48 protein-coding genes, 1 tRNA gene and 1 pseudogene (1 of these 50 running past the window's edge) are annotated in these 57,671 nt (G+C 70.0%); 20 read left to right on the top strand and 30 right to left on the bottom strand.

Features of this window, described 5'->3' with window-relative positions; translation table 11 throughout:
- The 6 genes from topA to bldG all read right to left on the bottom strand — a co-directional run.
- Positions 1 to 638, bottom strand: the start of a protein-coding gene (topA, locus tag RM609_RS27485; protein WP_311614268.1) for a type I DNA topoisomerase. The gene continues 2,215 nt to the left of window position 1, outside the view; the window shows 638 of its 2,853 coding nt (coding positions 1-638); it begins with the start codon at positions 636 to 638; its stop codon lies off the left edge, out of view.
- Between the two features lie 350 nt (positions 639 to 988).
- A complete protein-coding gene (locus RM609_RS27480; RefSeq protein ID WP_311614267.1) occupies positions 989 to 2,515 on the bottom strand; it encodes a DUF7059 domain-containing protein in 1,527 nt (508 codons plus the stop codon).
- A gap of 137 nt (positions 2,516 to 2,652) precedes the next feature.
- Entirely contained in the window at positions 2,653 to 3,231 is a 579-nt protein-coding gene (locus RM609_RS27475) for a small secreted protein (RefSeq protein WP_311614266.1), read from the bottom strand.
- A gap of 198 nt (positions 3,232 to 3,429) precedes the next feature.
- Positions 3,430 to 5,835, bottom strand: a complete 2,406-nt coding sequence (locus RM609_RS27470; protein WP_311614265.1) for a sodium-translocating pyrophosphatase — start codon at positions 5,833 to 5,835, stop codon at positions 3,430 to 3,432.
- Positions 5,836 to 6,197: 362 nt separating this feature from the next.
- Positions 6,198 to 6,689, bottom strand: a complete 492-nt coding sequence (locus RM609_RS27465) for an ATP-binding protein (RefSeq protein ID WP_311614264.1) — start codon at positions 6,687 to 6,689, stop codon at positions 6,198 to 6,200.
- Between the two features lie 191 nt (positions 6,690 to 6,880).
- Positions 6,881 to 7,222: an anti-sigma factor antagonist BldG gene (gene bldG / locus RM609_RS27460; RefSeq protein WP_030367299.1), complete on the bottom strand. Its 342-nt coding sequence runs from the start codon at positions 7,220 to 7,222 to the stop codon at positions 6,881 to 6,883.
- Positions 7,223 to 7,276: 54 nt separating this feature from the next.
- On the opposite strand from bldG, the gene RM609_RS27455 reads away from it, so the two are divergent.
- Positions 7,277 to 9,769, top strand: coding sequence for a DEAD/DEAH box helicase (locus RM609_RS27455; protein ID WP_311614263.1), 2,493 nt, complete (start codon positions 7,277 to 7,279; stop codon positions 9,767 to 9,769).
- 64 nt (positions 9,770 to 9,833) lie between these two features.
- On the opposite strand, the gene RM609_RS27450 is transcribed toward RM609_RS27455, so the two are convergent.
- The 7 genes from RM609_RS27450 to ssd all read right to left on the bottom strand — a co-directional run bounded on the left by RM609_RS27450 (position 9,834) and on the right by ssd (position 14,885).
- Entirely contained in the window at positions 9,834 to 10,145 is a 312-nt protein-coding gene (locus tag RM609_RS27450; protein WP_311614262.1) for an Rv3654c family TadE-like protein, read from the bottom strand.
- Between the two features lie 22 nt (positions 10,146 to 10,167).
- A complete protein-coding gene (locus RM609_RS27445) occupies positions 10,168 to 10,536 on the bottom strand; it encodes a TadE family type IV pilus minor pilin (RefSeq protein WP_311614261.1) in 369 nt (122 codons plus the stop codon).
- A complete protein-coding gene (locus RM609_RS27440; RefSeq protein ID WP_438828549.1) occupies positions 10,523 to 10,738 on the bottom strand; it encodes a DUF4244 domain-containing protein in 216 nt (71 codons plus the stop codon). The genes RM609_RS27445 and RM609_RS27440 overlap by 14 nt, the downstream gene beginning before the upstream one ends.
- A 118-nt stretch (positions 10,739 to 10,856) precedes the next feature.
- The gene (locus RM609_RS27435) at positions 10,857 to 11,447 is read right to left on the bottom strand and encodes a type II secretion system F family protein (protein WP_311614260.1); all 591 of its coding nucleotides are present in this window, start codon (positions 11,445 to 11,447) and stop codon (positions 10,857 to 10,859) included.
- A gap of 248 nt (positions 11,448 to 11,695) precedes the next feature.
- Complete coding sequence (locus RM609_RS27430; protein ID WP_311614259.1) at positions 11,696 to 12,640, bottom strand: type II secretion system F family protein; 945 nt, start codon at positions 12,638 to 12,640, stop codon at positions 11,696 to 11,698.
- Complete coding sequence (locus RM609_RS27425) at positions 12,637 to 13,794, bottom strand: TadA family conjugal transfer-associated ATPase (protein ID WP_311614258.1); 1,158 nt, start codon at positions 13,792 to 13,794, stop codon at positions 12,637 to 12,639. Before RM609_RS27425 ends, RM609_RS27430 begins: the two co-directional genes overlap by 4 nt.
- Positions 13,791 to 14,885, bottom strand: a complete 1,095-nt coding sequence (gene ssd, locus RM609_RS27420) for a septum site-determining protein Ssd (protein WP_311614297.1) — start codon at positions 14,883 to 14,885, stop codon at positions 13,791 to 13,793. Before ssd ends, RM609_RS27425 begins: the two co-directional genes overlap by 4 nt.
- 466 nt (positions 14,886 to 15,351) lie before the next feature.
- Here ssd and RM609_RS27415 point away from each other — a divergent pair, with 466 nt between their 5' ends.
- Positions 15,352 to 16,224, top strand: a complete 873-nt coding sequence (locus tag RM609_RS27415; protein ID WP_311614257.1) for an HAD family hydrolase — start codon at positions 15,352 to 15,354, stop codon at positions 16,222 to 16,224.
- 331 nt (positions 16,225 to 16,555) lie between these two features.
- On the opposite strand, the gene RM609_RS27410 is transcribed toward RM609_RS27415, so the two are convergent.
- Positions 16,556 to 17,377 (bottom strand): Fic family protein, encoded by an 822-nt coding sequence (locus tag RM609_RS27410; RefSeq protein ID WP_311614256.1) that lies wholly within the window; start codon positions 17,375 to 17,377, stop codon positions 16,556 to 16,558.
- A gap of 101 nt (positions 17,378 to 17,478) precedes the next feature.
- Here RM609_RS27410 and RM609_RS27405 point away from each other — a divergent pair, with 101 nt between their 5' ends.
- A complete protein-coding gene (locus tag RM609_RS27405) occupies positions 17,479 to 18,471 on the top strand; it encodes an ATP-binding protein (RefSeq protein ID WP_311614255.1) in 993 nt (330 codons plus the stop codon).
- Here RM609_RS27405 and RM609_RS27400 read toward each other — a convergent pair.
- A complete protein-coding gene (locus RM609_RS27400; protein WP_311614254.1) occupies positions 18,452 to 19,678 on the bottom strand; it encodes a polysaccharide deacetylase family protein in 1,227 nt (408 codons plus the stop codon). The two genes, RM609_RS27405 and RM609_RS27400, sit on opposite strands and share 20 nt — an antisense overlap.
- A 296-nt stretch (positions 19,679 to 19,974) precedes the next feature.
- On the opposite strand from RM609_RS27400, the gene RM609_RS27395 reads away from it, so the two are divergent.
- The 6 genes from RM609_RS27395 (at position 19,975) to RM609_RS27370 (ending at position 27,707) form a co-directional block, all read left to right on the top strand.
- On the top strand, positions 19,975 to 21,960 hold the full coding sequence (locus RM609_RS27395; RefSeq protein WP_311614253.1) for a carbonic anhydrase: 1,986 nt from the start codon (positions 19,975 to 19,977) through the stop codon (positions 21,958 to 21,960).
- 283 nt (positions 21,961 to 22,243) lie between these two features.
- The gene (acs, locus tag RM609_RS27390; RefSeq protein ID WP_311614252.1) at positions 22,244 to 24,211 is read left to right on the top strand and encodes an acetate--CoA ligase; all 1,968 of its coding nucleotides are present in this window, start codon (positions 22,244 to 22,246) and stop codon (positions 24,209 to 24,211) included.
- 221 nt (positions 24,212 to 24,432) lie between these two features.
- Positions 24,433 to 25,830, top strand: coding sequence for a Na+/H+ antiporter NhaA (gene nhaA, locus RM609_RS27385; protein ID WP_311614251.1), 1,398 nt, complete (start codon positions 24,433 to 24,435; stop codon positions 25,828 to 25,830).
- 101 nt (positions 25,831 to 25,931) lie between these two features.
- On the top strand, positions 25,932 to 26,390 hold the full coding sequence (locus RM609_RS27380; RefSeq protein WP_311614250.1) for a phage holin family protein: 459 nt from the start codon (positions 25,932 to 25,934) through the stop codon (positions 26,388 to 26,390).
- Positions 26,387 to 27,379, top strand: coding sequence for an alpha/beta fold hydrolase (locus tag RM609_RS27375; protein WP_311614249.1), 993 nt, complete (start codon positions 26,387 to 26,389; stop codon positions 27,377 to 27,379). Before RM609_RS27380 ends, RM609_RS27375 begins: the two co-directional genes overlap by 4 nt.
- A 109-nt stretch (positions 27,380 to 27,488) precedes the next feature.
- Complete coding sequence (locus tag RM609_RS27370) at positions 27,489 to 27,707, top strand: hypothetical protein (protein ID WP_311614248.1); 219 nt, start codon at positions 27,489 to 27,491, stop codon at positions 27,705 to 27,707.
- A gap of 147 nt (positions 27,708 to 27,854) precedes the next feature.
- On the opposite strand, the gene RM609_RS27365 is transcribed toward RM609_RS27370, so the two are convergent.
- From RM609_RS27365 to nth, 3 genes are all read right to left on the bottom strand, one after another.
- Positions 27,855 to 29,054, bottom strand: a complete 1,200-nt coding sequence (locus tag RM609_RS27365; protein ID WP_311614247.1) for a MarP family serine protease — start codon at positions 29,052 to 29,054, stop codon at positions 27,855 to 27,857.
- A 61-nt stretch (positions 29,055 to 29,115) separates the two neighbouring features.
- Entirely contained in the window at positions 29,116 to 29,832 is a 717-nt protein-coding gene (locus tag RM609_RS27360; protein WP_311614296.1) for an NUDIX hydrolase, read from the bottom strand.
- 83 nt (positions 29,833 to 29,915) lie between these two features.
- Positions 29,916 to 30,716 carry an endonuclease III gene (nth, locus tag RM609_RS27355; RefSeq protein ID WP_311614246.1) on the bottom strand — a complete coding sequence of 267 codons (801 nt, stop codon included), beginning with the start codon at positions 30,714 to 30,716 and terminating at the stop codon, positions 29,916 to 29,918.
- Positions 30,717 to 31,023: 307 nt separating this feature from the next.
- Here nth and RM609_RS27350 point away from each other — a divergent pair, with 307 nt between their 5' ends.
- Complete coding sequence (locus RM609_RS27350; protein WP_004939715.1) at positions 31,024 to 31,698, top strand: Crp/Fnr family transcriptional regulator; 675 nt, start codon at positions 31,024 to 31,026, stop codon at positions 31,696 to 31,698.
- 133 nt (positions 31,699 to 31,831) lie between these two features.
- Here the strand turns inward: RM609_RS27350 and RM609_RS27345 are convergent, their stop codons facing one another.
- From RM609_RS27345 to sp36, 4 genes are all read right to left on the bottom strand, one after another.
- Complete coding sequence (locus tag RM609_RS27345; RefSeq protein ID WP_311614245.1) at positions 31,832 to 32,662, bottom strand: MBL fold metallo-hydrolase; 831 nt, start codon at positions 32,660 to 32,662, stop codon at positions 31,832 to 31,834.
- Positions 32,659 to 33,564: an NUDIX hydrolase gene (locus tag RM609_RS27340; protein WP_311614244.1), complete on the bottom strand. Its 906-nt coding sequence runs from the start codon at positions 33,562 to 33,564 to the stop codon at positions 32,659 to 32,661. The genes RM609_RS27345 and RM609_RS27340 overlap by 4 nt, the downstream gene beginning before the upstream one ends.
- 163 nt (positions 33,565 to 33,727) lie before the next feature.
- Entirely contained in the window at positions 33,728 to 34,192 is a 465-nt protein-coding gene (locus tag RM609_RS27335; RefSeq protein WP_311614243.1) for a RidA family protein, read from the bottom strand.
- Entirely contained in the window at positions 34,189 to 34,350 is a 162-nt protein-coding gene (sp36, locus tag RM609_RS27330) for a Sp36 family protein (protein WP_232031662.1), read from the bottom strand. The genes RM609_RS27335 and sp36 overlap by 4 nt, the downstream gene beginning before the upstream one ends.
- Positions 34,351 to 34,422: 72 nt before the next feature.
- On the opposite strand from sp36, the gene bagA reads away from it, so the two are divergent.
- Positions 34,423 to 35,445, top strand: coding sequence for an ATPase BagA (gene bagA / locus RM609_RS27325; protein WP_311614242.1), 1,023 nt, complete (start codon positions 34,423 to 34,425; stop codon positions 35,443 to 35,445).
- 29 nt (positions 35,446 to 35,474) lie between these two features.
- Positions 35,475 to 37,013 (top strand): ATPase BagB, encoded by a 1,539-nt coding sequence (gene bagB, locus RM609_RS27320; RefSeq protein WP_311614295.1) that lies wholly within the window; start codon positions 35,475 to 35,477, stop codon positions 37,011 to 37,013.
- A 199-nt stretch (positions 37,014 to 37,212) separates the two neighbouring features.
- Here the strand turns inward: bagB and RM609_RS27315 are convergent, their stop codons facing one another.
- Positions 37,213 to 37,548: a WhiB family transcriptional regulator gene (locus RM609_RS27315; protein WP_189455966.1), complete on the bottom strand. Its 336-nt coding sequence runs from the start codon at positions 37,546 to 37,548 to the stop codon at positions 37,213 to 37,215.
- A gap of 385 nt (positions 37,549 to 37,933) precedes the next feature.
- Here RM609_RS27315 and RM609_RS27310 point away from each other — a divergent pair, with 385 nt between their 5' ends.
- Complete coding sequence (locus tag RM609_RS27310) at positions 37,934 to 40,246, top strand: transglycosylase domain-containing protein (protein WP_311614241.1); 2,313 nt, start codon at positions 37,934 to 37,936, stop codon at positions 40,244 to 40,246.
- Positions 40,247 to 40,341: 95 nt separating this feature from the next.
- Here RM609_RS27310 and RM609_RS27305 read toward each other — a convergent pair whose 3' ends face one another.
- Positions 40,342 to 40,806, bottom strand: coding sequence for a GatB/YqeY domain-containing protein (locus RM609_RS27305; protein ID WP_311614240.1), 465 nt, complete (start codon positions 40,804 to 40,806; stop codon positions 40,342 to 40,344).
- Between the two features lie 249 nt (positions 40,807 to 41,055).
- Here RM609_RS27305 and RM609_RS27300 point away from each other — a divergent pair, with 249 nt between their 5' ends.
- The 3 genes from RM609_RS27300 (at position 41,056) to RM609_RS27290 (ending at position 42,892) form a co-directional block, all read left to right on the top strand.
- Positions 41,056 to 41,982 carry a metallophosphoesterase gene (locus tag RM609_RS27300; RefSeq protein WP_311614239.1) on the top strand — a complete coding sequence of 309 codons (927 nt, stop codon included), beginning with the start codon at positions 41,056 to 41,058 and terminating at the stop codon, positions 41,980 to 41,982.
- 37 nt (positions 41,983 to 42,019) lie between these two features.
- Positions 42,020 to 42,772 carry a Pr6Pr family membrane protein gene (locus RM609_RS27295; protein WP_311614238.1) on the top strand — a complete coding sequence of 251 codons (753 nt, stop codon included), beginning with the start codon at positions 42,020 to 42,022 and terminating at the stop codon, positions 42,770 to 42,772.
- Between the two features lie 46 nt (positions 42,773 to 42,818).
- Positions 42,819 to 42,892 (top strand) — tRNA-Pro (locus RM609_RS27290).
- Between the two features lie 143 nt (positions 42,893 to 43,035).
- On the opposite strand, the pseudogene RM609_RS27285 reads toward RM609_RS27290, so the two are convergent.
- From RM609_RS27285 to RM609_RS27275, 3 genes and pseudogenes are all read right to left on the bottom strand, one after another.
- Positions 43,036 to 43,257, bottom strand: a pseudogene (locus RM609_RS27285) (LacI family transcriptional regulator); the annotation flags it as partial.
- Positions 43,258 to 43,661: 404 nt separating this feature from the next.
- Positions 43,662 to 45,203, bottom strand: coding sequence for an FG-GAP-like repeat-containing protein (locus tag RM609_RS27280; RefSeq protein ID WP_311614236.1), 1,542 nt, complete (start codon positions 45,201 to 45,203; stop codon positions 43,662 to 43,664).
- Positions 45,204 to 45,293: 90 nt separating this feature from the next.
- On the bottom strand, positions 45,294 to 45,911 hold the full coding sequence (locus RM609_RS27275; protein ID WP_311614235.1) for a hypothetical protein: 618 nt from the start codon (positions 45,909 to 45,911) through the stop codon (positions 45,294 to 45,296).
- A 287-nt stretch (positions 45,912 to 46,198) separates the two neighbouring features.
- Here RM609_RS27275 and RM609_RS27270 point away from each other — a divergent pair, with 287 nt between their 5' ends.
- Both RM609_RS27270 and RM609_RS27265 read left to right on the top strand, forming a co-directional pair.
- On the top strand, positions 46,199 to 50,098 hold the full coding sequence (locus RM609_RS27270) for a polymorphic toxin-type HINT domain-containing protein (protein ID WP_311614234.1): 3,900 nt from the start codon (positions 46,199 to 46,201) through the stop codon (positions 50,096 to 50,098).
- Between the two features lie 37 nt (positions 50,099 to 50,135).
- Positions 50,136 to 50,591 carry an SMI1/KNR4 family protein gene (locus RM609_RS27265; protein ID WP_311614233.1) on the top strand — a complete coding sequence of 152 codons (456 nt, stop codon included), beginning with the start codon at positions 50,136 to 50,138 and terminating at the stop codon, positions 50,589 to 50,591.
- Positions 50,592 to 51,159: 568 nt separating this feature from the next.
- Here the strand turns inward: RM609_RS27265 and RM609_RS27260 are convergent.
- Together RM609_RS27260 and RM609_RS27255 are read right to left on the bottom strand one after the other, a co-directional pair.
- A complete protein-coding gene (locus tag RM609_RS27260; protein ID WP_311614232.1) occupies positions 51,160 to 51,867 on the bottom strand; it encodes a response regulator in 708 nt (235 codons plus the stop codon).
- Positions 51,864 to 53,141 carry a histidine kinase gene (locus tag RM609_RS27255; protein ID WP_311614231.1) on the bottom strand — a complete coding sequence of 426 codons (1,278 nt, stop codon included), beginning with the start codon at positions 53,139 to 53,141 and terminating at the stop codon, positions 51,864 to 51,866. The genes RM609_RS27260 and RM609_RS27255 overlap by 4 nt, the downstream gene beginning before the upstream one ends.
- A 151-nt stretch (positions 53,142 to 53,292) precedes the next feature.
- Here RM609_RS27255 and RM609_RS27250 point away from each other — a divergent pair, with 151 nt between their 5' ends.
- Positions 53,293 to 54,801, top strand: a complete 1,509-nt coding sequence (locus tag RM609_RS27250) for an alpha/beta hydrolase (protein WP_311614230.1) — start codon at positions 53,293 to 53,295, stop codon at positions 54,799 to 54,801.
- Positions 54,802 to 54,946: 145 nt separating this feature from the next.
- Entirely contained in the window at positions 54,947 to 56,824 is a 1,878-nt protein-coding gene (locus RM609_RS27245; protein ID WP_438828547.1) for a S9 family peptidase, read from the top strand.
- Here the strand turns inward: RM609_RS27245 and RM609_RS27240 are convergent.
- The gene (locus tag RM609_RS27240) at positions 56,742 to 57,590 is read right to left on the bottom strand and encodes an SURF1 family protein (protein WP_311614229.1); all 849 of its coding nucleotides are present in this window, start codon (positions 57,588 to 57,590) and stop codon (positions 56,742 to 56,744) included. The genes RM609_RS27245 and RM609_RS27240 overlap by 83 nt on opposite strands.
- Positions 57,591 to 57,671 lie beyond the last annotated feature (81 nt).

Here is a 57,671-nt window from a genome sequence, read left to right as displayed (position 1 = left end):
CAGTACTCGGCGGACCGGAAGGCGATGCGCTCCCGCTCCCGCTCGACGACCAGTCGCGTGGCCACGGACTGCACCCGGCCGGCGGACAGCCGCGGCATGACCTTCTTCCAGAGGACCGGCGAGACCTCGTAGCCGTAGAGGCGGTCGAGGATGCGGCGGGTCTCCTGGGCGTCGACGAGCTTCTTGTTCAGCTCGCGCGGATTGGCGACGGCGGCCTGGATGGCGTCCTTGGTGATCTCGTGGAAGACCATCCGGCGGACCGGGACCTTGGGCTTGAGGACTTCCTGGAGGTGCCAGGCGATGGCCTCGCCCTCGCGGTCCTCATCGGTGGCGAGGAAGAGCTCGTCGGACTCGGCCAGCAGGCCCTTGAGCTTCTTGACCTGATCCTTCTTGTCGGCGTTGACGACGTAGATCGGCTGGAAGTCCTTGTCCACGTTGACGCCGAGCCGGGCCCAGGGCTCACCCTTGTACTTCGCCGGGACCTCGGCGGCCCCGTTCGGGAGGTCACGGATGTGCCCGACGCTCGCCTCGACGACGTATCCGGGGCCGAGGTAGCCCTTGATCGTCTTCGCCTTGGCAGGCGACTCGACGATGACGAGTCGGCGGCCGCCCTGTGCGGTCTCGCTGGTCGGGGACAACTTCGCTCTTCTTCCGGTCGACACTCAGTGGGTGTTTCGGTCTGGGCGTTGCGTGACGCTGCGGAGTGTGACGGTACATCCCGCCCCCGTGTCAAACGGAAAAAGCCCGCAACGCCACTCGAACGGTAACCCGACAAGCGTCCTGTCTGCCGCCCGGACCGTCACACCACTGTCAGGAAGGCCCCATCGGCCCCACGGCCGCCGCCCGCCGCACCGGCCCTGCCGGGCGGACGGGACGGGCGGCGGAAACATGACGCGAACACGACCCCTCCGTCCGCCGTTCCCATGAGTCGGGCGACGGCTTCCCGGGGCCCGGTCCGGTGCGGGGCAAGGGGCCGGCGGCGGGGCCGTCAGTCGCCGGCCGGCGAGAGAAAGCCCTGCTCGACGAGGGTGCGGATGGCCTCCGGGGTACGGTCGCGGAGCAGCACCGCGTCCTCCCCGACGAGCTGCGCGATGGCGTCGAGGATCCGGCCCGCCGGGAGCGTCCCGTCGCAGACGCCCGCGAAGCCCGCCCCGACCGTGTCCACCTTGGTGGCCCGGCGCATCCCCCGGTTCTGCCGCAGCACGACGTGCTCGGGGTCCTCCGCGCCCGGCAGCCCGACCTGTTCCTGGACGACCTCGTCGGCCAGCGTGAAACGGGCCGCGAGCAGCGCCGCGTCGTCATGCGTCCGGAGGAAGTCCTGTCGCTCGAAATGAGCCGTTACGGACGGGCCGAGCGGCTGCTCGACCGGGTGGGGCCACTCCTCCGCGATCACCGACGGGCGGTCGCTGCCTGTTTTGCGCAACGTGATCCAGCCAAATCCGACGCCCTTGGTCTTCCGCGCCTCGAACTCCGCCAGCCAGGCGTCGTAGCGGGCCGCGTACTCCTCGGGCGCGGTGCGGTGGTCACCGGCGTCGCGCAGCCACAGCTCGGCGTACTGCGCGACGTCCTGGACCTCGCGCTGGACGATCCACGCGTCGCAGCCGCGCGGCACCCAGGAGGACACCCGCTCGCGCCAGTCCTCGCCCTCGACGTGCTGCCAGTTGGCCAGCAGCTGGCAGTGGCCCCCGTCGTTGAGCCGGTCGGCCGAACGCTGGACGAGCGTGCGGCACAGGTCGTCGCCGCCCATGCCGCCGTCACGGTAGGTCAGCCGGGCGCCGGGCGAGATCACGAAGGGCGGGTTGGAGACGATCAGGTCGAAGGTCTCCCCCGCGACCGGCTCGAACAGCGAGCCCTGACGCAGATCGGCCTCCGGCGCGCCGGACAGCGCGAGGGTGAGCCGCGCGATGCGGAGCGCGCGCGGGTTGAGGTCCGTGGCCGTGATCTTGGTCGCGTGCTGGGCGGCGTGCAGCGCCTGGATGCCGGAGCCGGTGCCGAGGTCGAGGGCGCTGCCCACGGGCGTGCGGACCGTGATCCCGGCGAGCGTGGTGGAGGCCCCGCCGACACCGAGGACCAGCTCCGAGCGGTCCACCCCGGCCGGGCCACCGCCCCCGGCGATCCCGCCGGCGCCGCCCACGGCGCAGCCGAGGTCGGAGACGATCCACCAGTCCTGGCCGTCGGGCCCGCCGTACGGGCGGACGTCGACGGTGGCCCGTACCTCGTCGCCGTCCCGGACGAGCCAGCCGTCGGCGAGGCAGTCGGCCACGGGCAGCGCGGCGGCGGCACGGTCGTACGCGACGGGGCACTGGAGCAGGAAGAGCCGGATCAGCGTCTCCAGCGGGCCGTCCCCGCGGGTGGCGCGCAGGGCGGGAACGGTCTCGCTGCGGGCGAGGGCTGCGTAGGCGGGGGCGCCGAGCAGGTCGAGGAGGCCGTCGGCGGTGAAGGCGGCGGCCAGCAGGGATTCGCGCAGGCGTGCGGTGCGCGTGGGATCGGCGTCGGGAAGGCGGGGCGTACTCACGGGACCATTGTCGGGGGCGGCACCGGGGAACGACGAAGGCCCGGCGCGCCGAACGGGGGCGCACCGGGGCCGCGGCGCCTTCCCGGCCGCCGGCTGTGCCTTCTCGTGTCTGTTTTCTTGTGTCTGCTTTTGGTTTGCTACGGCTTCTTGGTCTGCGACGGGGAGCCCGCCGGCTTCTGGCAGGCCGGCGTCCTCGACATCGCCTTGCCGACGTCGCCGGACTGGAGCTTCTTGAGCGCGTCGTCGCTCCGGCTGCTGAGCTTGGCGATGTCTCCCGCGATGGCCTTGAGGCCGTCGCCGAACTTGGACCTGTCGCCGGTGTCCAGCGCGTCCACCCGCTTCTTCAGCTCGGCGTACGCCCCGGAGAGGTCGTTGAGCGCCTTGACCGCGTTCTTCTCGCTGCTCTCGCCGTCCTTGACGGGCGGTGCGCCCGCGTTCTGGACGGAGGCGGCGAGCGCCTTGTACGCGTCGACGTTGGCCTGGAAGGCGGCGGAGTCGGTCTGCTGGATCTTCTTGGAGTCCTGCTCGTTCTGGACGGTCGCGATGGAGGCGTTGGCGTCGGTGATCTTCTTCACCTGAGGCTGCATCTGGTCGCAGACCTGTTTGGCCCAGTCATCCAGCTTCTTCTTGTTGCCGCTGTCGTCGCCGCCGCAGCCTGTCAGCGTCAGGACGAGTGCCGCCCCGCCGGACAGTGCGGCCACAAGCTTCTTGTTCACCGGATTGGTCCCTTCGATGGCTCTCGGCCCGGGAACTTACACGTCCGCTCGCGAAGGGCCGGGAGCCAAGCACACCGTATGCACCCTTTTGAAGCCGTTTGCACCAAGCTTGGCGTGGCGTTCGCCGCACCTGGGCGGGGGTGCGGACGGTGTGCTCCGCTCATTTCCGTACGGGGTACCGCTCCGACTGAGACGCCGTCAGAGCCGGGGGGACGGAGCCACCACCGCCGGGTCCGCCGGCGATGCCGCCCGCTCCGCGCCGTCGTCCCCGTCCACGGCGACGCCGCGCCGCTTGGAGACGTAGACCGCGCCGACGATGACGACAACGGCCAGCGCCGCCACGGCGATTCTCAGCCCCTTGTTGGCGTCGGCACCGTAACTGAACTTCACCACCGCCGGCGCGATGAGCAGCGCCACCAGATTCATCACCTTCAGCAGCGGGTTGATCGCGGGACCGGCGGTGTCCTTGAACGGGTCGCCGACCGTGTCGCCGATGACCGTCGCCGCGTGCGCCTCGCTGCCCTTGCCGCCGTGGTGCCCGTCCTCGACGAGCTTCTTGGCGTTGTCCCAGGCGCCACCGGAGTTGGCGAGGAAGACGGCCATCAGGGTCCCGGTGCCGATCGCCCCGGCCAGGTACGAGCCGAGCGCCCCGACACCCAGCGCGAAGCCGACGGCGATGGGCGCCAGAACCGCGAGCAGACCGGGGGTGGCCAGCTCGCGCAGCGCGTCCTTGGTGCAGATGTCCACCACGCGCCCGTACTCCGGCTTCTCGCTGTAGTCCATGATCCCGGGGTGCTCGCGGAACTGCCGCCGCACCTCGTAGACCACCGCGCCCGCCGACCGCGACACCGCGTTGATCGCCAGCCCCGAGAAGAGGAAGACGACCGCCGCGCCGAGGATCAGCCCGACCAGGTTGTTGGGCTGTGAGATGTCCAGGCTCAGCCCCAGCTCCCCCGCCTTGGCGTGCACGTCCGCCACGGCCGTCGCGATCGCGTCGCGGTACGAGCCGAACAGCGCGGACGCGGCGAGGACGGCCGTCGCGATCGCGATGCCCTTGGTGATCGCCTTGGTGGTGTTGCCCACCGCGTCGAGGTCGGTGAGCACCCGCGCGCCCGCGCCCTCGACGTCACCGGACATCTCGGCGATGCCCTGCGCGTTGTCGGAGACCGGCCCGAAGGTGTCCATCGCCACGATGACGCCGACGGTCGTGAGCAGCCCGGTGCCGGCGAGGGCCACCGCGAACAGGGCCAGCATGATCGAGGTGCCGCCGAGCAGGAACGCCCCGTACACCCCGAGCGCGATCAGCACGGCCGAGTAGACCGCGGACTCCAGGCCGACGGAGATCCCCGCGAGGACGACGGTCGCCGGGCCGGTCAGGGACGTCTTGCCGATGTCCCGCACGGGGCGCCGGGAGGTCTCGGTGAAGTAGCCCGTGAGCTGCTGGATCAGGGCCGCGAGGACGATGCCGATGGCCACGGCCACCAGGGCGAGGACGCGCGGGTCGCCGCCGTGCCCCTGGATGGCGGCGTCGCCGACGCCCTTCAAATCCGCGTAGCTGGAGGGCAGATAGGCGAACACGGCCACCGCCACCAGCACCAGCGAGATGACGGCCGAGATGAAGAAGCCCCGGTTGATCGCGCTCATCCCGCTCCGGTCGCTGCGGCGCGGCGCCACCGCGAAGATGCCGATCATCGCCGTGACCACGCCGATGGCGGGCACGAGCAACGGGAAGGCCAGGCCTGAGTCGCCGAAGGCCGCCTTGCCGAGGATCAGCGCGGCGACGAGCGTCACGGCGTACGACTCGAAGAGGTCGGCCGCCATGCCCGCGCAGTCGCCGACGTTGTCGCCGACGTTGTCGGCGATGGTGGCCGCGTTGCGGGGGTCGTCCTCGGGGATGCCCTGCTCGACCTTGCCGACCAGGTCGGCGCCCACGTCGGCGGCCTTGGTGAAGATGCCGCCGCCGACCCTCATGAACATGGCCAGCAGCGCCGCCCCGAAACCGAAGCCCTCCAGCACCTTGGGCGCGTCGGCCGCGTAGACCAGCACCACACAGGACGCGCCCAGCAGGCCGAGGCCGACCGTGCACATGCCCACGACGCCACCCGTACGGAAGGCGATCTTCATGGCCCGGTGGGCGACGACCGTCAGGTCCTTCTCCGGCTCGCCCTTCGCGGGCGTCGCCTCCCGCGCGGCGGCCGCCACCCGCACATTGCTGCGCACCGCGAGCCACATGCCGATATAGCCGGTGGCCGCCGAGAACACGGCACCGACCAGGAAGAAGAGGGAACGTCCCATGCGCTGCGACCAGTTGTCGGCCGGCAGCAGCATCAGCAGAAAGAACACGATCACGGCGAAGACGCCGAGGGTGCGCAACTGCCGGGCGAGATAGGCGTTCGCGCCCTCCTGCACCGCCGCGGCGATTCTCTTCATGCTGTCGGTTCCCTCACCGGCCGCCAGCACCTGACGCACCAGCACCACGGCTACCACGAGCGCCGCGGCCGCCACCACCGCGATCACCGTGACGAGGGTTCGATTGCCGTCGGTCAGCTCGACGGCCAGTCGTTGAGTGAAGTCCACCTGTTCAGGGGTGAAAGGCCCCGCCATTCGTCCTCCTTAGACGTTTGGCACATGGGCGCGCGACCATTCGTCCAGCCGCCACGCTCAGGCGTCCTGAGCTCAAGATGGACGGATTGTAGGGAGCATGGCGAGATCAAAACAGAGCGCGGCAAACGGAATGAGACTTCTCGCGAACCGAGCCCATGCGGAGCCCATCGGGTGGAATGGTGAAGATCAAGAATTGTTCCCCGGAGGATCTCCGAAGAATCGATCATTCATCGACCGGCCGGTGAAGAACCGGCATAGCGCAAGGGCGCGAAAAGGAACAAGGGCGGCGTCCCCGCCCCAGTCGACGACGCACGGTTACGACCGGCGTCAGGCCCGCGCTACAGCGCGAAGCGGCTGCCGGACTACGGCGCCACGGACGACGATGTCGTCGGCCAGCTCATCCGGATCAGGCCGCCCGTCTCGCTCGCCGTCACCTCGACGTCGTCGACCAGGCCGCTGATCACGGCGAGCCCCATGTCGTCCTCGCTGTCGACGCCGCTGTCGTCCGGCGTGGCGGGGGCGGCGGAAGCGGAGGACGCCGGGGAGCCGGCGGGGGCGGCGGAACCGGACGCGGCAGCGGCCGTCGCGGCCATGACACCGGGGTGGGGGGCGTCGTCGGCGACCTCGATGGAGAACTTCTTCTCGTCCTCCGTGAGCACCACCTTCACCGGGCCGGCGATCTCATGGCTCCGGTGGAGGCTCACGGCGCGTGAGCACGCCTCGCCGACGGCGAGGCGGACCTCGTCCAGCACGGCCTCGTCCACCCCTGCCCGGCGCGCCACCGCGGCCGCCACGAGCCTGGCCGTGCGGACATGCTCGGGAAGGGCGCTGAAGAGCAGTTCGACGGTGGCCATGCCATCCCCCTCGGTGGTACGTGCCCTCGTCCCCACTGCCGGAACACAGGGCGAACTCGCGGAGGGGCCGGGCCCGTGAGCCCGTCACCCCCGGCGCGGCTATGTGGCTGTGCGGCTGTACGCGTGCGGCACCACGGCCGTACGACGGGCGGGCGGCCGCCATCCGGCGCCGACCGACCGCCACCCGGCCGTCAGTCGGTCGCCTGCACCGCGTCCTCGACCGAGGTGTGGATCGGGAACACCTTGGTCAGGCCGGTGATACGGAAAATCTTCAGGATGCGCTCCTGGTTGCAGACCAGCCGCAGCGAACCCTCATGGGCACGCACGCGCTTCAGCCCGCCGACCAGGACGCCGAGCCCGGTGGAGTCGAGGAAGTCGACGCCCTCCATGTCCACGACGAGGTGATAGCTGCCGTCGTTGACAAGCTCGACCAGCTGCTCACGCAGCTTGGGCGCGGTGTACACATCAATCTCGCCACCGACCCGGACAACCGTACGGTCGCCTACGGTCTCGGTCGACAGGGACAGGTCCACGGATCCTCCAGCACCTTGCATCGAGCGGTCGCCCCCCATGGATCGGCAGCCGCGATGGCATTCAATCACTTACCGGCAGGCGCGCACGACGCCTTGGCGCCATTGTCCGTCAAGCCGGTGACACACTCGGTGTCGATGGCCAACGATCAACTCCCGCCGGAGGCGGGCGTGCACCCCGCTCCCCGGACAGTCCTCGACCGACTCGTCGCCGGGCAGGGCCGGGCTGCACGCATCACTCATACGGAGCACTTGCCCCCTCGTCCCGGACGTCATGCCCCCTGGCCCGAGAAGATCCGGCCGGAAGTGATCGACGCCATTCGGGCCGCCGGAATCGAACGGCCCTGGGCCCACCAGGCGCGCGTCGCCGAGCACGCGCTGCGCGGCGAGTCGGCCGTGGTGGCCACCGGCACCGCCTCCGGCAAGTCCCTCGCCTATCTGGCCCCCGTCCTCAGCGCCCTGCTGGACGGCTCCGAGGCCCCCAACGGGCGTGGCGCGACCGCCCTCTACCTCGCCCCCACCAAGGCCCTCGCCGCCGACCAGCGCCGCGCCGTACGCGCCCTCGCCGGCCCCCTCGGCAAGGGCGTCCGGCCCGCCGTCTACGACGGGGACACCCCCTTCGAGGAACGCGAATGGGTGCGTCAGTACGCCAATTACGCGCTGACCAACCCGGACATGCTCCACCGCTCGATCCTGCCCGCCCACCCCCGATGGGCCTCCTTCCTGCGCGCCCTGCGCTATGTCGTCATCGACGAGTGCCACGCCTACCGGGGCGTCTTCGGCTCCCACGTGGCCCAGGTGCTCCGCCGGCTGCGCCGCCTGTGCGCCCGCTACGGCTCCGATCCCGTCTTCCTCCTCGCCTCCGCCACGGCCTCCGACCCCGGCCCCGCCGCCGGCCGGCTCACCGGCCTGCCGGTCGCGGAGGTCACCGAGGACGCCTCCCCGCGCGGCGAACTGGTCTTCGCCCTCTGGGAGCCCCCGCTCACCGAGCTCCACGGCGAGCGCGGCGCCCCCGTCCGCCGCACCGCCACCGCCGAGACCGCCGACCTCCTCACCGACCTCGCCGTCCAGGGCGTGCGCACCGTCGCCTTCGTCCGCTCCCGGCGCGGCGCCGAGCTGGTGGCCCTCATCGCCCAGGAGCGACTGGCCGCCGTGGACCGTTCCCTCCCCTCCCGCGTCGCCGCCTACCGCGGCGGCTACCTCCCCGAGGAACGCCGCGCCATCGAGCGCTCCCTCCACACCGGCGAGCTGCTGGGCCTCGCCGCCACCTCCGCCCTGGAACTGGGCGTCGACGTCGCCGGCCTCGACGCCGTCCTCCTCTCCGGCTACCCCGGCACCCGCGCCTCCCTGTGGCAGCAGGCCGGCCGCGCGGGCCGCACCGGCCGGGGCGCGCTCGCCGTCCTGATCGCCCGCGACGACCCGCTGGACACCTACCTCGTCCACCACCCCGAGGCCCTCTTCCAGCAGCCCGTGGAGTCCACCGTCCTCGACCCGGACAACCCCTACGTCCTCGCGCCCCACCTGTGCGCGGCCGCCGAGGAGCTGCCCCTGACCGAGTCCGACCTGTCGCTCTTCGGACCCGAGGCCATGGCCGTGATCTCCCAGCTGGAGGCCCGCAAGCTCCTCCGCCACCGGGGCACCGCCTGGCACTGGACCCGCCGCGAGCGCGCCGCCGACCTCACCGACATCCGGGGCGGGGGCGGCCGCCCCGTCCAGGTCGTCGAGGAGGGCACAGGACGGCTGCTGGGCACCGTGGACCGGTCCGCCGCCCACACCACCGTCCACGAGGGCGCCGTCCACCTCCACCAAGGCCGCAGCTACCTCGTGCGCCACCTCGACCTGGACGACTCCGTCGCCCTGGTGGAACAGGCCGACCCGCCCTACTCCACGACGGCCCGCGACACCACGGCCATCTCCATCCTGGAGACCACCACCGAGGTCCCCTGGGGGGACGCACGGCTGTGCTTCGGCTCCGTCGAGGTCACCAACCAGGTCGTCTCCTTCCTCCGTCGCAGACTCATCACCGGCGAGGTCATGGGCGAGACCAAGCTGGACCTGCCACCCCGCACCCTGCGCACCCGCGCCGTGTGGTGGACCGTCACCGAGGACCAGCTCGACGACGCCCGGATCTCCCCCGAGGCCCTCGGCGGCGCCCTCCACGCCGCCGAACACGCTTCCATCGGCATGCTCCCCCTCTTCGCCACATGCGACCGCTGGGACATCGGGGGCGTCTCCGTCCCCCTCCACCCCGACACCCTCCTGCCGACCGTCTTCGTCTACGACGGCCACCCCGGCGGCGCCGGCTTCGCCGAGCGCGCCTTCCACACCGCCGCCCGCTGGCTCGGCGCCACCCGCGAGGCCATCGCGGCCTGCGAGTGCGCCGCCGGATGCCCTTCCTGCATCCAGTCCCCCAAATGCGGGAACGGCAACGACCCACTGGACAAGAAGGCCGCCATCCGCCTCCTCACCCGCCTCCTCTACGACGCCCCGGAGGACTCGGAGGCCCCGGCCGTCCCGGAGGGCTCGGAGGCCCCGACGGAGACGGGCTGAGCCCGGGACGAGACGGGAGGCGGTGCGGGCCGGACGGCGCCGTCGGGCTACACGCGGAGAGGCGTCACGGGGCGTACGCCGCCTCCGGCGGCCCGGCGCGGGCCCGTACCCTCAGCGCGTACGGTCCGGCCCGGGCCTCCGCAGCCACTTCCGCGAACTCGCCCTTCACCCCGCAGCGCACCACTCTCACACCCTGCGCCGAGGCGACCTTCCGGGCGAGACCACAGGCCGCCGCCTCCCCCTGGAGGGCGTGGTCGGCGGCGGCGAGCGCCGCCAGGTCCGCCGCCCCGCCCGCCCGATGACGAGCCATCACCACCTGCCCCATGGCCAACAGCGCCGCGAAGACCACACAGGACGCCATCGCGACAGCCGCCACCCACACCGAGGCCAGGCCTCCGTCATCCCACCGTCTCCTCCGCAAGGGCCACCGCCTCCCCGCTCAGCCGTACCGCCAGCGGCCCCGGCCCGGCGGCCCGGGCCTCGACCCGCACCCGGACGAGATCGCCCTCCCGTGTCAGCCCGATCCGGGCCCCGCGCGGAGCGGCGGACCGGGCCGCGGCGACGGCCGCCGGAGGCGGGTCCTGCCGGGCCGCCGCCCGCGCCCCCGCCCGGGCCGCGTCCACGCACTGGATCTGCGCGGACGCGGCCATCAGCCCCCAGAGCAGGGCCACAGCGAACAACACCAGCACCGGTAGCGCCACTGCGGCCTCGGCCGTCACATAGCCACCGTCGGACCGCGCTCCGGACACCCCGTCAGAAGGTCGCATGGAGCGCCTTCACGATCAGTTGCTGAAGGGCCGAGCTGACGGCCCCACTGGTGACCACCTTGTACAGAACAGCCGCCAGCGCACACGCCGCGAGCGTGCCCACCGCGTACTCCGCCGTCGTCATCCCGGCCTCGCCGGCGCCCCTCATCCAGGCCCGGCGCGCCGTCCACCACGACGTGACCTTCATCGCCGCCACTGCCATGACCGATCCCCCATCTCTTGATCGCTTGAGATGTGCGCGGTGCGCCCTCATCCGTCGCACCGTCACTTTCCTTTTCCTTCACGTGCTTTTTGCTCACCGCCCATGCGCCGGGCCGCGTTCAGCTTCCGCGCATGAGCCCCTCCGCCAGCCCGACCACCACCGGCACCACCCCAACCGTCAGGAACGCGGGCAGGAAGCAGAGCCCCAGCGGTGCCGTCGCCTGGACCCCCGCGCGACGGGCCCTCATCGCCGCCGCTCTCCCCTGGGCCGCACGCAGCCGCGCCGCCAGCCGCGCCATGGGCTCCACCGCCGGGACTCCGGTGGCCTGGGCCCGTTCCAGACAGCCCGCCAGCGGGGCGGCCCCGGGCAGGCTCCCCAGCCGCCCCCAGGCAGTGCCCGGATCACCGCCGAGCCGCACCTCCGCCGCCGCTTGGGCCAGCCGGGACCCGACCGGGCCACCCAGCGAGCCCCCGACCGCCTCGGCGGCCTCCCTGGGCCCGGCACCGGCGGCCAGACAAGCGGCCAGAAGATCGGCCGCCAGGGGCAACTGCCGCCCCACTTCCTCGGCCCGCACCTCTCCCTCGGCCTCCTCGGCCTTCCGACGCCATCGCCAGACACCACAGGCCGCGGCGGCACCCGCCACGCAACCGGCGACACCCCCGACCAGCCAGACGAGCACGAGCCCGGCGATCCCCATTACCACGGCCACCGCCACAGCCACCCGCCCGTTCGGACCACTCACCGCGTGCCGTGACCGGCTGCGCGACCGGCCCCCGCCTTCCGCCGTCTCGCCTACGGCCGCCCCGCCTGCCGCCGGGCCATGGCTCCCGAGCAGAGTCACCAACCGGCCGCGTACCGTACGTCTTCCGCGCGCACCCCTCCCCAGCGTCGTCACGCACACCGTCGCGATCGCGGCCAGCACCACCGCCCACAGGCTGTGGACAACAACACCCCCGTTCACTTCTCCCGTTCCCTCCCACTCGTCTTCCCCGGCCCTTCAGCGACCCGGACGATGCGCCGGGTCCACGCGATCCCCGCGCACTCCAGCAGTCCGCCGAGCACCAGACATCCGAGGCCGGTCGGCGTGTGCAGCAGCACCCGCAGCGGCTCGGCACCCAGCGCGGCACCCATCAGCAACGCGAGGACGGGAAGCAGCGCCAACATCACGGCCGTGGACCGGGTGCCCGCCAACTGGGCGCGCAGTTCCTCCCGCTGATCCCGCTCGGCACCCAGAGCCGCCGCGACACGCTCCAGGCCCGCGGCCAGACCGGCCCCGCCGTCGACCGCGACCCGCCAGCAGGCCGCCACCCCCTGGAGCCCCTCGGCCCCCGACCGCCACCCCGCCTTGCGCAGCGCGTCCGGTACGTCCCCGCCGAACCTCGCCGCCGCCGGCACCGCGGGCCACCCCGGACCCAGCCCCGCCTCCCTCAGCCCGGCCACCGCCGCACCGGGCTGACGCCCCGCCCTGAGCTCACCCGCGACGGTGCCGCACATGTCGATCACGGCGGATTCCCGGCGCTCCCGCTCACGCTGCCGCTCCCGCGCCGCCAGCCACCGCCGTACGAGCGGCACGGCCAGCGCTCCCACGATCAGTGGCAACACCGACTTCCCCAGCACCGCCACCGCGCAGCCGACGGGCAGGCAGAGCAACTCACGCCTCTCCCGCGCCACCCGCCGCAAGCGCCCGGCCCACTCACCCATCCGGCCCGGCACGGCGAGACCCGGCCCGCTTCCGGCTCTCCCGCCTCCAGCCGTCCCACCACCGGCCAACAGCAGCCGGGCCCGCCGCACGCCCGGCCCAGGCCGAGCCCGCAACGCGGCGAGGGCGCAGAGCGACAGGACGAGGAGCAGCAGCGCGGCATATCCGGAGGAAGCCTGTGCCCCGGACGGCCACCCGGTCATGGCACACCCCCGGCACGCCCGCACAGCTCGGCCAGCCGGTCCCAGCCCCGCGCCCGCTCGAAGCCGTCCTCGCCCCACACGGCCGCCGGTACGGTCGTCACCAGACCGGCGGAATCCCGGTCGAGCACATGGACTTCCGCGACCCTTCTGCGGCCGCCGTGGTCACGGACCATATGGATCACGACCGACAGGGCGGCCGCGAGCTGGCTGTGCAGCGCCGCCCGGTCGAGGCCCGCCGTAGAGCCCAGCGCCTCCAGCCGGGCCGGGACATCCGCGGCGGCATTGGCGTGCACCGTGCCACAGCCTCCTTCGTGCCCCGTATTGAGGGCGGCCAGGAGGTCGGTGACCTCGGGACCGCGCACCTCGCCGACGACCAGCCGGTCCGGGCGCATCCGGAGCGCCTGGCGCACCAGATCCCGCAGGGTGACAAGGCCGGTGCCCTCCTGGTTCGCGGGGCGGGTCTCCAGCCGGACCACATGCGGATGGTCCGGGCGGAGTTCGGCGGAGTCCTCGGCGAGGACGATCCGCTCGTCGGGCGCGACCAGCCCCAGCAGGGTGGACAGCAGAGTGGTCTTGCCCGAGCCCGTGCCGCCGCTGATGACGAAGGAGAGCCGGGCATCGAGGACGGCGCGCAGCAGTCGCTCCCCGTCAGGGGGTAGCGCCCCCGCGGCCACGAGCTCCGCCAGGGCGAAGGCGCGCGGCCGGACGACCCGCAACGAGAGGCAGGTGGATCCGACGGCCACGGGAGGCAGGACGGCGTGCAGGCGTGTGCCGTCCGGAAGTCGGGCGTCCACCCAGGGCCGGGCGTCGTCGAGTCGGCGTCCGGCGATGGCGGCGAGGCGCTGGGCGAGGCCGCGCACCGCCGCCGCGTCGGGGAAGGTCACATCGGTGCGCTCCAGGCCCGCGCCCCGGTCGATCCAGACCCGGTCGGGAGCGGTGACCAGGACGTCGGTGACGTCGGGCGCCGCCAACAGGGGCTCCAGAGGGCCCGTGCCGACCAGCTCGGAGCGCAACCGGGCCGCCACGCCGAGGACTTCGGCGTCGCCCAGCAGCCGTCCCTCCCGGCGCAGCGCCTCGGCGACCCGGGCGGGTGTCGGCTCGGCCCCGCTCTCCGCCAGCCGCAGCCGTACGGCGTCCAGCAGCGCGAGGCTCATGCCGGCACCCCCTCGTTCTCGGGAAGTGCCCTGTCCCAGAACTCCGCGCTGAAGCGGGCCAGCGGCCCCCGCTCGGCACCGCCCGGTGGCCGGCCGGCGTCGAGCGCGTCCGACAGACCGGGTTCCAGGGGTAGTTCACCCGCAAGGGGGAGCCCCAGGAGGCGGGCGATCTCGTCCGCCTCCAGGCCAGAGCCGAACGGGCCGCGCACGACGGCCCGCAGATCCCTCAGCAGCATGCCCAGCGTCGAGGCCACCCGGTGGGCGGCGGCGACGGCCCGCAGTTCGGCGGGGACCACCAACAAGCCCAGATCGAGCTGTTCCAGGGCTTCGACGGCCGGTTCGTCCAGCCTGCGCGGCAGGTCCACGACCACGACTCCGCCGCGCCGCCGGGCGGCGGCCAGGACGGCGCGCATCGCCTCGGGCGGGACGGCCGGGCAGTTGCCCCGGTCCCAGCTCAGGACGCGCAGGGAGTGGAGTTCGGGCAGGGCCTCCTCCAGTGCCTGGCCGGCCACCCGCCCCCGCGAGTCGGCGAAGGCGGGCCAGCGCAGTCCCTCGGACCTCTCCCCGCCCAGCAGTACGTCGAGCCCGCCGCCCAAGGGATCGCCGTCGATCAGCATGGTGCGCCGCCCGGCGCGCGCCGCGCCCACGGCCAGGGCGCAAGCCAGGGTGCTGGCCCCCGCGCCGCCGCGGCCGCCGACGACGCCCACTGTGAGAGCCGGGCGGCCCACCCCCTCGACGGCGTCGGCGATCCGGTCGACGAGCCAGCCCTCCCCGTCGGGCAGCAGGACCACATGGCGGGCGCCGATCCCGACGGCTCTGCGCCAGACGCCGGGGTCGCCGGGATCCCTGCCGACGAGCACCACGCCCTCGACGCGGGCGGCGGCCCCCAGCCCGGTGGCGCTGTCGTCGCCCACCAGGATCAGGGGCGCACCGTCCCAGCCGGCTCCCCGGGCGAACGGGCCATGGACGACCTCGGGCACCGCACCCGCCGCGGCGCACAGCCTCAGCAGATCATCGAGCAGCGCCTCGTCCTCCGTGACGATCAGCGGGCCCCGCTGCTTGCCGTCGCCGGAAGCGGGCCGATCGGACATGCTGGATCCGGTCACGGTCTCTCCCCTCTCACTCCACGCTCTCGTCTCCGCGAACATCGCGGATCTCGCGGGGAATCACCGTGCAGCGAACCGGGAAATCGTGTGGATCTTGGTCAAAAACTGTGGACAACTCAACGGTTGTGAATATCCCGCTCACCTATACCGGTGACTTCCTGAGAGCAGCATGGCGATTACGCTGCGTAACGAGTATGAAGGGGGGAGACCACGCGCCCAACAGGGGCGGACGAGGACGGAGGAGGCCCGATGACGACGACCGAAACGCGTCCGGACATGCGACGACCCCCGCCGGGGGGGAGAGCGGGGGTCGTCCCCACGGCCGACTCGGGGGGGGAGGAGTCGGGCCGGGTTAGACACGGTCGCGAACGATCCGTGACTTCCATGGTGTACCCGAGAGCCTTCTCAGGCAAACCCACACGCCTCAGCTTACGCCGAATGGAGGGCCCCTATGCTCGGCGACGTGGAAAACCACTCCTTGCCTAGGACCGCCGCGTTCTTTGATCTGGACAAGACGGTCATTGCGAAGTCGAGCACGCTCACCTTCAGCAAGTCCTTCTACCAAGGCGGCTTGATCAACCGGCGTGCCGTGTTGCGTACCGCCTATGCGCAGTTCGTCTTCCTGGCCGGCGGAGCCGACCACGACCAGATGGAGCGGATGCGTCAGTATCTCTCCGCCCTCTGCAGGGGCTGGAATGTCCAGCAGGTCCGCGAGATCGTGGCCGAGACCCTGCACGAGCTCATCGACCCGATCATTTACGACGAGGCCGCCTCGCTCATCGAGGAACACCACGCCGCGGGACGGGATGTGGTGATCGTGAGCACGTCGGGCGCCGAGGTCGTCGAGCCGATCGGGGCGTTGCTGGGCGCCGACCGGGTCGTGGCCACCCGGATGGTCGTCGAAAACGGCACCTTCACGGGGGAAATCGAGTACTACGCCTACGGCCCCACCAAAGCCGAGGCCGTGCGCGAGCTGGCCGCCTCGGAGGGATACGACCTCAGCCGCTGCTACGCATACAGCGATTCGATCACCGACATTCCGATGCTGGAGGCGGTCGGCCACCCTCATGCCGTCAATCCCGATCGGGCATTGCGCCGCGAAGCGGTGTCACGCGACTGGCCGATCCTCTCCTTCAACCGGCCCGTGCGCCTGAAGCAGCGTATTTCCGCGCTGTCCATGCCATCCCGTCCGGCGCTGCTCATGGCCGCCGCGATCGGCGCGGCGGCGGCCACGGCGGGGCTGATGTGGTTCGCCAATCGCCGCCGCACGACCCTGCCCGGCTTGTCCGCTTTTAATGTCAAAAGCAAAAGAACTGCGGCTTAGGCTTCCGCTTCCACGGCGACAGGAGTAGAAAGGACTTAACGGCCCGCGAGACCAGGGACATCCGGGAGGACGCCCCTCACGCACCAAGGCCCCACGGACCGAGCATGAAAGCCGGGCACCCACGCGACGCCGACCCGTCGATTACGGGCCAGTCGCACCAGGTGGCGGGCGAAGTACCCGGCCTGATGGGCGAATTTCGTGCACGCATGGTAACCCGGCGGACGTGCCAGCGGCGGTACCGGAGCAGTACAGGTACCGCCGCAACCCATGTCCGCCACAAGGGTGATGAGGCTGATCGAGGGCCGGTGGCGGCCGGCCCGGTGACCGCCGGTCAGGCGGCGCCGCGCTGAAGCGCCTCGCACACTGCCGTACTCTCCCGCACCCCCAGCTCGACGGCCCGGCCGCAGTGCGCGATCCAGGCCGCCAGGCCCGCCGGGGTCCCCGAGACATAGCCCTCGAGCGCCGCCGCATAGGCCTCCCGGCCCTGCTCCGCGTGTCCCACCTCGGCCGGGCAGATGGCCTTGGGGTCCAGACCGCTACCCACCAGCACGATGCGCTCGGCCGCCCGCGCGACCAGGCCGTTGTACGACCCGAACGGCCTTAGGGCGAGCAGCTCGCCATGGACCACGGCCGCCGTCACCAGCGCCGGGGCCGCACTGCCCGCGATCAGCAGCCCCGCCAGCCCTTCCAGTCGTCCCGCGACCTCGTCCGCGCCCGGCAGCGGCAGCTCGACCAGCGGCTCCACCACCGGCTCACCGGCCAGCCGCGGCCGTCCGACCGAGGCGTCGGGCCGGTCGCCACCGGCGGCCACCAGATGCAGCCGGGCCAGAACCCGCAGCGGGGACTGGCGCCACACGCTCAGTAGTTGACCCGCCTCGGCGGTCAGCCGCAGCGCCGCGCCCACCGCGCGCGGCTCCCCCTCACCGCTGAAATCGGAGCGGCGGCGCACCTCTTCGAGGGCCCAGTCCGCGCCGGACAGCGCGGCCGAACCCCGCGCAGCACGCAGTGCCGCCTCGGAGGTGACCTCATTGCTCCGGCGGCGCATCACCCGGTGCCCATACACCCGGTCCACCGCCTTGCGTACGGAGTCCACGGAGTCGGCAACGCCCGGGAGCGAGCCCAGGGTGGCAAGCGGATCGGCTGTCGTACTCATGGGTAAGACACTACGCACTTCGGGTCTACACCCCTCGAAAGAGTGGTCCTCTTCACTCACGACTCTCACTCAGCGCACCCCTGCACCTACTCTTGGTGAACATGAAGATCGCTTTCGTGGGGAAGGGCGGCAGCGGCAAGACCACGCTGTCCTCCCTGTTCATCCGCCACCTCGCCGCCGGCCGCGCCCCTGTCATCGCCGTGGACGCGGACATCAACCAGCACCTGGGTGCGGCGCTCGGGCTCGACGAGGTGGACACCGCCGCGCTGCCCGCGATGGGCGCACGGCTTCCCTTGATCAAGGACTATCTGCGCGGCGACAACCCACGCATCGCCTCGGCGGAGACCATGATCAAGACGACTCCGCCGGGCAACGGCTCACGGCTGCTGCGCGTCACCGAGGACAATCCGGTCTACGAGGCGTGCGCCCGTACGGTGGCGCTGGACGACGACGCGTCCGTCCGGCTGATGGTCACCGGCCCCTTCACCGATTCCGATCTCGGTGTCGCCTGCTACCACTCGAAGGTCGGCGCGGTCGAGCTGTGCCTGAACCACCTCGTGGACGGGCCGGGCGAGTACGTGGTCGTCGACATGACGGCGGGCAGCGACTCCTTCGCCTCCGGGATGTTCACCCGTTTCGACATGACTTTCCTCGTCGCCGAGCCCACCCGTAAGGGTGTGTCCGTCTACCGCCAGTACAAGGAGTACGCGCGGGACTTCGGCGTAGCGCTGAAGGTCGTGGGCAACAAGGTGCAGGGGCAGGACGACCTCGACTTCCTGCGTGCCGAGGTGGGCGACGACCTGCTCACGACGGTCGGCCACTCCGACTGGGTACGGGCGATGGAGAAGGGCCGCCCGCCCCGTTTCGAGCTGCTGGAGGAGGTCAACCGGCAGGCCCTGCGCGTTCTGGGCGAGACCGCGGACGCCTCCTACGAGCGGCGCGACTGGCGGCGCTACACCCGCCAGATGGTCCACTTCCACCTCAAGAACGCGGAGAGCTGGGGCAACGCCAAGACGGGTGCCGATCTTGCGGCGCAGGTCGATCCCGCGTTCGTGCTGGACGAAGAGCTGCTGGCTACCGCGCAGCCCGTCTGACGGCGGCGCCGGAGAACCGCGCCCAGCCGTTCTTCGGCGCCTTGCCGATCTCCAGCTCGCGCAGGTCCGTGAGCAGCCGGGGATTCTGGGCGTCCAGCCAGTCCGCCAGCTGTTTGAAGGAGACACAGCGCACGCCGTCCTTCACACAGACCTTCTTGATGACGCTCTCGACGGCACGCATGTACGTGCCGCCGTTCCAGGACTCGAAGTGGTCGCCGACGAAGAACGGGGCGCGGTTTCCCCGGTACGCCCGCTGGAAGCCCGCCATCAGGCCGTCGCGCATCTGCCTGCCCCACGCCTCCCGCCGGGCGGGCTCGCCCTCGGTGGTACCGGACTGGTTGGCGAGGAAGTTGTAGTCCATCGACAGCGTCTCGAAGTCATGCCCCGGGACGGGGATGTCCTGCAAGGGGAAGTCCCAGACGCCACGGATCTTCCGGGGCCAGACCTGCCGCCCGCCGATGGAACTCGCGTCGTAGCGGAAACCCATGGCCTTGGCCGCCGGGATGAGATTGCGCTGGCCTTCCAGGCAGGGCGCCCGCCCGCCGACCAACTCCTTGCCGTAGTCGAACGGAAGGGGTGGTTCCGACCTGAGCCCGGCGTTGGTCCGCCAGTGCCTGACGAACGACTCCGCCTGCCGGATCTCGCTCATCCACTCCTTGCTGGTCCAGGTGCCGACGCCACCATGGGCGCCGCAGAAATGGCCGTTGAAGTGGGTGCCGATCTCATTGCCCTCGAACCAGGCTGCGCGCATCTGCGCCACGGTGTCCCGGACGCCCTCGACGTCGTTGAAGCCGATGTCGGAGGCGCCGGCGGAGTGCCGGGGCGGGGCGTAGAGCTTCCGCTTGGCGGCGGGGAGCATATAGACGCCGCTGAGGAAGTAGGTCATGGTCGCGTGGTACTTCCTGCCGACGGCACGGAAGTGGGAGAACAGTTTCTGCTCGTCCTCGCCCGCGCCGTCCCATGAGAAGACGACGAACTGCGGCGGTCGTTCACCGGGTTCGAGACGGCGCGGGACGGGCTGCCCGGGCTGAGGGCCGGTCTCGGCAGTGGAGCCGTCGCCGATCAGCCGGACCGGCCGCCCGGCCGGGTACGGGCGGGTCGGCGCCCGACGGCCGCCGGCGGGCGCGGAGGCGTCGGGCGTCGCGGCCCCCGAGGCCAGCGCCAGGGCCGTCAGGCCGCCGAGCGCGATTCTCCATGCAGCAGCCATGAGCCACCTCGCCGTTCGACTCGCCTGTCCGGCGGGGCGGGCAGACGTTCAAGCGACGCCACCATCGCATGGGGTCAAAACTGAACAAAGGAGGCAGGCATTTAAAAATACTTATTCGCTCGATCGGGGGAAGGGTCCGGGCGCTCCCTCGCCAGCCCTTTACTCTGCATTACGATCCGTTTACCGAGAGTTGATGGACGCCTGTCCGTCGCAGCCGCTCCCGCCGCTGCCCGCCGTGACCACGGCCGCGCATCCAGCGCGACCGCGCCGCCCCGACGAAGAAGACGGGACCGACGATGCCCGCTCAGCAGACCCAGACGCCCCCTCCCTTCCCGGCACTCCGCCAGGACGGCCCCCCTGAGCCCAGTGGGCGAAGCCGGTCCGCCTGGTCCCGGGGTCTCCCCGCCTCCGCCGCCGTCACCTTGGCCGCCGTTCCCCTCTCCCTGGGGATCGCCCTGGCGGCGAGCCTCCCCCTCCAGGCCGGCCTGATCGCGGCGGTCGTCGCCGGTATCGCCGGAGCGGTGTTCGGCGCCGCCCCGGCCCGGGCCGGGGGCACGGCCGCCTGTCTGGTGCTGGTGACCGCGGAGCTGGTCCAGCGCCAGGGCTGGCAGGTCACCTGCGGGGTCATCGCCCTCGTCGGGCTGGTGCAACTGGCCCTTGGTGCCCCACGGGTGGCCCGTCTGGCGTCGGCGTTCAGTCCCGCCGTCGCACGCGGGATGCTCACGGGCGTGGGAGCGACGATCGTCCTCGGCCAGGCGCCCGTCGTACTGGGCGGCGGTCCTCAGCCCTCCTCGCTAGCAGGCATCCGGGCCTTGCTCTCGGAGTTGACGCGTCCACAGCCAGCCGCGCTCCTGGCCGCTGCCGTCACCGTGGTGGTGCTGACAGTCTGGCCCCGGCTGCCCGGCAGGGCGGGGCGGCTGCTGCGGCTCGTCCCGGCCCCGTTCGCCGCGCTCGCCCTGGCCATGGGCGCGAGCCTCTCCCTGAACACGCCCCGGGTCTCCTTCGCCCCCTGGGAGTCGCGAGTACTGCCCGGCCTGCCGGACGGCCCGGTGCTCGGGATCTTCGCGGCGGTACTGACGCTCACGCTCGCCGCGAGCGCGCAGTCGCTGCGGTCCTTGCTGCCGACCCCCGTCCAGGAGTGGCTGCGCCCCCGCGGCGCGGTGTCCCCCGGCGCCGCACGGCCCGGGTCCCACGCGGGCGCGGCGGTGTGTGCCGTCTGCGTGCTGCTGTGCGCGGGGCTGCCGACGGCGGTGCCGGAGCTGGTCCCGCTGTCCGCCGTGGCCGCTCTCGCCGTCGCGGCCGGGCTGAGGTCGGCGGACCTGGCACAGGTCAAGCAGATGTCGCGACACAGGGAGTTCCCCATGTACGTGGCCACGCTCGGGTCGGTGCTGCTGCTGGGAGTGGTTCAGGGCGTCGTGGTGGGGATGGTGATCGCCGCGTTGCTCCCACTGCCCGGGATCGCCCGCTCCCTCCGGGGCCGCGGCAAGCCCACCACGGACCCCGCCGGTTCTTCTGCCCACCGCCCCTGGACCCCTTGGCGTCATCACGACCGCGCCCACCGCGCGGAAGAGGAGGCCGGGCCCGGCGAGACCGGGCAACTCCTCGGCGGGGTGAGCGCCTTCCAGCGCGACACGGCCCCACTGGTCCGCGACGAGCTGGCCAGGCTCGCCCGGGAAGGACAACGCCCCAGCCAGCTCTTCCTCACCTGCGCCGACTCCCGGCTGGTGACCAGCATGATCACCTCAAGCGGCCCCGGCGACCTGTTCACCGTGCGCAATGTCGGCAATCTGCTGCCCCCGCCCGGGGACGACGGGAGCTGCGACTCGGTCGGCGCCGCCGTGGAGTACGCCGTGGAGGTGCTCAAGGTCGGCAACATCACCGTCTGCGGGCACTCGGGATGCGGTGCCATGCAGGCCCTGCTGGATCTGGCCGCCTCCCCCGCCGGCCATGGCCTCGTCTCCGCCCAGACCCCGCTCACCCGCTGGCTGCGGCACGGCCGGCCCAGCCTCGCCCGAATGCAGCGGATCGGCCGACTGGGGCGTGGCGAGGTGGCGCTGGCCGACCGTCCCGTCGCGGACGACGTCGAGCGGCTGGCCCTCGTCAACATCTTGCAGCAGCTCGACCATCTGATGGCCCACCCCTGTGTCGCCCGTCGGGTGGCCGAAGGATCACTGCGGCTCCAGGGGATGTACTTCCACGTGGGAGAGGCCCAGGCCTATGTCCTGGACCGGCGTTCGCGCACCTTCACCGCCGTACGGCCGGCCGTCCTGGACGCCGTATGACCCATCCCGGATGACCCACCCCGTCCGGCACACCGGTCCGCCCGCCCCGGCGCTCGTACCCACCCGCCCCGACACTCGCGCCCGCCCGGCCCGACGCCTCCGCCCGGCACTCCGGCGCGACGCCCCCAGCGCGTCCCATCGGCCGCACCACCCCCTCTGACCTCGGCACATCAGGTTTCCATAAGGTCTAAACCACTTTTTGTCCACACCCCTTGTCAGGGTGCGTCCCGGCCTGATGAGCTATGGCCGGGACGTAACGAGCCCCCTGGGAAAGGGAGATGTCGTGAGCAACGAAAGCCTGGCCAACCTTCTGAAGGAGGAGCGCCGTTTCGCACCGCCCGCCGGTCTGGCCGCCGAGGCCAATGTGACCGCCGAGGCGTACGAGCGGGCGAAGGCTGACCGGCTGGGCTTCTGGGCCGAGCAGGCCCGCCGCCTGAGCTGGGCGACCGAGCCGACCGAGACCCTCGACTGGTCGAACGCGCCGTTCGCCAAGTGGTTCGCCGACGGCAAGCTCAACGTGGCGTACAACTGCGTCGACCGCCATGTGGAGAACGGGCTGGGCGACCGTGTCGCGCTGCACTTCGAGGGAGAGCCCGGCGACAGCCGTTCGATCACCTACGCCGAGTTGCAGCGCGAGGTCTCCCGCGCCGCCAACGCCCTGCTGGAGCTGGGCGTCCAGGCAGGTGACCGCGTCGCCATCTATCTGCCGATGATCCCCGAAGCGGTCGTCTCGATGCTGGCCTGCGCCCGCATCGGCGCCCCGCACTCCCTGGTCTTCGGCGGCTTCTCCGCGGACGCCCTCGCCACCCGGATCAACGACGCCGACGCCCGCGTCGTCATCACCGCCGACGGCGGCTACCGGCGCGGCAAGCCCTCCGCGCTCAAGCCCGCGGTGGACGAGGCCCTCACCCGTCCCGGCACCGAGAACGTCCGCAGCGTGCTCGTGGTCCGCCGCACCGGCCAGGAGGGCATCGGGTGGACCGAGGGCCGCGACGTGTGGTGGCACGACCTGGTCGAGCGTCAGTCCGACCAGCACACCCCCGAGGCCTTCGACGCGGAGCACCCGCTCTTCATCCTCTACACCTCGGGCACCACGGGTAAGCCCAAGGGCATCCTCCATACCACCGGTGGCTATCTCACCCAGGCCTCGTACACCCACCACGCCGTCTTCGACCTCAAGCCCGAGACCGATGTCTTCTGGTGCACCGCCGACGTCGGCTGGGTCACCGGCCACTCGTACATCGTCTACGGCCCGCTGAGCAACGGCGCGACGGAGGTGCTCTACGAGGGCACCCCCGACAGCCCCCACCAGGGCCGCTGGTGGGAGATCGTCCAGAAGTACGGCGTCACGATCCTCTACACCGCCCCCACCGCCATCCGCGCCGCCATGAAGTGGGGCGACGACATCCCCGCCAAGTTCGACCTGTCGAGCCTGCGGATCCTGGGGTCGGTCGGCGAGCCCATCAACCCCGAGGCCTGGGTCTGGTACCGCAAGCACATCGGCGCCGACACCACCCCGGTCGTCGACACCTGGTGGCAGACCGAGACCGGCACCATGATGATCAGCCCGCTGCCGGGCGTGACCGAGACCAAGCCGGGCTCGGCCCAGGTCCCGCTCCCCGGCATCTCCGCCACCGTCGTCGACGACGACGGCCACGAGGTGCCCAACGGCGCCGGCGGCTATCTCGTCCTCACCGAGCCGTGGCCGTCCATGCTCCGCACCATCTGGGGCGACGACCAGCGCTACCTCGACACCTACTGGTCCCGCTTCGAGGGGCGCTACTTCGCGGGCGACGGCGCCAAGAAGGACGATGACGGCGACATCTGGCTGCTCGGCCGGGTCGACGACGTCATGCTCGTCTCGGGCCACAACATCTCCACCACCGAGGTGGAGTCCGCCCTTGTCTCGCACCCGAAGGTCGCCGAGGCCGCCGTCGTCGGCGCCGCCGACCCGCAGACCACCCAGGCGATCTGCGCCTTCGTCATCCTGCGCAGCGGTGTGGACGCCGAGGCCGAGGGCCTCACCGAGGAGCTGCGTGCCCATGTGGCCAAGCAGCTCGGCCCGATCGCCAAGCCCAAGCGGGTCCTGCCGGTGGCCGAGCTGCCCAAGACCCGCTCCGGCAAGATCATGCGCCGTCTGCTGCGCGACGTGGCCGAAAACCGCACTCTCGGCGATGTGACCACCCTGACCGACTCCTCGGTCATGGACCTCATCCAGGCCAAGCTCCCCGCCGCCCCCAGCGAGGACTGAACCCAGAACACATCCGCATAACCACAGGTCAAAGCACCTACGAGTGAAGGGCGCCCGGCAACACGTCGGGCGCCCTTCACTCTTTCCGGCTAAGGTAAGTACCTGTCGCGTAAATATTGCGACAAGAATCTAGGGCGCGCCGGGAAGTCTGGTCGGCAATACAACACACGTGTACCCGTGTGTTTTCAGACCGTCAGACCGACCCCAGGAGGTCCACCATCGTGGCCGCGTCCAAGAACCAGCGTTCCGTCTTCCTCGGCAGGCTCTCCCTGCCCGAACGGAACTATCTCGCGGACGCGCTGCGCACCGAGACCGTGGGCGGCGTCCTGCTGCTCGTCGCCGCCGTCGCCGCGCTGATCTGGGCGAACACCCCGCTGCGCGAGAGCTATGAGACCGTCCGTTCCTTCCACCTCGGCCCCGGCAGCCTCGGGCTGAACCTGTCCCTCCAGCACTGGGCGGCCGACGGACTGCTCGCGATCTTCTTCTTCGTCGCCGGCATCGAGCTCAAACGCGAGCTCGTGGCGGGCGAGCTGCGCAACCCCAGGGCGGCGATCCTCCCCGTCGTCGCCGCGCTCTGCGGCATGGCCATGCCCGCGATCGTCTACGCCCTGACCGCCTCGGCCGGCGGTGGCTCCCTGGGCGGCTGGGCCGTGCCCACCGCCACCGACATCGCCTTCGCCCTGGCCGTGCTCGCCGTCATCGGCACCTCCCTGCCGTCCGCCCTGCGCGCCTTCCTGCTGACCCTGGCCGTCGTCGACGACCTCTTCGCGATCCTCATCATCGCGGTCTTCTTCACGTCGAAGCTGAACTTCGCCGCGCTGGGCTTCGCCGTGGTGGGCCTGGTCGTCTTCTGGGTGCTGCTGCGCAAGGGCGTACGCGGCTGGTACGTCTACGTACCGCTGGCGGTCGTCAACTGGGCGCTGATGTACAACAGCGGCATCCACGCGACCATCGCGGGCGTCGCCATGGGCCTGATGCTGCGCTGCACCCGCCGCGACGGCGAGGAGCACTCCCCCGGCGAGCACATCGAGCACCTGGTGCGCCCGCTGTCGGCGGGGCTGGCCGTGCCGCTGTTCGCGCTGTTCTCGGCGGGCGTCGCGGTCTCCGGCGGGGCGCTGTCCGATGTCTTCTCCCGGCCCGAGACGCTGGGTGTGGTCCTCGGCCTGGTCGTCGGCAAGGCTGTCGGCGTCTTCGGCGGCACCTGGGCGGCGGCGCGTTTCACCAGGGCGGAGCTCAACCCGGACCTCAAGTGGCCCGACGTGCTGGCCGTGGCCTCGCTGGCCGGGATCGGCTTCACGGTGTCCCTGCTGATCGGCGAGCTCGCCTTCAGCGGCGACGCCGTCCTCACGAGCGAGGTCAAGGCGGCCGTGCTCGTCGGTTCGCTGATGGCCGCCGTTCTCTCCTGCACTCTCCTCAAACTGCGCGACAACAAGTACAAGAAGCTCTGCGAGGAGGAGGACCGCGACGAGGACGAGGACGGCATCCCGGACATCTATGAGCAGGACAATCCCCAGTACCACCTGCGCATGGCCGCGAAGTACGAGGCCAAGGCGGCCGCGCACCGCAAGCTGGCGGAAGTCGCGGCAGGGCGCACCACCAGCGACGACGGTCCGGCATGATCTGAGAGTCTTTACATCCGCGGTGCGCTCCCTGTAATGCCCGGACCAGCCGGACCGGAGCCCCGCGGAGGACGAAGCCGACGACGATGAGGGAGCAGGCGATGAGCGCAGCCGACGACGGCGCGAACCGCAGCCTCGGCCAGCTGGTGGCACAGGCCACCACCGAGCTGTCCGCGCTGGTGCACGACGAGATCGCACTGGCCAAGGCCGAGCTGCGGCAGGACGCCCGGCGGCTCGGCATCGGTGGCGGCGCCATCGCCGCGGCCGGTGTCCTGGCGCTCTTCTCGCTGCCGGTCCTCAGCTTCGCGGCGGCCTACGGCATCCACAACCTCGGGCTCGGGCTCGCCTGGTCGTTCCTGATCACCGGTGGCGCGTATCTGCTGCTCGCGGCGGTGCTCGGGCTGCTGGCCGTCGCCAAGTTCAAGAAGATCAAGAAGCCGGAGAAGAGCATCGCCTCGGCGAAGGAGACCGCGGCCGTGCTGGGCACCGTCAAGCCGCACCCGCGTCCTGTGGCCGACATGAGCCAGGCGGACGCATCTGTGACACGCTCGACCGTATGACGGTGCCCGATACCTCCGCAGCGCCCGCGTCCCCCGAACCCGGCCGGCCCACACCCGCGACCCCGGTAGTGGCGTCCTCGCCCACCGCGGTCGTCCGGCCGGAAGGTCCGTGGACCCACCGGGACGTCGCGGCGAACGGGGCGCGGTTCCATATCGCCGAGATGGGCGAGGGGCCGCTGGTACTGCTGTTGCACGGCTTTCCACAGTTCTGGTGGACATGGCGGCATCAGCTGCCGGCCCTCGCGGAGGCCGGGTTCCGTGCGGTGGCGATGGACCTGCGCGGCGTCGGTGGCAGCGACCGTACGCCCCGGGGCTACGACCCGGCGAACCTCGCCCTCGACATCACGGGCGTGGTCCGCTCCCTCGGCGAGCCGGACGCCGCTCTCGTCGGCCATGACCTGGGCGGGTATCTGGCCTGGACCGCGGCCGTGATGCGGCCCAAGCTGGTGCGCCGGCTCGTGGTGTCCTCGATGCCGCACCCGCGACGCTGGCGGTCGGCGATGCTCGCCGACCCCCGGCAGAGCGCCGCGAGCTCCCACATCTGGGGCTTCCAGCAGCCCTGGCTGCCCGAGCGGCGGCTGCTCGCGGATGACGCGGCGCTGGTGGGGCGGCTGATCCGGGAGTGGTCGGGGCCCCGGCTGCCGGACGACGAGACCGTCGAGACCTACCGCCGGGCGATGTCGATCCCCTCCACGGCGCACTGCTCGATCGAGCCGTACCGCTGGATGGTGCGGTCCATGGCCCGCCCCGACGGCACGCAGTTCAACCGCCGGATGAAGCGGCCCGTCCGGGTGCCGACGCTGCATCTGCACGGGTCCCTCGATCCGGTGATGCGCACGCGCAGCGCGGCGGGCTCCGGCGAGTATGTGGAGGCCCCCTACCGCTGGCGGCTCTTCGACGGGCTCGGCCACTTCCCGCACGAGGAGGACCCGGCGGCGTTCTCGGCGGAGCTCATCGGCTGGCTGAAGGACCCCGAGCCGGATCGCTAGGGCGGCGGGCGGAACACCCGTCCACCGAACGGCCAATTGCCTCGCGCATAGGCCAATTGCCGGACCCATGGGCGATTACCGACCTTTGGGCCCGGGCAGAGCTTCCGGTATGGGCTGGACGCACGACTACCGTGACGTGACGGACGTGACCGATGTGACGCAGGAGCGCGGCGCCGACGGCGATGCCGCGCTTGTGGTCACGGAGGCACCCGAGCTGGGCAGGCGCGGGCCACAGGCCGGGCCCGACCCGCGGATGGGCATTCCCCGCATCATCCGCCGGCGCGCCCGCTGGATGTCGGCGAGGCTGCGGCACCCCCGCGGCCGCTGACCGCCGGGCGCTCCGTCGCTCGACTGCTTCTGTCGCAGAGCGCCTCTCACTCGTACACGCGTTACGTGTACGACGCACCGAGCGCCCCGAGAAGCCCCTGGAACACCCCTGGAAGGCGCTGTGGCGGCCCGGGCGGGCCGGAGAGCGTCAGAGGGCGCAGCCCTGGGTGTTGACCCTGCCTGCCGCCGTACGGCCGGTCACGACGTCCTGGTGGACCTCGTCCGCCGTCAGCGCGTAGCCGGTGTCGGCGTCGTCGAGGGACTTGGCGAAGACCACGCCGTAGACCTCGCCGTCCGGGGTGAGCAGCGGGCCGCCGGAGTTGCCCTGCCGGACGGTGGCATAGAGGGAGTAGACATCGCGGCGGACGCTGCCGCGGTGGTAGATGTCGGGACCGTTGGCCTGGACCCGGCTGCGGACGCGGGCGGCGCGCACGTCGTACGCGCCGTTCTCCGGGAAGCCCGCGACGATGGCGCTCTTGCCCGTCTCCGCGTCGCCCTGGGCGAAGGACAGCTCGGGGGCCTCCAGTGACGGCACGTCGAGGACGGCGATGTCACGCTTCCAGTCGTAGAGGACCACGCGCGCGTCGTGGAGGCGGCCCTTGCCGCCGACCTGCACGGTGGGCTCGTCGACCCCGCCCACCACATGGGCGTTGGTCATGACCCGGTGCGGCGCGAAGACGAAGCCGGTGCCCTCCAGGACCTTGCCGCAGCTGGGCGCGTTGCCCACGACCTTGACGATGCTGCGCTGGGCCTCGGTGGCGACGGGGCCGCCCGCGAGCCTGGGGTCGGGGGCGGGCACGGAGGTGATGGGCTCGGCGGAGAACGGCGCGAAGACCTGCGGGAAGCCGTTCTGCGCGAGGACCGTGCTGAAGTCCGCGAACCAGGTGTTGGTCTGCGGGGGCACCACCCGGGCGACACCGAGCAGCACCTTGGAGCCGCGGACCTCCCGGCCCAGCGTGGGCAGGGTCGTACCGGCGAGGGCGGAGCCGATCAGCCAGGCGACCAGCAGCATGGCGGCGACGTTGACGACGGCGCCGCCGGTGGCGTCCAGCGCGCGGGCCGGGGACCAGGTGATGTGGCGGCGCAGCTTGTTGCCGAGGTGGGTGGTGGCGGCCTGGCCCACGGAGGCGCAGAGGATGACGAGGGCGACGGCCGCGACGGCCGCGATCGTGCCCGGCTCGGCATCGTCGGTGGCGCTGTCCCAGATCACGGGCAGCGCGTAGACGGCGGCCAGACCCCCGCCGAGGAAGCCGATCACCGAGAGCACGCCGACGACGAACCCCTGGCGGTAGCCGATGACCGCGAACCACACGGCGGCCACCAGCAGCACGATGTCCAGCACGTTCACCGAAAGATGCCTCGCATTGATGTGTCGTCGTGGCCGGCGGAGGGCCACCGTCTCATGCCCGTCAGGAGTGCCAATCCAGCGGGACCTCCCGATCGCGGTCCCAGGGCCGCTCCCACCCCGCGTAGTGGAGGATCCGGTCGATCACTCCGGCCGTGAAGCCCCACACCAGGGCGGGGCCCACCCGGAAGGCCGGGCCGCGGTGGCCACTGGGGTGGACGGCCATGGCGCGGTGCGCGGGGTCGGTGAGGTGGGACACCGGGACGGTGAAGACGCGGGCGGTCTCCAGCGATGAGACCGGCGCGACGGGGCTGGGCTCGCGCCACCAGCCCAGGACGGGCGTGACGACGAAACCGCTCACCGGGATGTAGAGCCGGGGCAGCACACCGAAGACCTGCACCCCGGACGGGTCGAGCCCGGTCTCCTCCTCGGCCTCGCGCAGCGCGGCCCGCACCGGACCGTCACCGTCCGGATCGCCGTCCTCGGGGTCGAGGGCGCCACCCGGGAACGACGGCTGCCCGGCGTGCGAGCGCAGTCCGCCGGCCCGCTCCAGGAGCAGCAGCTCGGGGCCCTGCGCGCCCTCGCCGAAGAGGATGAGCACGGCGGACTGCCGCCCGCCCTTCTCCGGCGGGAGGAACCGGCTGAGCTGCCGCGGCTCCACGGTGCGCGCGGCGCGCTCCACCGGCTCCAGCCACTCGGGCAGCCCCCGCGCGGTGACGGCGACCGCTCCGGTCCCCGCGGTCCCGGTCTCCCCGGTCCCCGCGCCGTACGTGCTCGTCATCCGTCTCCCCCGGTCCTCCTCGGCCGCGCCCCGCTCCTGCGGGGCGCGGTCCCGTGCCATGCGGTTCTGCGGCGTACGCTCGGTCACTCGGCTCCCAGGGGGCTCGCGGGCAGGCCCGGATAGTCCGCCGGGGGCTTGAGGCGCTGGCCCGGCTTCCCGCCCATCTCGTACTTGAGCAGCTTCTTCGCCTTCTCCGGGTCCGTCTCGCCCTCTCCGTACGACGGGCAGAGCGGGGCGATCGGGCAGGCCCCACAGGCGGGCTTGCGGGAGTGGCAGACACGGCGGCCGTGGAAGATCACGCGATGCGACAGCATCGTCCACTCGCTCTTGGGGAAGAGGGAACAGACTTCCGCCTCGACCTTCTCGGGCTCCTCCGCGTCGGTCCACTTCCAGCGGCGGACGAGCCGGCCGAAGTGGGTATCGACAGTGACGCCGGGCACTCCGAACGCGTTGCCCAAAACGACGTTGGCGGTCTTGCGGCCGACGCCGGGCAGCGTGACCAGATCCTCCAGCCGGCCGGGCACCTCGCCGCCGAAGCGGTCGCGGAGGGCGATGGAGAGGCCTATCAGGGACTTGGCCTTGGCCCGGAAGAAGCCGGTCGGCCGGATCAGCTGCTCCAGCGTCTCGGGGTCGGCGGCCGCCATGTCCTCAGGTGTCGGATAGGCGGCGAAGAGCGCGGGAGTGGTCTGGTTGACCCTCAGGTCGGTGGTCTGGGCGGATAGGACCGTGGCGACCAGGAGCTGGAACGGATTCTCGAAGTCCAGCTCGGGATGGGCGTACGGATAGACCTCGGCGAGCTCACGGTTGATCCGGCGGGCACGGCGCACCAGCGCGGTACGCGACTCGGCCTTCGCGGCCGCCCGTTCGGCCGGTGGTCTCGTCACCGGCGTTTTGTCCGTTTTTTCTGATTTCGTCTTCTTCGCGGCAGGGCGTTCGCCCACAGCGGAATCACGGGCCGCGCTCACCCTTCCGGCCCCCTTGCCCTGTGCTCTCACCGGCGTATTGGACACCCGGCCAGACTAAAGCCCAGCACTGACATCCGCCCCGACCGCAGGAAAACCACAGCCCAATCGGACCCCTGCCGTAGGGCTCCGGGCGACGATGCGCCACACTTGTGTTTGATCACACAGTTTTACCGACGGGCATCATGGGGACCACGGTCCTCTGTGCATGTCGACAAGGAGAGAACTCGTGGACGACGTTCTGCGGCGCGCCCCGCTCTTCGCGGCGCTCGATGACGAGCAGGCCGCTGAGCTGCGCGCCTCCATGGGCGAGGTCACCCTCGCGAGGGGCGACGCCCTGTTCCACGAAGGGGACCCCGGCGACCGCCTCTACGTGGTGACCGAGGGCAAGGTGAAGCTCCACCGCACCTCGCCCGACGGCCGCGAGAACATGCTGGCGGTCCTCGGCCCCGGCGAGCTGATCGGTGAGCTGTCCCTCTTCGACCCGGGCCCGCGCACCGCCACCGCGACCGCGCTCACCGAGGTCAAGCTGCTCGGCCTCGGCCACGGCGACCTCCAGCCCTGGCTCAACGCCCGGCCCGAGGTGGCCACCGCCCTGCTGCGCGCCGTCGCCCGCCGACTGCGCCGCACCAACGACTCGATGTCGGACCTCGTCTTCTCCGACGTGCCCGGCCGTGTCGCCAAGGCCCTGCTCGACCTGTCGCGCCGCTTCGGCGTCCAGTCCGAAGAGGGCATCCACGTCGTGCACGACCTCACCCAGGAGGAGCTCGCCCAGCTGGTCGGCGCCTCCCGTGAGACCGTCAACAAGGCCCTCGCGGACTTCGCCGGCCGCGGCTGGCTCCGTCTGGAGGCCCGCGCCGTGATCCTGCTGGACGTGGAGCGCCTCGCCAAGCGCTCGCGCTGACGCGGTCATAAGACGGCGGTCATAAGACCGTGGTCATAAGACGAACGGGCGGGGTTTCCCCGGGGTGACGAACCCCGGGGAAACCCCGCCCTGCCGTTTCCGGGCGCGTGCGGACGGGTCCCGTACGGGCGCCTCAGATCAGCCCGTGCTCGTCCAGGTAGTCCAGCTGCGCCCGCACCGAGAGCTCGGCCGCCGGCCACAGCGCGCGGTCGACGTCCGCGTAGACGGCCGCGACGACCTCCTCCGCCGTGCGGTGGCCGTTCTCGACGGCCGTCTCCACCTGGGCCAGCCGCTTGGCCCGGTGCGCGAGGTAGTACTCGACGACGCCCTGGGCGTCGTCCAGGACCGGGCCGTGCCCCGGCAGCGCCGTCCGCACGCCCTCGTCGACCGCGAGCGAGCGCAGCCGCCGCAGCGAGTCGAGATAGTCGCCGAGTCGGCCGTCCGGGTGCGCCACGATCGTCGTGCCCCGGCCCAGCACCGTGTCACCCGTGAGGACGGCGTCGTCCGCCGGCAGGTGGAAGCAGAGGGAGTCGGCCGTGTGGCCGGGCGTGGAGAGCACGTGCAGCTCCAGCCCGCCCGTCGTGATGACGTCGCCCACGCCGAGCCCCTCGCCGCCCAGCCGCAGCGCCGGGTCCAGGGCCCGCACCTTGGTGCCCGTCAGCTCCGCGAACCGGGCCGCGCCGTCGGAGTGGTCGGCGTGGCCGTGCGTCAGCAGCGTCAGGGCGACGCGCAGTCCCGCCGCCGAGGCCGTGTCGACGACCCTCCGCAGATGGGTCTCGTCCGCGGGCCCCGGGTCGACCACGACGGCCAGGTCCGAACCGGGCTCGGCCAGGATCCATGTGTTGGTGCCGTCCAGCGTCATCGCGGACGGGTTGGGCGCGAGCACACAGGTCGCCCGGGCGGTCGCGGGGCCGCCGATGGCGCCGGGGCGCGGCCGTCCGGGCAGATCGGTCGTGTGCGTCATGCGTCGGCTCCCGAGGGTCCAGGGACGATGTGCTCGGTGTCATGTTTGGCGACGACGTGTTTGGTGAACTCGTCGTGGCCCGGCCAGCTCAGCACGATCTCTTCCCCGACGAGCCGCGCCCGCGCCAGTACGGGCGTGAGATCCCGGTCACCCGAGGCCGCCAGCACCTCGTCGACGGTGCCGTAGGGGCCCAGCGCGCGCAGCGTGGAGATGGTCGGCGGCATCATCATCAACTCGCCCCGGTCGTAGCCGGCCGCCGCCTCGGCGGGGGCGGTCCAGACGACGCGGTCGGCCTCCGTGGAGGCGTTGCGGGTGCGCTGCCCCTCGGGGAGCGCGGCGACGAAGAACCACGTGTCGTAGCGGCGCGGCTCGAACTCCGGGGTGATCCACCGCGCCCACGCCCCCAGCAGATCGCTGCGCAGGACCAGGCCGCGTCGTTCGAGGAGCTCGGCGAACGACAGCTCACGGCTGACCAGCGCGGCCCGGTCGGCCTCCCAGTCCTCCCCGGTGGTGTCCGCGACGACCGTGTCCGGGGCGGGACCGGCCAGCAGCACGCCCGCCTCCTCGAAGGTCTCGCGGACGGCGGCGCAGACGATGGCCTGTGCTCCGGCGGCGTCGGTCCCCAGCCGCCTGGCCCACTCCTCGGGGGCGGGACCGGCCCAGGGCACGTCGCGCTCGTCACGCGGGTCGACGGAGCCCCCCGGATACGCGTACGCGCCTCCGGCGAAAGCCATGGAGGCGCGTCGGCGCAGCATGTGAACGGCGATCCCGCCCTCCCGGGCGCGCAGCAACAGGACGGTGGCGGCACGGCGCGGTGCCACGGGCCGGAGCTCGCCCCGGGTGAGCGCTCTGATCCGGTCCGGCCACTCCGGCGGGTACCACTGGCCGTTCGAAGTCGACATGGCCGGATGCTATGCGCTCACGCCCGGATGTTCGAGAGGGGCCGGGACGGGCTCGACCGCCCGCACCCGCACTCGTGCCCACACACGTACCCGTCCGGCGTCCGGGATGGCTCCCGGACGATCAGTCCCGGACAATCGGTCCCAGGCGATCAGCCCCGGACGATCAGTCCCGGACCTCGACGAGGAACTCGACCTCGACGGGGGCGTCCAGCGGCAGCACCGCCACGCCCACGGCCGAGCGGGCGTGCACGCCCTTCTCGCCCAGGATCTCGCCCAGCAGCTCGCTGGCGCCGTTCAGGACGCCCGGCTGGCCGGTGAAGTCCGGCGCGGAGGCCACAAAGCCGACCACCTTGACCACGCGGACGACCTTGTCCAGGTCGCCGATGACCGACTTCACGGCGGCCAGGCCGTTGAGCGCGCAGCGCGCCGCCAGCTCCTTGGCCTGCTCGGGGCTGACCTCGGCACCGACCTTGCCGGTCACGGGGATGGCCCCGTCGACCATCGGCAGCTGGCCGGCGGTGTGGACGTAAGAGCCGCTGCGCACGGCCGGCTGGTACGTTGCCAGCGGCGGCACGACGTCGGGCAGGGTCAGCCCGAGCTCGGCGATCCGGGCCTCGACCGTGCTCACGCCTTCTCCCGCTTGAGGTAGGCCACGAGCTGCTCGGGGTTGTTCGGCCCCGGCACGACCTGGACCAGCTCCCAGCCGTCCTCGCCCCAGGTGTCCAGAATCTGCTTGGTCGCGTGCACGAGCAGCGGCACGGTGGCGTATTCCCACTTCTTGGTCATGGGCCCGACTGTAATGCCTGATACCGACGGCCTCGTGCGTAGCCCACGCGGCGACTGGCTAGGCTCCGCATCATGAGCAGGCTCCATGTCGTCAGCGGCAAGGGCGGTACCGGTAAGACCACGGTGGCCGCGGCCCTCGCACTCGCCCTCGCGGCCGAGGGGAAGCGGGCGCTGCTGGTAGAGGTCGAAGGAAGACAGGGCATCGCGCAGCTCTTCGAGGCGGAGGCGCTGCCCTACGAGGAACGGAAGATCGCCGTCGCGCCGGGCGGGGGCGAGGTGTACGCGCTCGCCATCGACGCCGAACGGGCGCTACTGGACTACCTCCAGATGTTCTACAAGCTCGGCAGCGCCGGCCGGGCACTGAAGAAGATCGGCGCGATCGACTTCGCGACGACCATCGCGCCGGGCCTGCGGGACGTCCTGCTCACCGGCAAGGCGTGCGAGGCGGTGCGCCGGAAGGACCGCACGGGCCGCTTCGTCTACGACTACGTGGTCATGGACGCGCCGCCCACCGGACGGGTCACGCGCTTCCTCAACGTCAACGACGAGGTCGCCGGGCTGGCCCGGATCGGGCCGATCCACAATCAGGCGCAAGCCGTGATGCGTGTCCTCAAGTCGCCGGAGACGGCGGTGCACTTCGTGACGCTGCTGGAGGAGATGCCGGTCCAGGAGACCGCGGACGGCATCGCGGAGCTGCGGGCCGCGGGGCTGCCGGTCGGCGGCGTGGTGATCAACATGGTGCGGCCCGAGATCCTCGACGAGGCGGCCGTGGAGGCCGCCGCCAACGGCAGGCGCCCGGAGGTCGCGCGCGCCCTCGCGTACGCCTTGGAGCGCACGGGCTCCGGTGGCGCACGGCGCGCGGGGCTCGCCGAACCGCTCGTCGACCCGCTGTTGCGGCAGGCGCGCGAGCACACCGAGCGGCTGGCCCTCGAGCACCGGGGGCGTGCGGACGTGGCGCGGCTGGGCCTGCCCACGTACGAACTCGAGCTGCTCGGCGACGGGGTGGACCTGGCGGGGCTGTACCGCATGGCGCGCGAGCTGAGGAAGCAGTTCGCGCGGGGAGAGGCGAGCGAGCGACAGGGAGTGAGCGGGTGAGCGTGGAACCGGCGGCGGAGCCGCTCGGCATGGACCCGATTCTGGACGACCCGCGCACCCGCATCGTGGTGTGCTGTGGCTCCGGCGGTGTCGGCAAGACCACGACCGCGGCGGCCCTGGGCCTGCGCGCGGCCGAGCGCGGCCGGAAGGTCGTCGTCCTCACCATCGACCCGGCCCGCCGGCTGGCGCAGTCGATGGGGATCGACGAGCTCGACAACATCCCCCGCCGGGTGGCCGGGATCGACGGCTCCGCCGGCGGTGAACTGCACGCCATGATGCTCGACATGAAGCGGACCTTCGACGAGATAGTCGAGGCGCACGCCGACGAGGACCGGGCGCGGGCGATCCTGGAGAACCCCTTCTACAAGTCCCTGTCGGCCGGTTTCGCGGGCACGCAGGAGTACATGGCCATGGAGAAGCTCGGCCAGCTCCGTGCCCGGGACGAGTGGGACCTCATCGTCGTCGACACCCCGCCGAGCCGTTCGGCGCTGGACTTCCTGGACGCGCCGGGCCGGCTGGGCTCGTTCCTGGACGGCAAGTTCATCAAGGTGCTGATGGCGCCGGCGAAGATCGGCGGCCGGGCCGGGATGAAGTTCCTGGGCGTGGGCATGTCGGTGATGAGCGGGCCCCTGAACAAACTGATGGGTGCCCAACTCCTGCGGGACGTACAGACCTTCGTCGCCGCGATGGACACCATGTTCGGCGGATTCCGTACCCGCGCCGATGCCACCTACCGGCTGCTGCAAGCTCCGGGTACGGCCTTCCTGGTCGTCGCCGCGCCCGAGCGGGACGCGCTGCGGGAAGCCGCCTACTTCGTCGAGCGGCTGGCGGCGGAGCGGATGCCGCTGGCCGGGCTGGTGCTGAACCGGGTGCACGGCAGCGGTGCGGCGGGGCTCTCGGCGGAGCGCGCCCTCGCCGCGGCAGAGGCGCTCGCGAACGGAACGACGGACGCCGCGAGCGACCTGGCGGGAGGGCCCTCGGGAGGGGCTCCGGAATACGCAGAAAATCTTGACGGCGACGGCATTGTGGATCGTGGCAGCGGGCAGGCTGGCTCACGTACCGCCGGCGACCCTGGCACCCTCACTCCCACGGACACGTCCTCTCCCGAGAGCGGCTTCCCCCAGCCCGCCGCGTCCGCAGGAGCGACCGCCTCGGTGGCCTCAGCGCCGGTGACCTCCGCGTCGGTGCCGCGACCCGCTGGGGAAGCCGACGCGGCCACGGCTTCGCCCACGAATTCGTCCACGGATTCGGATTCCGTTACGGGTTCCGCTTCCGCCATGTCCTCGACGTCGTCCGTGGCGTCCCCGGCGCGGATCGCCGCCGGGCTGCTGCGGCTGCACGCCGAGCGCATGCAGGTGCTCGCGCGCGAGCGACGTACGCGCGACCGCTTCACCGCGCTGCACCCGGAGGTCCCGGTGGCGGAAGTCGCCGCGCTGCCCGGCGATGTGCACGACCTGGCAGGGCTACGGGCGATCGGCAACCGCCTCGCGAACCAGACGGGCGATCAGACAGATGGCGCCGTGGAGGGTGCCGGGAGCGCCGGAGAGGGCGCGTCCGTATCGCGCTGAGACGCTGAGGCAGTGCGGTGCCGCAAGTGTGGTCGCACCCACCGGGCGTCGTACCGCCACCGTCGTACGCCACCACCGCTCCGCGGCGTACCCGCTCCGCGCGTGGTGGGCGTGGCGTGGGGGCACCCGCCGGACGTCCCGGCCGACCCGTGGGCTGCCGACCCGTCGGCCTACCGGCCTACGGCGGTGCGTCCGCCCGCTAGCCGACGGCCGCGTACTCGTCGTACTCCGGCTCGCCCAGCGGCAGGATGCCGGCGCCCCGCTCGTACTCCGTGCGAGCGGTCTCCAGGAGCCTGCGCCACGACGTGACCGTGGGACGGCGCCGCAGCAGGGCCCGCCGCTCGCGCTCCGTCATGCCTCCCCAGACGCCGAACTCGACGCGGTTGTCCAGCGCGTCGGCCAGGCACTCGGTGCGCACCGGGCAGCCGGTGCATACCGCCTTCGCCCTGTTCTGCGCTGCGCCCTGAACGAATAGTTCATCCGGATCGGTCGTGCGGCAGGCGGCCTGCGCACTCCAGTCGGTTACCCAGCCCATGCTGGCGCCGTCCTCTCCCGAATCGAGGCTCCCCCACGGCGGCAGCGGCATATTCACCGTTGCCAGTTGAGGACGTTACGGAAGGCGGACAGGGGGCAACACCCCCTTCGGGCCCAATCTTGAATGGCCCGAACGGACTATGCGTATGCGGCAGATCACCCAACGGAGTGAGCCGACGACATCACGGACCATTCCCTCCATAGAGGGGTGATCCACCCACCCCTCTATGGACAATGAGGGACATGGGCGGCAATACAGGCACCTCTCATCACTCACAAGAGTGAGAGCGCAGGTGATGCGGGGGAGCATCGCCGTGACTGGCGTGAAACAGCGTAGGCGAACACACCTGCGCCTGTCCGCCGAATGAGAACGTAGGCTTCCCCCTATGGCTATGCAGCGCTCGGACGAGGGCCCCTCCAGGGCCCGACAGGCCGCGAAGTTCCTCAGTGTCAGCGTGCTTTCGGGTGTCGTGCTGGCAGGTCTGGCCCTACCGGGCATCGGCGCTTTCGGCCTGGTGGCCAAGGGCACGGTCGAGGGGTTCGACGAGATCCCCGCCAACCTCAAGACACCGCCGCTCAGCCAGCGCACCACCATCCTCGACGCCGAGGGCGGCGAGATAGCGAAGGTCTACTCCCGCGACCGCACTGTGGTGCCGCTGAACGACATCTCGCCCTACATGCGCCAGGCGCTCGTCGACATCGAGGACGCGCGCTACTACCAGCACGGCGCGATCGACCTCAAGGGCGTGCTCCGAGCGGCCAACAAGAACGCCCAGTCCGGCGGTGTCTCCGAGGGTGCCTCGACCCTCACCCAGCAGTACGTCAAGAACGTCTTCATCGAGGAGGCGGGCGACGACCCCGACAAGGTCGCCGTGGCCACCCAGCAGACGATCGGCCGCAAGGTCAAGGAGCTGAAGTTCGCCATCCAGGTCGAGAAGGAACTCGGCAAGGACCGCATCCTCAACAACTATCTGAACATCACTTTCTTCGGGCAGCAGGCCTACGGGGTCGAGGCCGCCTCCCAGCGCTACTTCAGCAAGCACGCCAAGGACCTCACCCTGGGCGAGTCCGCGATGCTGGCCGGCCTCGTCCAGTCGCCCAGCCGCTACGACCCGGTCAACGCCCCCAAGGAGGCGACCAAGCGGCGGAACACCGTGCTCCAGCGCATGGTCGAGCTGAAGCACATCACCCCGGCGCAGGCGGCCGCCGAGCAGGCCAAGCCGCTCGAACTGAAGGTCAGCCGGCCCAAGAGCGGCTGCATCACCGCCGTCAACGGCGCGGGCTTCTTCTGCGACTACGTCCGCGAGACCTTCCTCAACGACCCGGTCTTCGGCAAGACGAAGGAGGCGCGGGCCAAGCGCTGGAACGAGGGCGGCCTGGTCATCCGCACCACCCTCGACCCGCAGGCGCAGAAGTCCGTGCAGAAGTCGATCACCGATCACGTCTACCAGAGCGACTCGGTGGCCACCGCCGTGTCGATCGTCCAGCCCGGCACGGGCAAGATCCTCGGCATGGGCCAGTCGCGCCCGTACGGCTTCGGCGACCACCAGACGCAGATCAACCTCTCCGCCGACAAGGCCATGGGCGGCTCGAACTACGGCTTCCAGGTCGGCTCGACGTTCAAGCCGATCCTCGCGGCGGCCGCGCTCGAGCAGGGCGTGTCGCCGTACAAGACGTACTCCTCGCCGTTCCGGATGCCGTATCCGGACGAGGTGGAGACGTGCGGCAAGCCGTGGAAGAACAGCGGCGGCGACATGGTCCAGAACGAGAACCGCAGCGAGGCCGGCCCGTACGGGATGAAGGAGGCGACCGCGAAGTCGGTCAACACCTACTTCATCCAGATGATCGAGGACACCGGCGTCTGCCCGGTGATCAAGATGGCGGACAAGCTGGGCATCAAGCCCGCCGGCGGCGGCAAGTTCGATCAGGTGCCGTCGATCGCGCTCGGCACCGAGGGTCTCTCCCCTCTCACCATGGCCTCCGCCTACGCGACCTTCGCCAACCACGGCACGTACTGCACTCCCGTCATCGTCGAGTCGGCCACCGGCCCCGACGGCAAGAACCTGCGGGTTCCCAAGACGAAGTGCTCGCGGGCGATGTCCGAGCAGACCGCCGACACCGTCAACACCCTGCTCCAGGGAGTGGTCGAGGACGGCACCGGTAAGGAGGCCGGTCTCAGCGGCCGGGACAGCGCGGGCAAGACGGGTACGACGGACGGGCGCCAGGCGGCCTGGTTCGTCGGCTACACCCCGAACATGGCCGGCGCCGTGTGGGTCGGCGGACCCGGCGCCAAGGGCGTCGACATGGAGAACATCACCATCGGCGGCGTCTACCACGACAAGGTCTACGGCGCCGACACCCCCGGCCCCATCTGGCGCGACGCCATGACCGGCGCACTCGAGGGCAAGGACGCGCCGACCTTCGGCACCGTCCCGATGCCGGGCGCCGACAAGGGCTCCGGCGACGGTTCCGGCAGTGGCTCCGGCGGTGACGACAAGCGCGGCCACGGCCGCGGCGGCCGCAAGCCGGGCACGGGCGGCAAGCCCGGCGGCGGGAAGCCGGGTACGGGCGCCAAGCCCGACACCCAGCCGGGCGGTCAGCCCGGGGACACCACCGGCGACGGCAAGCCGGACACGCCGACGGCACCCACCGGGGTGATCCAGGGCGTGATCGGCGGCCCGGGGAACGAGCAGCGGTAGACAGACAGAGACAAGGGGGCGCCCCGACCGTGACGGTCGGGGCGCCCCCTTGTACGTAGCCCGCTTGTATGTAGCCCGCTTGTATGTAGCCCGGATCAGCCGGCGAGCAGGCTCTTCACCGCGGCGGCAACGCGGCCGCCCTCGGCGCGGTCCCCCACCTTCGGCTTCACGATCTTCATCACGGCGCCCATGGCCTTCGGCCCCTCGGCGCCGGCCGCCTTCGCCTGGGCCACGGCGTCCGCGACGATCGCGGTGAGCTCCTCGTCCGACAGCTGCTGCGGCAGGTAGCCGGCGAGCACCTCGCCCTCGGCGCGCTCACGCTCGGCGGAGTCGGCCCGGCCGCCCTTGTCGAAGGCCTCGGCGGCCTCGCGGCGCTTCTTCGCCTCGCGCACGATGACCTTCAGCACCTCGTCGTCGGAGAGCTCACGGGCCTCCTTGCCCGCGGTCTCCTCGTAGGCGACGGCGGACAGGGTGAGACGGAGGGTGGACGCGATCAGCTCGTCGCGCGCCTTGATGGCGGCCGTGAGGTCGTCGTGGAGCTTGGACTTCAGCGTGGTCATGCCGCAATCTTCGCATCCCACCCGCTCACGCGCCCCGTATTAACCGCCGGACGGCCTCCGGCCCGGACGACACGCCACCACCGGACCGACCGCCCGCGCGACGTCAACTCCCATTGGATCCCCATTGCACGCCCTTTGGGATCCCTTATGCACTCCCCCATGAACTGCCCTGTGAACTGCCCTGTGAACTCCCTTGCCCGCCCGGGACCGTGGCAGGCGCACCCCCGGCCGTCTGCGACGATGGACGACATGCGTGCGCGATACGGAGTACCCCTGGGAATCACGGCGATCGGCGCGGCGGGCCTCGCCTACGCCGCCGGCTTCGAAGTCCGTTCCTTCCGGCTGCGACGGGTCACCGTCCCCGTCCTGCCGCAGGGCATGCGGCCGCTGCGGGTGCTCCAGGTGTCCGACATCCACATGGTCGGCGGCCAGCGCAAGAAGCAGCGCTGGCTCCAGTCGCTCGCCGGGCTGCGCCCCGACTTCGTGATCAACACCGGGGACAACCTCTCCGACCCGCAGGGCGTGCCCGAGACCCTCGACGCGCTCGGCCCGCTGATGAACTTCCCCGGCGCGTACGTCTTCGGCTCCAACGACTACTACGGCCCGAAGCTGCGCAACCCCGCCCGCTACCTCATGGAGCGGACCACCGGGCGGCACGGCCTCAACGGCAACGCCCCGGTCGTCGGCGCGATCCACAACCCCTGGGAGGAGCTGCGCGACGCCTTCGACGCGGCGGGCTGGCTCAACCTCACCAACACCCGGGGCTCCCTCAAGATCGACGGGATGGAGATCGCCCTCACCGGCCTCGACGACCCGCACATCAAGCGCGACCGCTACGACCGGGTGGCCGGCGGCCCGGAGGAGGGCGCCGACTTCTCCATGGGCGTCGTCCACGCCCCCTACCTGCGCGTCCTGGACGCCTTCACGGCCGACCGCTACCCGCTGATCCTCGCCGGGCACACCCACGGCGGCCAGCTGTGCATCCCCTTCTACGGCGCGCTGGTCACCAACTGCGACATCGACCCCGAGCGGGTGAAGGGCCTGTCCACCCACCGCGCGGGCGGCCACCAGTCGTACCTCCACGTCTCCGCCGGCTGCGGCACCAACCGCTACACCCCGGTCCGCTTCGCCTGCCCGCCCGAGGCCACGCTGCTCACCCTCGTAGCCCGCGACTGACCAGGGGACATTCCGGGCCCACACGTACGGTGGGGGGATGACCGACCCGACATCCCCCACCACCGCGCGGACCGGCCTGCCCGATACGGAGGCCGTCCCGGCGGCCCCGACGGGCCGCCGCCCCGTCGCGGCGGCCTTCCGCGCGCTCATCGCCCTGGCGGCCCTCACCGGCATCGCCCTGGACACGATCGAGTCCGGCGACCTGCTCCGGCTCTTCAGCTACTTCACGATCCAGTCCAACATCCTGCTGGCGATCGCCTGCGCCTGGTCCGCCCACCGCGCCTGGACCGGGCGCCCGGCCCTCTCCCCGCGGATCACGGGCGGCGCGCTGCTCTACATCTCCATCACGGGTCTCGTCTTCCACTTCGTGCTGTCGAACGACTCCAGCGGCTTCGCCATGACCAGCGAGCGCACGCCCCTGGAATCGATCGCCAACCACCTCCTCCACACCGCGACCCCCCTCGCGGCCGCCCTCGACTGGCTCGTCCTCACCGCCCCCGGCGCCTTCCTCCTCCGCCACGCCGGCCAGTGGCTGCTCTACCCCCTCCTCTACCTCCCCTTCGCCCTGATCCGCGGCGCCCTCCTCGACCCGGGCACCGAAGGCCGCTATCCGTACCCCTTCCTGGACGTCGATCTCCACGGCTACGCGGGCATCGCCCAGAACGCGATCGTCTTCGGCCTGGCCTTCTACGCCCTGGCCCTCACCCTCGTCCTCCTCGACCGCGTACGCCCCCACGTGCGGGTCCTCGGGAACCGGATTTCACCTACGGGCTCCAGTCGGCTAAAGTAGTCCTCGTTGCTCCGGAGCCCGCGAAAAACGGGAAACGGTCGCACATCGGGGTGTAGCGCAGCTTGGCAGCGCGCTTCGTTCGGGACGAAGAGGTCGTGGGTTCAAATCCCGCCACCCCGACAGGTGAATAACCAGCTCAGGCCCGGTCTTCTCATAGAGAAGACCGGGCCTGAGTCGTTTGCTGGAGCGCCGCGAGGACTGCGAGGAGCAGACGAGGAGCAAACGAGGAGTGGATCTTGGAAAGCGGAATCTCCGGGATCCCGCTACCGGCGACCTCGCAGCAGCACATCGAGCGCGCGTACAGGTGATGTAGGACACATCGCCCGCCGCATCTCCAGCGCTGCTTCCCAGATCTTGGTGAGCCCCTCCATCAGGTCCCGTCGCATCGCCGGATCGATGTGGTCGTACCGAGCCTGGACCGATCCGTCCAGGTGGCCGAGGCGCTCGTCCATCAACTTCGGAGGCGTCCGAAGAAGCCTCATGATCTTGGATGTAGCGCTGAATCAGGTCCTGGGTATCCACCGCGAACCTCGCCCCGGCCTGCGTGCGCGTGACAAGCCGACGAGGCCGATCACGCAAACTCGGGTTCAACCAACGAGCCGCGAGCGACGCGGCACCAGGCGCCCCGGGGGCATAGCGGACGCACCACCGGCCAAGGCCAACTAAGTGCTCAACGGCACCAGCTTCCATCCTCAACACTGTCGTGCGGGTCCGGTGCCAGGGCAAGCCTCGCGGAACTGGGCCGTTCAAATTCGCCCGCTTGATCTCGTCGCGGCCGAGGGCGGCCACCGTGGCGGCCAGATCTCCACCAGCTATGTCTCTGGGGCCCGAAACCCTAACGACGCGACTGTGGCCCCCGTCCGCGAGGACGAGGGCCACGAGGTGACTATCAGGGATTGGTGGGCCACACCGGGCGACCGACCGCAAGGTTCCCGTTGCCATCACCCTGGTACCAACGAAGGTCTCCGCGGCCCCAGCGGGCGAAGATGTCGCCCTTGCCGTCGCCGTTGAAGTCGCCGCCCAGGATGTATTGCATGGCTCCCCACTCCTTCGCCGGCCACATGCTGCGGGCGGAGTCGAAGGAGCCCTTGTCGTTGGCGACGTAGAGCTGCAGCGTGCCGTCGGTGGCTACGGCGACGAGGTCGTCGCGGTTGTCGCCGTTGAAGTCGCCGGAGGTGAGCAGGCGCTTGGTCCAGGTCCTGTCACCCCACTTTTCGGTCCGCTGACTGGTCGGGGCACCATCGGTGCTGGTGGGGTAGGCGAAGAGCGCGCCGTCATCCCGCACGGCCATCAGACCGTCGCGCGTCCAGCCCTTGTCCTTGTAACGCACCACGTGGGACATGGTGCTCCAGGAAGCGTCGTTCCAGACCTTGCGGCCTTCCGCGAGCTTGCCATCGGCGGTTCCGGCGTACAGCCGCAGGCCTCCGTCGTAGGCGATCGCCATGAGGTCCGCCTTGCCGTCGCCGTTGAAGTCACCTCCGATGATCTTCCGCATACCGTCCCAGGACTTGTCGTGCCACAGTTCCCGGCCGTACTCGAGGATGCCGTCCGGGCCGCTGTAGAAGGCGACCAGAGACCCGTCTTTGAGCACTGCGGCGATGTCGGTGCGACCGTCACCGTTGAAGTCGGCTGCGGTAACGACGTTCGTGGGGCTGTCAGCGCGGGTGGTCAGACGGAGGCGCTGAATCCAGCTGTTGATGTCATCGAGACGGGATTCCTTGGCAGCGCGGCTGGTCTGTGTGTCGTCGGCGCCCAGGCAGCCACCATGGCCGGACATGCTGTTGAGGCCGACCAGCTCGTAGCGCCCGCCGATTGAGCGGAAGGCAGGGCCACCAGTGTCGCCCTGGCAGACGGCGGCATCGTCAGACTTTGCCGTGATGCCGATCGAGGTGTCCTTCACCGAGCTGACGGTGAACTTCCCATAATGCAGGTTGTCGGGGACCCATTCGTCCTTGGTGCGTCCGAATCCGGCGACCAAAAGGTCCTCACCCGGCAGCGGGCTCTTGGTGCTGACATCTGCGGGGCTGATCCCAGTGACCGGCTTTGCCAGGCGTGCCATGACCAGGTCTCGATCGGCGCGGGGGACGAGCTCCACGACATCCGCCACCACGCCACTGTCGCGTGTGAGATCCGCGCGGCCGATCGTGGCCGTCGTCTTCAGTGTGGGTGCGCCGGCGGGGATCTGGATGCTCTGAGCAGGGTTGTCAGCGAAGCAGCTACCCGAGGTGAGCAGCCACTGCTGATCCACCAGGGCGGCAGAGCAGCTGCGCTGTCCTCCTCCGATGTCGAGCTTCGCTACAAACGGGAGCGAGCCGTCCTTGACCTTCTCACCTACGACGGCGTGCGCGGAGGCGCCAGCCAGCAGGCTGGCAGCGACAGAGGAGGCGACAAGCCCCGAAACCCACGCGGAGCGCGGGCGTATGGCAGTCATGTGCTGGTGAATCCTTCTGGGCTGAATACGCGGAAGTCCGCTGGGAACCGTGGCTTGAGAGCCACAAGCCGGATATACGGCGCGGAAGTGTTAGCCGGCGACGCGGAGTTCAACCAGCACGGTAGGGCTGCCAGGAACCTTGGTGCCCTCACCGACCGATGCGTCGTCGTACTTGGGGACGCTGACTTCCTGGGTCTTGCCGTCAGCGGTGAGGCTGGCGTGGATGGCAAAGTCACCCGTAGACAGGTGGTGCACCTTCGGGATCTCCAGAGCCAGATATCCAGCCTTTCCCGTGCCAGTGACCTTAAAGCAGAACCGCCCCCTGTCCGGATTCGGCTCGTCAGTTCGCGTAGACAGAACTTCGATATCCCGGGAAGCAGAGCAATCGGCCAAGATGATGTGACCGTCACCCTTACGAAGGATGATTCCGCGCTCCTTGAGGATCTTCGCCGCATTAGGGTAGGCAAAAGTTTCCGCAGTGAAAGACAGAGAGTCATCGCTCGCCGGATCTGGGGAAGCCGAAGCGACATTGAGCGTAGAAATGCCGACCGCGGCCGTGACGGACGCAACGATTCCTGCGAACAGAACTCTGCGCGCGCGAGGTATCACGTAGATCCTTCCCAGGGCTTCATCAAAGCAGAAGCCGGATGTAATCGCAAGGTAAATACGACCCCAAGACGATATCAGCCTGCCGACGCCGAGCCGCACTTGACCTGACGTCAGACCGAAGCGGGGGTGTACACCACCAGGCACCCCTGTGCTGCAGAGCCGACGTTGCATCACAAGCTCAGCGGTGCCGAGCGGCTGGATTGCTGCACAGATGGACGGCTTACACGAAGGCGAACAGAAGCTTTCTGGTTCGCAGCTATGCTCGCGGAGATGATCTACGCCTATCGCTAGAAGGAAGAAACAAGTTGGCGAGACACAACCTCCATTTGGGAGGGGCTATAGTGAGACCGCAGCGGGCACGTCAGCTTTGCGTTCTCCTGCTGTCATTGGCCCTTCTTCTGGGTCTGTTCGGTGGATCCGTAACAGCTGCGGAGCAACGCAACGATGGCCTATCTGGGCTGAGCGGCCGAGCTCTGGTGGTGGAGCTGTGGACCCGAGGTGGGGCTCAAGTCAAAGCAGCGGCCGAGGTAGCCCTTGCCGGCAACGATGACGACGTACGCCGGTTCCTCGACCGCGATAGAGAACTGGCCGAACTCAACGATGACAGGCTCACTGCCTCGCGCGTCTTCGACGCTGGTGGACCCGGCGTCCGCGATGCGGCCCGTAAGGCCCTGGCCGGCACGGCGGAAGATCTGCGCAGCTTTCTGAAGGAAGGCTGGCAGGAGCCGCAGGAACAAGATGAGCGTCTTCAAGTCTCACGGATCATGGATGGTGCTGGGCCTACCGTGCGGGAGGCCGGCCGGACAGCTCTGCAAGGCTCAGCGGAGGACATCCGCAAATTCTTGGATGAGACTCAAGGAACGGCTCGTGAAGCCGACGACCGGCTCAGAACATCCCAGATTGCAGATGCTGGAGGCGCAGCAACCAAAGAGGCTGCCCGGGTAGCTCTCAAGGGATCCATCGATGATGTGCGCGAGTTCCTGAACGTCGGTCAATACGTGGCGCGTTCACGCGATCAGGAACGAGCCACCGTATCGCAGTTGGCTCAACAAGCCATCGAGGACGGGAAGGTTGCCAAACGACAGACTGAGGCTGCCAAGGAAGCTTCGGACCGCGCCGTAAAGGCGGCCGAGCTAGCAAAGGAATCGGCAAAGAAGGCGGCAGCCGAAACCAAGGCCGCAGGCAAAGATGCTTCACGTGCAGCAGGTGCCGCAGGACGCGCAGCCAATGCTGCAGCCGGCGCCGCCAACGCAGCCCAGGAGGCCATCGGCGCGGCCCAGGCAGCAAATTATGCGGCCCGCATGGCTGCCAACGCCGCTGCGAACGCAGCGGCCGCAGCCGCCGCAGCGGCCGAGGCAGCAGCACGAGCCCGTGATGCCGCTGCGAATGCCGCCGTGGATGCCAATGGTGCAGCCGCTGCGCGGCGGGAAGCCGAAAATGCCTACGCCGCTGCTCGCGCCGTGGACGGGCTTCGCGAGGCTGTAGAGCAGGTCGTTATTGCGGCGCGGGCCTCGGAAGATGCAGCCAGCGCCGCCGCCAGCGCGAGCGCTAATGCCAGTGCCGCTGCTGACTCAGCGGACGAAGCCGGAGGATTTGCGGGCGAGTCGAGCGCCGAAGCGGCTGAGGCGCGACAGTGGGCGGGAACGGCCCGAAGCCAGGCGGCGGCTGCCGCTCGAGCAGCTAGGCAAGCGCAGGCCCTGTCAAACGAAGCAGCCAACGCAGCAGCTGAGGCGCTACAAGCAGCTAACCAAGCTGCACAACACGCCAGAAATGCGGCAAAAGCTGCCGAAGAAGCTGCTGAACACGCGGGTGAAGCAACGGCTGCAGCGAAACAATCCACCGATCACGCCAAGGCAGCCAAAGAGGCAGCCGATCAGGCGGTCAAGGCAGTTGAGACAGCACGTAAGGTCCATGAACTGGCGCAGAAGGTGGAGGCTGAGGAGCTAAAAACCAGGACTCAAGCCAGGATTGAGCGGGCCAGGGTCCTTCGGCAGGAAGATGACCGCCGAACGGCCGAGACCAAGCGCGCCATTGCCGACAACAAAGCCCTAGACGAGGAAGCTGGGCGCCTTGCGGTCGAAGCAGCAAAGCCGGAGACCGATACCAAGGCGTTGGCTGTCAAAGGTCGTAAGCTGGCAGTCCAGATCCTTAGGGTCCGGGGACCTTGGAGTCAGGCCGCCGCTAAATCCGCACTGGCAGGCTCGGATGACGTAGTTCGCGATTATCTTCGAACAGGCCGTCAAGAGGCTGTAAGTGAGGATGAACGCGCCGAGGTTCAACACATCGCGCTGGAAGGCAAACTGGAAGCAGTCCGAAAGGCTGCAGAAGGGGCGCTCAAGGGCGACGCCAAGCAAGTCAGCGCATTTCTGAGCAGCGGACAGCACGACGCTGCGCTCAGCGACTATCGCCTGCGCATAAGCCAGATCTCTGATGGCGCAGGGAAAGAAGTCAGGGCTGCAGCCCGTGTCGCCCTCAGAGATGACTCGGTCGACAATCTCCGCAAGTTCCTGGTCGAGGCTCAATACGTCGCCCGCGAAGCTGACGAACGTGTCTTGGCCTCCCGCCTTATGGACGGCGGCGGTCCTGAGACAAAGGCAGCTGCCAAGGTTGCCCTCGAGAGCCCACCCGAACTGCTGCATGCTTTCATCGAGACTGGGCAGTACGCCACAGCACGTCTGGACCATCTCACTGCTATCCATGTGGCAAGCGTCAAGCAACTCATCTCCGAAGCTGCTGTAGCTGCCGCCACAGCACAGAAGAATGCAGCCGAAGCCGCCGTCGTCGCCGTCACGGCCAACAAGGCTGCAGAGCAGGCCGCTGACTACGCCAAACAAGCACAGGAATCAGCGAACCAGGCTGCCGACTATGCCAACCAGGCGCGAGGCTATGCGCAACAGGCAGCAGCATCAGCTGCAGACGCCGCCCGCTCAGCGCAGGTCGCACGCGAGGCTTCAGCAGCCGCTATGGCAGATGCTGACGCAGCTGAGGCCTATGCGGCTGATGCTGAAGCATCAGCCGCATGGGCTCAAGACAACGCAGACGACGCTTATGCCTCAGCCGCCGATGCCTACACGTCTGCTGTTCAAGCTGGCCAGGACGCTGATGCCGCCAAAATAGCCTCGGCCAAAACGAAGGCCCATGAGCTTGCAATACGGATACAGGATCGCGAAACGGAGCTCCTGAATCAAATAAATAAGGAGGAAGCCGACGCCAGACGAAAAGCCCTAGAAACAGAGGGAATCGCCCACTGGGCGATCGAGCGTGGATGCCCCCTATATGATCCGCGCTGTTACGACGGCATAGTTGGCTTCACTCTGGACTGGTTTTCACTGAAGGACGCGGCCGAGTGCGGCGACAAAGTTACCTTCGATACCTGCAAAGAAATAATCGCCAATCTCCTCCCGACGAGAAAGGCGAGGGCCGTCGAAAAGGGCGGCAAATCCGTGCGCGACATTATACGGAAGTGGTTTAAGCGCGGCTGTAAACAATGCTTCCTTGCTGGCACCAAAGTCCTGATGGCCGACCGAACCGTCAAGAACATTGAGGACGTAGCAGCCGGCGATCGGGTCCTCTCTACCGACCCGAGCACAGAAAAAACCGAGCCGCGCACAGTGACTCGGAGAATCGTCACTGAAGACGACAAAAATTTCAATGAACTAACAATTTCCACTCCAGAGGGCCCGAGGAAACTCACAGCAACCTCCGAACACCCTTTCTGGAGTCCAGAAAAACACCATTGGCGCGCGGCAGGTGAGCTCACACCCGGAAGCAGTCTGCTCACCAGTTCCCAAGGAAACGTAAGAGTCCAAGGCAACCGCCCTTACAGTCAGCATGCCCGGACTTACAATCTGACGGTCGAAGGCTTCCACACTTATTACGTACTCGCCGGGCCAACTGCAGTTCTGGTACACAATTCCAACTGCGACGGGTACGATCCAGACTTTCCAACGATTAAGCTCAGCAATTATCGCGGGCGATTTAATGCCGCCCTATCGAAGAACGGATACAAGCGCCTTCCCGACGACTGGGATGCGCATCACGCCATCCCTCAGGAGTACCGAAACCATCCGGGGTTCGCAAACTTCGACTTCGACGCCCCTTCCAACATGCGCGGCGTGCCTGGTAGTAGAATGAAGTCTCGTCCAGCTAACGTCCATCAGGAAATAACGAATCAGTGGAAGTGGTTCCACGACATGAACCCGAAGCCTACTCGGGCTCAGATTGAGGACTTCGCTAGGCAAATAGATAGGGGATATGGTGCCTACTTCTGGCAAGAGCCTAAGTAACTGGATTGGTATGACGTCTCGACTTACGGTCGAGTTCATGAGAAGATTCGAGGCTACTTACGGCTACGAACCGGGAGAGAACCGTCTGGTCGAAGCCACAGGGAAGCCCAAGCATGACATGCTTCGCGCACTTGCTACAGCAGGCGCTCCGGCCGATCTGGTCGAGTTCTACGGTCAAGTAGAATGCGTATCTCTGCCCGATGTCGGCAATGGGATCTTTGTAGATCCTATCGAGGAAGTAATAGAAGGGGCAGCCGGGAGTCAGCCGACGCAGGTGACTGGATCCATCAATGGTTCCATCCTTGTTTTCGGATCGGATGGGGGCGGGGGGCTGTTTGTCTTGATGCCATCCGATAGCAAGGTCTACCGCATCAGTGGTGGCTCTCTGATTGCGTCAACCTATGACGTCAATGACTCCGGACTGGAAGTCGTTGCGGATACCTTTGACGGCTTCCTCGATTACATCTTTGATCAACTGTCTCAGCTTGTCTAAAACGAACGTCTAGTTCGCTGGAAAAATATCCCCCCGTGGGCTGGGGTCCAGGTTGCGAGTTATCGCCCTGGACCCCAGAAAATGTTGTTGTTTCGAACTTTATAAAACTAACTCGCGGCTCTTGTCTGCGGTTGCGAAATACGGTGCTGCGCGAGCAATAGGGTCATCACTAGCAACCCTTCATGGGGATGCGAACGGCCTTCGGCATCGACACGGCATTCAGTGGCAAGAACCACGTCGCGCCCTCGCACGCACATGGGGAGGCTCCTGCTCAGGAAGAAATGGGAGAGGAGTGACCGAGGAGTGGATCTTGCAAAGTGTCCCGCCCGTCACCAAGCCAGACCGACGCCTACCAACGCCCTGGCCTGCACCTCATCCCCACCCCCAACGTCAGCAGCTCCCCCGCACCTCGTTCGGGACGAAGAGGTCGTGGGTTCAAATCCCGCCACCCCGACAGGTGAATAACCAGCTCAGGCCCGGTCTTCTCACAGAGAAGACCGGGCCTGAGTCGTTTGCTGGAGCGCACTCGGCAACGCGTCGAGGGCCCACCCGGCGGGTGGCCTCGGCGTCAGCCGGGGAAGCCCGGTACGACCAGGCCGGACTCGTAGGCGATCACCACGGCGTGGGTCCGGTTCTGTGCGCCGAGTTTGGTCAGTACGTTGCCGACGTGGGTCTTCACGGTCTCCAGGCTCACCGTGAGCGAGTCCGCTATCTCCGGGTTGGACAGGCCGGTGGCCATCAGCCGCAGCACCTCTTCCTCCCGGCCCGTCAGCGCCGCCTTCGGCAGCGCTTCGGCGGAGGCCAGGGGGCGGGCGGCGACCATGCGGCGGAGGGCTGTCGGGAAGAGGATCGCCTCTCCCGCAGCCACAACTCGCACCGCCTCCGCGATCTGCCGGACCGGAAGGCGCTTGAGCAGGAAGCCACTGGCCCCGGCGCTGAGTGCGGCGGTGACGTAGTCGTCGGTCTCGAAGGTGGTGATCACCACGACCTTGGGGGGTTCGGCCGGGTCGGCCAGCAGTTGCCGGGTGGCTTCGATGCCGTTGCGGTGTGGCATCCGCACATCCATCAGGACCACGTCCGGTCGCAGCCGCCGCGCCTGCTCGACCGCCTCGATGCCGTCGGCGGCCTCACCCACCACCGTGATCCCCGGCTGCACGGCGAGCAGCGTGCGCAGGCCGCTGCGGGTCACCTCGTCGTCGTCCGCGATCAGGAGTGTGACGGGAGTGCTCGCGTCAGGGCTGGTCGTGACGGTGGCGCTCGTGTCGGAGCCGATCATGCCGACAACCGTACTGGCAGCCGGACCGCCAGCCGCCAGTGCTCCGGACCGGCCGGGCCGACCTCGATCTCACCATGCAGCAGCCGCACGCGCTCGGTCAGCCCTGGCAGGCCGTGCCCGGACGTCGGGAAGGTGCGCGAGCCCGTCCTCGCCCCCGTCCGGTTGACCACGCTGAGCTCCAGTCCGTCCGGCGCGGCCGCCACCCGGACCTTGATCGGGCCGCCCGTCCCGTGCCGCAGCGCGTTCGTCAGGCCCTCCTGGAGGATCCGGTACGCCGCTCGGGAGAGCGTCCCCTGCACCTGCGCCAACTCGCCCGACAGCTCCGGCTCCACCTCCCCGCCCGCGTGCCGCAATCGGTCGAGCAGTCCGGGCAGGTCGGCCAGGGTGCGGGTCGGCGCCGTGCCCGCCGTTTCCTCGCGCAGCGCGCCCAGGACGTAGTCCAGGTCCTCCAGCGCGGCCCGGGTCGACTCCTCGATGCTGCGCATGGCGGCCCGCGCCGCCGCCGGGTCGGCGGAGAGCACCTCGCCCGCCACCGCCGCCTGGATCGTTGCCGCTGTCAGCGTGTGGCCGATCGAGTCGTGCAACTCGTGGGCGAGTCGGTTGCGTTCGGCCAGCACCGTCTCCCGCTCGGCCGCCAGCGTGAGGCGCTCGGCCGAGGACGGGCCCAACAGTCTCGGCGCCAGCCATCGCAGGGTGCCCGTCAGCACCGCGCATCCGGCCATCCCCAGGAGCACGAAGCCGAGCGCGACCATCCGGCTCGCCCAGCCGCCGTCCGCCCGAGCCGTCCAGCCGAACAGGGAGATTCCCGCTTCGGCCCGGAGTCCGTCCACCGGGACGAGCAGGATGGTCAGGCCCGCGAGGATCAGCGAACCGCAGGCCAGCGCCGCCATCCACCCCAGTGCCACGTGCAGCAGCAGCCAGACCGGAGTCCGCCAGCGGTCGGCGCCGGCCCGCGCGGCGGGGGACGGCCCGCTGTCGGGTGAGCTCGCGGGGCGGCGTACGGCCACGGGGTCCGGCAACGGCACCTTCAGCAGCCGTCGGGCGCATGCGATCAGCAGTCGGCGTGTGGGGCGAGCCAGTCCGATCAGGCCGATCAGCACCGCCCAGACCAGCACGGTCAGCACGACCCGCACCATGTAGGAAGCGGAGGGCCACGCCAGCGCCGGCAGTGCCGCGAAAGGCAACAGCGGAAGGCTCGCCAGCGCGCCGCAAAAGCCGAAGAGCGCGCCCGAATATGTGGAGCCGCGCGATAGTGACCGAATTCTCCTGATCATGATCGGCCAGTATGCCCGGGTGGTTCGCCGACGACCTCCCTCGATCGGGGGAGCGTCTTTTCCCGCCTTCCCGCGATGCGCGTCCAGTACCTCGCGAGCCAGGATCGGCCTGACCGGCCGGCCACTCTCCTCGGTAAGGACGAGCATCATCGTGCGAAACAGACGAATAGCGAGACGAATAGCGCCCGTTCTTGCTGCCGGCATCGCGGCGGCTTCCTTTTCGGCGCTGGCGCCCGTGACGGCATTTGGCGCATCGGATGGCGCTGCCGGCAAGGATCCTCTGGGTCCTCTGGGTTCGTTCACGCAGCAGAAGCTCCAGTGGAAGCGCTGCGCTGCTGACGGCCCCGCCGACTTTCAGTGCGCGACGCTCAAGGTGCCGCTGGACTACGGCGATCCCGGCGGCAAGACGATCGACATCGCGATCTCGCGGCTCAAGGCGAGCAGCACGAAGGAACGTCGCGGAGCTCTGCTGCTCAACCCCGGCGGCCCCGGCGCGCCGGGGCTACGTCTGCCTGTCGACCCGCTGCTGAAGTTCCCCGGGGAGGTGAAGCGGCAGTACGACCTCATCGGCTTCGACCTGAGGGGCGCCGGACAGAGCTCTCCCGTCAGCTGCGGTCTGACGGCGGACGAACAGAGTGACAACCCGTACAAGCCCGAGACCTTCGCGAAGGACGTGGACCGGGCTCGTACGATCGCCGAGAAGTGCCAGGCCAAGGCCGGTGACAAGCTGCCGCACCTCACCACCCGCAACGCTGCTCGTGACATGGACGTCATCCGTGCCGCGCTGGGCGAGCAGAAGATCTCCTACCTGGGAATCTCCTACGGCACCTACCTCGGCGCCGTCTACACGCAGATGTTCCCCCAACGAGCCGACCGGTTCGTACTGGACAGCTCGACCGACCCCACGCGGGTCTACCGGGGAATGTTCCAAGACATGGCGAAGGGCGCCGAGCAGGCTTTCGCGCGATGGAGCGAGTGGGCCGCCGCTCGACACACGACGTACGGACTGGGCAAGACCCCGGCCGAGGTCCGCAAGGCCTACTGGGATCTGATCGCGCAAGCGAACCGTAAGCCCATTCAATTCGGGGGGCGGGCCCTCACCGGTGACGCCATCCGGGCCGACAACGGCACGTTCTTCCACGTGCAGAAAGCCTCCGAATTGATCGTCGGGCTGAAGAACGCGGCCGAGGGTCAGGATCCAAACTCGTCCGGTACGACCAGTCAGGTTGAGGAGCCCGACGACAACTACGTCTCCGTCGCCTGGTCCTTCATGTGCGCCGATACCCGCACCTGGTCGCGCGACCCGGAGCAGTACCGTCGCGAGGCGATCCGCGACAAGGCCCGTTATCCGCTGTACGGCGACTTCGCGGCCAACATCACGCCGTGTGCTTTCTGGAAGCAGGGCAGCGAGCCGCAGACCAAGATAGACAACAGGGTCGGTGTGCTGACCACACAGAACGAGTGGGATTCCCAGACGCCCCTCTTCGCAGGCCAGGCCATGCACCGTGCCCTGCGCGGCTCCCGGATGCTCACCGTCGCCGGCGGGGAGGGCCACGGCGTCCTCTACGCGTCCGACAGCAACTCCTGTGCGGACAAGGCCGCCACGGCGTACCTGACCACGGGCAAGCTCCCGGCCGAGGACTTGACCTGTCAGGCATGACTCTTGACCTGTCAGGCATGACTCTTGACCTGTCAGGCATGACTCTCAACTCAAACGAGTGAGCGAGTTATCCACAATCGCCCCGTCGTCCACAGGCTCGGCCGCTCCCCGCCGCGTTGTCGGCCGGGCAGCGCAGAATGGGGGCATGACTGAGAGCAACGGGTCCCTGCGAGGCGGCGCGGCCGAGACGCCCACCGCCTCCATCGCCACCATGCCGGACTGGGAGAAGCGCTTCCGCGCTCCGCGCACAGGGCTGCCGAGGTGGGCGGAAGACGCCCCGGACAGGTCGCTGTTCACCTCCAGCGCCACGGGGACCTTCGAGCTGTACGCCTGGGACCGGGCCACGGGCACGCAGCGCCAGGTCACGGACCGGCCCAACGGGACGACGGGCGGAGTGCTGTCCCCGGACGGGGAATGGATCTGGTGGTTCTCCGACACCGACGGCGACGAGTTCGGTGTCTGGGTCCGCCAGCCGTTCCACGGCGGGCCCGACGAGCCCGCCGCGCCGGGCCTGGAGCCCTCGTACCCGGACGGGCTGGCGATCGGCCGGGACGGCACGGCCGTCATCGGCCGTTCCACGGACAAGGCGGGCTCGTCCGTCCACGTCATAAGGCCCGGCCGCGAGGCTGTGGAGATCTACCGGCACCAGCAGTCCGCGGGCGTCGGCGATCTGTCCCACGACGGCACGCTCATCGCCATCGAGCACACCGAGCACGGTGACGCCATGCACTCCGCCGTCCGCGTCGTGCGCGCCGACGGCACGGCCGTCGGCGAGCTCGACGACACCCGTGGCGGCACCGAGGAGCTGGGCCTGTCCGTGATGGGCTTCGCCCCCGTCGACGGGGATTCGCGGCTGCTCGTCGGCCACCAGCGGCGCGGCCGCTGGGAGCCCATGCTGTGGGACGCGGTCACGGGCGAGGAGACCCCGCTCACCATCGACCTGCCGGGCGACCTGGACGCCGCCTGGTACCCCGACGGCTCCGCGCTGCTCGTCGTCCACGGCTACCAGGCACGCAGCGAGCTGTTGCGGTACGACCTGGGCAGCGGCGAGCTGACGCGTCTCGACACCCCGCCGGGCACGGTGTCCGGGGCTCTGCCGCGCCCGGACGGGACGGTCGAGTTCCTGTGGTCCTCGGCCGCCAAGCCGCCGGTCGTGCGGTCCACGGCCGGGCATGTCGTGCTGGAGCCGCCGGCGACGGCGCACGGCATCACCCACGCCCCCGACTCGGTGGCGGTCACCGACGCCTGGGTGGAGGGGCCGGGCGGCACGATCCACGCGCTGGTGCAGCGGCCCGCGGGCGAGGGCCCGTTCCCGACGGTCTTCGACATCCACGGCGGCCCCACCTGGCACGACAGCGACGCCTTCGCGGCCGCGCCCGCCGCCTGGGTGGACCACGGCTTCGCGGTCGTCCGCGTCAACTACCGGGGCTCCACGGGATACGGGCGGGCCTGGACGGACGCCCTCAAGCACCGCGTCGGGCTGATAGAGCTGGAGGACATCGCCGCCGTCCGCGAGTGGGCCGTGGCCTCGGGGCTCGCCGACCCCGAGCGGCTGGTGCTGGCCGGCGGGTCCTGGGGCGGCTATCTGACGCTGCTGGGGCTGGGCACCCAGCCCGGATCGTGGGCGCTGGGCCTGGCCGCGGTGCCGGTCGCGGACTATGTGACGGCCTACCACGACGAGATGGAGGCGCTGAAGGCCCTGGACCGCACCCTGCTCGGCGGTACGCCCGAGGAGGTGCCGGAGCGCTACGCCGCGTCGTCACCGCTGACGTACGTCGACGAGGTGCGCGCGCCGGTCTACATCTCGGCCGGGATGAACGATCCCCGCTGCCCGATACGTCAGGTGGAGAACTACGTCGAGCGGCTGAAGCTGCGCGACCACCCGCACGAGGTCTACCGCTACGACGCGGGGCACGGCTCGCTGGTGACGGAGGAGCGGATCAAGCAGCTTCGGCTGGAGATCGCTTTTGCGGAGCGTCATCTGGGCCGTCCGGCTTCGGACCGTTCGGGTCCTCGGGGGTGATGCCCAGCGCCAGGTCGCGGGCGGCCTCGGCCTCGCGGCGGAGGAGCCGGAACCACATGAAGGCGACGAAGCCGGCGAAGACGAACCACTCACCGGTGTAGCCGAGGTTCTGGAAGGCCTTGAGGTCCAGGCCGCTGTTCGGGGGGGCGGCCGGGGGCACGGCGGTCAGGGGGGCGGGCGCCTCGCGCAGGGTGATCCACGCGTCGTACACCCCGTACGGCACCAGGTTCACCAGCGAGGCGGCGCTGATCACGCCGATCTGGCCCTGGGGCAGCCCTCCGGAGGAGTGGACGCCCTTGGACGTCGGGCTCTCGGACGACTGGAGCGCACCGGTCACGGTGACCTCGCCGGACGGCGGGGCGGGCACCTTGGCGGCATCGGCGGACGCGCCGGCGTCGCCGGGCAGCCAGCCCCGGACGACCGGCAGGGCCTTCCCGGCGTCGGTGCGCAGCAGGGTCAGGACGTAGAAGCCCTTGCGCTCGTCGAGGTCCCGGTCGGGTACGAGCAGCTGGTGCCCGGCGTCGTAGCGGCCGGTGGCGGTGGCCTGCCGTCCGGAGGTCTCGGTGCTCACGGGCAGCAGTTCGCGCAGGGGCGCGGAGGCGGCCGCCCGGGCGTCGTCGGCCTGGGTCTGCTGCTCGCGGTGCGAGTCGACACGCGTCTCGAAGCGGCTGAGCTGCCAGCTGCCCATGAACAGGCACACGGGGATGGCCAGCACGGCGAAGACGTTGATCCCCCACCAGCGGGGAGTCAGCAGGAACCGATACACACCACCACGGTACGGGCACGGCCCCGGCACCGATCCGCCGGGGCGGTGCCATCCCCTGCCTGGGGCCGGGGGGGAGGGAAC

It is taken from the genome of Streptomyces hesseae (assembly GCF_031845785.1).
Lineage (GTDB): Bacteria > Actinomycetota > Actinomycetes > Streptomycetales > Streptomycetaceae > Streptomyces > Streptomyces hesseae.
The sequence above is the reverse complement of the archived record's forward strand: the minus strand, read 5'-3'. Positions and strand labels throughout refer to the sequence as shown.

Bases quoted from the DNA above. Each gene is read 5' to 3' on its own strand.
- RM609_RS27470 (WP_311614265.1), bottom strand. From the start codon at position 5,835: ATGGCGGGGCCTTTCACCCCTGAACAGGTGGACTTCACTCAACGACTG.
- RM609_RS27465 (WP_311614264.1), bottom strand. From the start codon at position 6,689: ATGGCCACCGTCGAACTGCTCTTCAGCGCCCTTCCCGAGCATGTCCGC.
- RM609_RS27455 (WP_311614263.1), top strand. From the start codon at position 7,277: ATGGCATTCAATCACTTACCGGCAGGCGCGCACGACGCCTTGGCGCCA.
- RM609_RS27445 (WP_311614261.1), bottom strand. From the start codon at position 10,536: ATGCGACCTTCTGACGGGGTGTCCGGAGCGCGGTCCGACGGTGGCTAT.
- RM609_RS27440 (WP_438828549.1), bottom strand. From the start codon at position 10,738: ATGGCAGTGGCGGCGATGAAGGTCACGTCGTGGTGGACGGCGCGCCGG.
- RM609_RS27430 (WP_311614259.1), bottom strand. From the start codon at position 12,640: ATGACCGGGTGGCCGTCCGGGGCACAGGCTTCCTCCGGATATGCCGCG.
- RM609_RS27425 (WP_311614258.1), bottom strand. From the start codon at position 13,794: ATGAGCCTCGCGCTGCTGGACGCCGTACGGCTGCGGCTGGCGGAGAGC.
- ssd (WP_311614297.1), bottom strand. From the start codon at position 14,885: ATGTCCGATCGGCCCGCTTCCGGCGACGGCAAGCAGCGGGGCCCGCTG.
- RM609_RS27415 (WP_311614257.1), top strand. From the start codon at position 15,352: ATGCTCGGCGACGTGGAAAACCACTCCTTGCCTAGGACCGCCGCGTTC.
- RM609_RS27410 (WP_311614256.1), bottom strand. From the start codon at position 17,377: ATGAGTACGACAGCCGATCCGCTTGCCACCCTGGGCTCGCTCCCGGGC.
- RM609_RS27405 (WP_311614255.1), top strand. From the start codon at position 17,479: ATGAAGATCGCTTTCGTGGGGAAGGGCGGCAGCGGCAAGACCACGCTG.
- RM609_RS27400 (WP_311614254.1), bottom strand. From the start codon at position 19,678: ATGGCTGCTGCATGGAGAATCGCGCTCGGCGGCCTGACGGCCCTGGCG.
- RM609_RS27395 (WP_311614253.1), top strand. From the start codon at position 19,975: ATGCCCGCTCAGCAGACCCAGACGCCCCCTCCCTTCCCGGCACTCCGC.
- RM609_RS27380 (WP_311614250.1), top strand. From the start codon at position 25,932: ATGAGCGCAGCCGACGACGGCGCGAACCGCAGCCTCGGCCAGCTGGTG.
- RM609_RS27375 (WP_311614249.1), top strand. From the start codon at position 26,387: ATGACGGTGCCCGATACCTCCGCAGCGCCCGCGTCCCCCGAACCCGGC.
- RM609_RS27370 (WP_311614248.1), top strand. From the start codon at position 27,489: ATGGGCTGGACGCACGACTACCGTGACGTGACGGACGTGACCGATGTG.
- RM609_RS27360 (WP_311614296.1), bottom strand. From the start codon at position 29,832: ATGACGAGCACGTACGGCGCGGGGACCGGGGAGACCGGGACCGCGGGG.
- RM609_RS27345 (WP_311614245.1), bottom strand. From the start codon at position 32,662: ATGACGCACACGACCGATCTGCCCGGACGGCCGCGCCCCGGCGCCATC.
- RM609_RS27340 (WP_311614244.1), bottom strand. From the start codon at position 33,564: ATGTCGACTTCGAACGGCCAGTGGTACCCGCCGGAGTGGCCGGACCGG.
- sp36 (WP_232031662.1), bottom strand. From the start codon at position 34,350: ATGACCAAGAAGTGGGAATACGCCACCGTGCCGCTGCTCGTGCACGCG.
- bagA (WP_311614242.1), top strand. From the start codon at position 34,423: ATGAGCAGGCTCCATGTCGTCAGCGGCAAGGGCGGTACCGGTAAGACC.
- bagB (WP_311614295.1), top strand. From the start codon at position 35,475: ATGGACCCGATTCTGGACGACCCGCGCACCCGCATCGTGGTGTGCTGT.
- RM609_RS27315 (WP_189455966.1), bottom strand. From the start codon at position 37,548: ATGGGCTGGGTAACCGACTGGAGTGCGCAGGCCGCCTGCCGCACGACC.
- RM609_RS27310 (WP_311614241.1), top strand. From the start codon at position 37,934: ATGGCTATGCAGCGCTCGGACGAGGGCCCCTCCAGGGCCCGACAGGCC.
- RM609_RS27305 (WP_311614240.1), bottom strand. From the start codon at position 40,806: ATGACCACGCTGAAGTCCAAGCTCCACGACGACCTCACGGCCGCCATC.
- RM609_RS27300 (WP_311614239.1), top strand. From the start codon at position 41,056: ATGCGTGCGCGATACGGAGTACCCCTGGGAATCACGGCGATCGGCGCG.
- RM609_RS27295 (WP_311614238.1), top strand. From the start codon at position 42,020: ATGACCGACCCGACATCCCCCACCACCGCGCGGACCGGCCTGCCCGAT.
- RM609_RS27280 (WP_311614236.1), bottom strand. From the start codon at position 45,203: ATGACTGCCATACGCCCGCGCTCCGCGTGGGTTTCGGGGCTTGTCGCC.
- RM609_RS27265 (WP_311614233.1), top strand. From the start codon at position 50,136: ATGAGAAGATTCGAGGCTACTTACGGCTACGAACCGGGAGAGAACCGT.
- RM609_RS27260 (WP_311614232.1), bottom strand. From the start codon at position 51,867: ATGATCGGCTCCGACACGAGCGCCACCGTCACGACCAGCCCTGACGCG.
- RM609_RS27255 (WP_311614231.1), bottom strand. From the start codon at position 53,141: ATGATCAGGAGAATTCGGTCACTATCGCGCGGCTCCACATATTCGGGC.
- RM609_RS27245 (WP_438828547.1), top strand. From the start codon at position 54,947: ATGACTGAGAGCAACGGGTCCCTGCGAGGCGGCGCGGCCGAGACGCCC.